General features: G+C 43.9%; 52 protein-coding genes (2 of these 52 only partly in view). 41 read left to right on the plus strand and 11 right to left on the minus strand.

Annotation, left to right across the window (positions count from 1 at the left end; all coding sequences use genetic code 11):
• The 9 genes from V6668_RS13340 to V6668_RS13380 all read left to right on the plus strand — a co-directional run.
• Positions 1 to 295: the 3' end of a hypothetical protein gene (locus V6668_RS13340; RefSeq protein WP_076318085.1), read on the plus strand. 752 nt of this gene lie to the left of the window's left edge; 295 of the gene's 1047 nt are visible here — the last part of the coding sequence; the start codon falls outside the window, past its left edge; the stop codon is at positions 293 to 295.
• A gap of 90 nt (positions 296 to 385) precedes the next feature.
• Positions 386 to 2341 (plus strand): S-layer homology domain-containing protein, encoded by a 1956-nt coding sequence (locus V6668_RS13345; RefSeq protein ID WP_076318084.1) that lies wholly within the window; start codon positions 386 to 388, stop codon positions 2339 to 2341.
• 194 nt (positions 2342 to 2535) lie between these two features.
• Complete coding sequence (locus V6668_RS13350; RefSeq protein WP_076318083.1) at positions 2536 to 4500, plus strand: ATP-binding cassette domain-containing protein; 1965 nt, start codon at positions 2536 to 2538, stop codon at positions 4498 to 4500.
• Positions 4501 to 4529: 29 nt separating this feature from the next.
• Positions 4530 to 5198: a response regulator transcription factor gene (locus V6668_RS13355; RefSeq protein WP_076318082.1), complete on the plus strand. Its 669-nt coding sequence runs from the start codon at positions 4530 to 4532 to the stop codon at positions 5196 to 5198.
• A gap of 2 nt (positions 5199 to 5200) precedes the next feature.
• Positions 5201 to 6538 carry a sensor histidine kinase gene (locus tag V6668_RS13360; RefSeq protein ID WP_076318081.1) on the plus strand — a complete coding sequence of 446 codons (1338 nt, stop codon included), beginning with the start codon at positions 5201 to 5203 and terminating at the stop codon, positions 6536 to 6538.
• Positions 6539 to 6755: 217 nt separating this feature from the next.
• Positions 6756 to 8591 carry a UbiD family decarboxylase gene (locus V6668_RS13365; RefSeq protein WP_076318080.1) on the plus strand — a complete coding sequence of 612 codons (1836 nt, stop codon included), beginning with the start codon at positions 6756 to 6758 and terminating at the stop codon, positions 8589 to 8591.
• A gap of 283 nt (positions 8592 to 8874) precedes the next feature.
• Entirely contained in the window at positions 8875 to 9960 is a 1086-nt protein-coding gene (locus V6668_RS13370; protein ID WP_076318079.1) for an HD-GYP domain-containing protein, read from the plus strand.
• Positions 9961 to 10121: 161 nt separating this feature from the next.
• Positions 10122 to 10577: an SRPBCC family protein gene (locus V6668_RS13375; RefSeq protein ID WP_076318078.1), complete on the plus strand. Its 456-nt coding sequence runs from the start codon at positions 10122 to 10124 to the stop codon at positions 10575 to 10577.
• Positions 10578 to 10609: 32 nt separating this feature from the next.
• Complete coding sequence (locus tag V6668_RS13380) at positions 10610 to 10771, plus strand: hypothetical protein (RefSeq protein ID WP_155985038.1); 162 nt, start codon at positions 10610 to 10612, stop codon at positions 10769 to 10771.
• Between the two features lies 1 nt (position 10772).
• Here the strand turns inward: V6668_RS13380 and V6668_RS13385 are convergent, their stop codons facing one another.
• Positions 10773 to 11993, minus strand: a complete 1221-nt coding sequence (locus V6668_RS13385; RefSeq protein WP_076318077.1) for an MFS transporter — start codon at positions 11991 to 11993, stop codon at positions 10773 to 10775.
• A 284-nt stretch (positions 11994 to 12277) separates the two neighbouring features.
• On the opposite strand from V6668_RS13385, the gene V6668_RS13390 reads away from it, so the two are divergent.
• On the plus strand, positions 12278 to 12859 hold the full coding sequence (locus tag V6668_RS13390; protein ID WP_076318076.1) for a TetR/AcrR family transcriptional regulator: 582 nt from the start codon (positions 12278 to 12280) through the stop codon (positions 12857 to 12859).
• An 80-nt stretch (positions 12860 to 12939) separates the two neighbouring features.
• A complete protein-coding gene (locus V6668_RS13395) occupies positions 12940 to 13908 on the plus strand; it encodes a D-2-hydroxyacid dehydrogenase family protein (protein WP_338708656.1) in 969 nt (322 codons plus the stop codon).
• A gap of 177 nt (positions 13909 to 14085) precedes the next feature.
• On the opposite strand, the gene V6668_RS13400 is transcribed toward V6668_RS13395, so the two are convergent.
• On the minus strand, positions 14086 to 15123 hold the full coding sequence (locus V6668_RS13400; RefSeq protein WP_076249529.1) for a LacI family DNA-binding transcriptional regulator: 1038 nt from the start codon (positions 15121 to 15123) through the stop codon (positions 14086 to 14088).
• 386 nt (positions 15124 to 15509) lie between these two features.
• Between V6668_RS13400 and V6668_RS13405 the strand changes: the two genes are divergently transcribed.
• From V6668_RS13405 to V6668_RS13465, 13 genes are all read left to right on the plus strand, one after another.
• Complete coding sequence (locus V6668_RS13405; protein WP_338708657.1) at positions 15510 to 16559, plus strand: 2,3-butanediol dehydrogenase; 1050 nt, start codon at positions 15510 to 15512, stop codon at positions 16557 to 16559.
• A gap of 181 nt (positions 16560 to 16740) precedes the next feature.
• Entirely contained in the window at positions 16741 to 18054 is a 1314-nt protein-coding gene (locus V6668_RS13410) for a hypothetical protein (protein WP_338708658.1), read from the plus strand.
• 334 nt (positions 18055 to 18388) lie between these two features.
• A complete protein-coding gene (locus V6668_RS13415) occupies positions 18389 to 19492 on the plus strand; it encodes an NADH:flavin oxidoreductase (RefSeq protein WP_338708659.1) in 1104 nt (367 codons plus the stop codon).
• Between the two features lie 398 nt (positions 19493 to 19890).
• A complete protein-coding gene (nagZ, locus tag V6668_RS13420) occupies positions 19891 to 21231 on the plus strand; it encodes a beta-N-acetylhexosaminidase (protein ID WP_243391426.1) in 1341 nt (446 codons plus the stop codon).
• Positions 21232 to 21272: 41 nt separating this feature from the next.
• Positions 21273 to 21977: a response regulator transcription factor gene (locus tag V6668_RS13425; protein ID WP_036608604.1), complete on the plus strand. Its 705-nt coding sequence runs from the start codon at positions 21273 to 21275 to the stop codon at positions 21975 to 21977.
• Positions 21974 to 22957 carry a sensor histidine kinase gene (locus tag V6668_RS13430; protein WP_338708660.1) on the plus strand — a complete coding sequence of 328 codons (984 nt, stop codon included), beginning with the start codon at positions 21974 to 21976 and terminating at the stop codon, positions 22955 to 22957. The genes V6668_RS13425 and V6668_RS13430 overlap by 4 nt, the downstream gene beginning before the upstream one ends.
• Positions 22958 to 23269: 312 nt before the next feature.
• Positions 23270 to 24040 (plus strand): ABC transporter ATP-binding protein, encoded by a 771-nt coding sequence (locus tag V6668_RS13435; protein WP_036608600.1) that lies wholly within the window; start codon positions 23270 to 23272, stop codon positions 24038 to 24040.
• Entirely contained in the window at positions 24015 to 25973 is a 1959-nt protein-coding gene (locus V6668_RS13440; protein WP_338708661.1) for an ABC transporter permease, read from the plus strand. The genes V6668_RS13435 and V6668_RS13440 overlap by 26 nt, the downstream gene beginning before the upstream one ends.
• A gap of 173 nt (positions 25974 to 26146) precedes the next feature.
• Complete coding sequence (locus V6668_RS13445) at positions 26147 to 27592, plus strand: 4-hydroxyphenylacetate 3-hydroxylase family protein (protein ID WP_338708662.1); 1446 nt, start codon at positions 26147 to 26149, stop codon at positions 27590 to 27592.
• 215 nt (positions 27593 to 27807) lie between these two features.
• Positions 27808 to 28515: a response regulator transcription factor gene (locus tag V6668_RS13450; RefSeq protein WP_338708663.1), complete on the plus strand. Its 708-nt coding sequence runs from the start codon at positions 27808 to 27810 to the stop codon at positions 28513 to 28515.
• The gene (locus tag V6668_RS13455) at positions 28481 to 29950 is read left to right on the plus strand and encodes a HAMP domain-containing sensor histidine kinase (RefSeq protein WP_338708664.1); all 1470 of its coding nucleotides are present in this window, start codon (positions 28481 to 28483) and stop codon (positions 29948 to 29950) included. The genes V6668_RS13450 and V6668_RS13455 overlap by 35 nt, the downstream gene beginning before the upstream one ends.
• A gap of 35 nt (positions 29951 to 29985) precedes the next feature.
• On the plus strand, positions 29986 to 31065 hold the full coding sequence (locus tag V6668_RS13460) for an AI-2E family transporter (protein WP_127546990.1): 1080 nt from the start codon (positions 29986 to 29988) through the stop codon (positions 31063 to 31065).
• A gap of 28 nt (positions 31066 to 31093) precedes the next feature.
• Positions 31094 to 31492 carry an Asp23/Gls24 family envelope stress response protein gene (locus V6668_RS13465; RefSeq protein ID WP_047842725.1) on the plus strand — a complete coding sequence of 133 codons (399 nt, stop codon included), beginning with the start codon at positions 31094 to 31096 and terminating at the stop codon, positions 31490 to 31492.
• 68 nt (positions 31493 to 31560) lie between these two features.
• Here V6668_RS13465 and V6668_RS13470 read toward each other — a convergent pair whose 3' ends face one another.
• Positions 31561 to 32406, minus strand: a complete 846-nt coding sequence (locus tag V6668_RS13470) for an AraC family transcriptional regulator (RefSeq protein WP_338708665.1) — start codon at positions 32404 to 32406, stop codon at positions 31561 to 31563.
• Between the two features lie 200 nt (positions 32407 to 32606).
• On the opposite strand from V6668_RS13470, the gene V6668_RS13475 reads away from it, so the two are divergent.
• From V6668_RS13475 to V6668_RS13485, 3 genes are all read left to right on the plus strand, one after another.
• Entirely contained in the window at positions 32607 to 33611 is a 1005-nt protein-coding gene (locus V6668_RS13475) for an aldo/keto reductase (protein WP_338708666.1), read from the plus strand.
• Between the two features lie 317 nt (positions 33612 to 33928).
• Entirely contained in the window at positions 33929 to 35470 is a 1542-nt protein-coding gene (locus tag V6668_RS13480) for an acyl-CoA synthetase (RefSeq protein WP_100528997.1), read from the plus strand.
• Between the two features lie 238 nt (positions 35471 to 35708).
• Complete coding sequence (locus tag V6668_RS13485) at positions 35709 to 36953, plus strand: aminopeptidase (protein ID WP_036608587.1); 1245 nt, start codon at positions 35709 to 35711, stop codon at positions 36951 to 36953.
• Between the two features lie 264 nt (positions 36954 to 37217).
• Here V6668_RS13485 and V6668_RS32220 read toward each other — a convergent pair whose 3' ends face one another.
• Complete coding sequence (locus V6668_RS32220) at positions 37218 to 37376, minus strand: Imm53 family immunity protein (protein ID WP_422395257.1); 159 nt, start codon at positions 37374 to 37376, stop codon at positions 37218 to 37220.
• Between the two features lie 390 nt (positions 37377 to 37766).
• Here V6668_RS32220 and V6668_RS13490 point away from each other — a divergent pair, with 390 nt between their 5' ends.
• Positions 37767 to 37949, plus strand: a complete 183-nt coding sequence (locus tag V6668_RS13490; protein WP_338708667.1) for a hypothetical protein — start codon at positions 37767 to 37769, stop codon at positions 37947 to 37949.
• A 6-nt stretch (positions 37950 to 37955) separates the two neighbouring features.
• Positions 37956 to 38132 carry a hypothetical protein gene (locus V6668_RS13495; protein WP_338708668.1) on the plus strand — a complete coding sequence of 59 codons (177 nt, stop codon included), beginning with the start codon at positions 37956 to 37958 and terminating at the stop codon, positions 38130 to 38132.
• A gap of 218 nt (positions 38133 to 38350) precedes the next feature.
• On the opposite strand, the gene V6668_RS13500 is transcribed toward V6668_RS13495, so the two are convergent.
• The 3 genes from V6668_RS13500 to V6668_RS13510 form a co-directional block, all read right to left on the minus strand.
• A complete protein-coding gene (locus V6668_RS13500; RefSeq protein ID WP_338708669.1) occupies positions 38351 to 38833 on the minus strand; it encodes a DUF4231 domain-containing protein in 483 nt (160 codons plus the stop codon).
• Between the two features lie 80 nt (positions 38834 to 38913).
• Positions 38914 to 40038, minus strand: coding sequence for a toll/interleukin-1 receptor domain-containing protein (locus V6668_RS13505; RefSeq protein WP_338708670.1), 1125 nt, complete (start codon positions 40036 to 40038; stop codon positions 38914 to 38916).
• 313 nt (positions 40039 to 40351) lie between these two features.
• On the minus strand, positions 40352 to 42694 hold the full coding sequence (locus V6668_RS13510; protein ID WP_338708671.1) for a P-loop ATPase, Sll1717 family: 2343 nt from the start codon (positions 42692 to 42694) through the stop codon (positions 40352 to 40354).
• A gap of 438 nt (positions 42695 to 43132) precedes the next feature.
• Here V6668_RS13510 and V6668_RS13515 point away from each other — a divergent pair, with 438 nt between their 5' ends.
• Together V6668_RS13515 and V6668_RS13520 are read left to right on the plus strand one after the other, a co-directional pair.
• Positions 43133 to 43258, plus strand: a complete 126-nt coding sequence (locus V6668_RS13515; protein ID WP_338708672.1) for an Imm53 family immunity protein — start codon at positions 43133 to 43135, stop codon at positions 43256 to 43258.
• A gap of 167 nt (positions 43259 to 43425) precedes the next feature.
• Positions 43426 to 43662 carry a hypothetical protein gene (locus V6668_RS13520; RefSeq protein WP_338708673.1) on the plus strand — a complete coding sequence of 79 codons (237 nt, stop codon included), beginning with the start codon at positions 43426 to 43428 and terminating at the stop codon, positions 43660 to 43662.
• A gap of 250 nt (positions 43663 to 43912) precedes the next feature.
• On the opposite strand, the gene V6668_RS13525 is transcribed toward V6668_RS13520, so the two are convergent.
• Positions 43913 to 44545 carry a nitroreductase family protein gene (locus V6668_RS13525; protein ID WP_047842731.1) on the minus strand — a complete coding sequence of 211 codons (633 nt, stop codon included), beginning with the start codon at positions 44543 to 44545 and terminating at the stop codon, positions 43913 to 43915.
• 130 nt (positions 44546 to 44675) lie between these two features.
• Here V6668_RS13525 and V6668_RS13530 point away from each other — a divergent pair, with 130 nt between their 5' ends.
• Positions 44676 to 44915: a hypothetical protein gene (locus tag V6668_RS13530; RefSeq protein ID WP_235193803.1), complete on the plus strand. Its 240-nt coding sequence runs from the start codon at positions 44676 to 44678 to the stop codon at positions 44913 to 44915.
• A 134-nt stretch (positions 44916 to 45049) separates the two neighbouring features.
• Here V6668_RS13530 and V6668_RS13535 read toward each other — a convergent pair whose 3' ends face one another.
• Entirely contained in the window at positions 45050 to 45823 is a 774-nt protein-coding gene (locus tag V6668_RS13535; protein ID WP_127545626.1) for a M15 family metallopeptidase, read from the minus strand.
• 461 nt (positions 45824 to 46284) lie between these two features.
• On the minus strand, positions 46285 to 46647 hold the full coding sequence (locus V6668_RS13540) for an iron-sulfur cluster biosynthesis family protein (RefSeq protein ID WP_338708674.1): 363 nt from the start codon (positions 46645 to 46647) through the stop codon (positions 46285 to 46287).
• 167 nt (positions 46648 to 46814) lie between these two features.
• Here V6668_RS13540 and V6668_RS13545 point away from each other — a divergent pair, with 167 nt between their 5' ends.
• From V6668_RS13545 to V6668_RS13575, 7 genes are all read left to right on the plus strand, one after another.
• Positions 46815 to 47399, plus strand: coding sequence for a TetR/AcrR family transcriptional regulator (locus tag V6668_RS13545; protein ID WP_338708675.1), 585 nt, complete (start codon positions 46815 to 46817; stop codon positions 47397 to 47399).
• A 132-nt stretch (positions 47400 to 47531) separates the two neighbouring features.
• Complete coding sequence (locus V6668_RS13550) at positions 47532 to 47978, plus strand: nuclear transport factor 2 family protein (RefSeq protein ID WP_076249517.1); 447 nt, start codon at positions 47532 to 47534, stop codon at positions 47976 to 47978.
• A complete protein-coding gene (locus tag V6668_RS13555; protein WP_338708676.1) occupies positions 47968 to 48828 on the plus strand; it encodes an ergot alkaloid biosynthesis protein in 861 nt (286 codons plus the stop codon). The genes V6668_RS13550 and V6668_RS13555 overlap by 11 nt, the downstream gene beginning before the upstream one ends.
• Positions 48829 to 49048: 220 nt before the next feature.
• Complete coding sequence (locus V6668_RS13560; protein ID WP_338708677.1) at positions 49049 to 50023, plus strand: ABC transporter ATP-binding protein; 975 nt, start codon at positions 49049 to 49051, stop codon at positions 50021 to 50023.
• Entirely contained in the window at positions 50016 to 51530 is a 1515-nt protein-coding gene (opuFB, locus tag V6668_RS13565) for an osmoprotectant update ABC transporter permease/substrate-binding subunit OpuFB (RefSeq protein ID WP_338708678.1), read from the plus strand. Before V6668_RS13560 ends, opuFB begins: the two co-directional genes overlap by 8 nt.
• A 53-nt stretch (positions 51531 to 51583) precedes the next feature.
• Positions 51584 to 52930, plus strand: a complete 1347-nt coding sequence (locus V6668_RS13570) for an NAD(P)/FAD-dependent oxidoreductase (RefSeq protein ID WP_338708941.1) — start codon at positions 51584 to 51586, stop codon at positions 52928 to 52930.
• 45 nt (positions 52931 to 52975) lie between these two features.
• Positions 52976 to 53596 carry a DUF1349 domain-containing protein gene (locus tag V6668_RS13575; protein WP_235193804.1) on the plus strand — a complete coding sequence of 207 codons (621 nt, stop codon included), beginning with the start codon at positions 52976 to 52978 and terminating at the stop codon, positions 53594 to 53596.
• 230 nt (positions 53597 to 53826) lie between these two features.
• Here V6668_RS13575 and V6668_RS13580 read toward each other — a convergent pair whose 3' ends face one another.
• Positions 53827 to 54300 (minus strand): SET domain-containing protein, encoded by a 474-nt coding sequence (locus V6668_RS13580; RefSeq protein ID WP_338708679.1) that lies wholly within the window; start codon positions 54298 to 54300, stop codon positions 53827 to 53829.
• A gap of 197 nt (positions 54301 to 54497) precedes the next feature.
• On the opposite strand from V6668_RS13580, the gene V6668_RS13585 reads away from it, so the two are divergent.
• Entirely contained in the window at positions 54498 to 56054 is a 1557-nt protein-coding gene (locus V6668_RS13585; RefSeq protein WP_017688769.1) for an ABC-F family ATP-binding cassette domain-containing protein, read from the plus strand.
• Positions 56055 to 56507: 453 nt separating this feature from the next.
• Positions 56508 to 57671, plus strand: the beginning of a protein-coding gene (locus V6668_RS13590; protein ID WP_338708680.1) for an S-layer homology domain-containing protein. The gene runs 4062 nt beyond the window's last position; the window shows 1164 of its 5226 coding nt (coding positions 1–1164); its start codon is at positions 56508 to 56510; its stop codon lies off the right edge, out of view.

A 57671-nucleotide genomic window follows, 5' to 3' on the forward strand; every position in this document is an offset into this window, starting at 1 on the left:
GAATGGTCAATTGAAGGATTACATGGAGAACGCAATTGCCACTGATTATGATTTAATGGATGTTGATGGGGATTACATTAATACTCCTTCTTATCAGTGGTACCGCGCAACAGAAGCTTCAGGAGAAGATATGGTTCCAATAGAAGGGGAGACACGAGAACAGCATACCGTTACATCTGAGGACGAGGATCATTATCTTGTGCTCGAAGTGACTACTCATTCCACTTCGGATACGAATACGGAGCCTAGACGAGTATACATTGTTGGAAAAGAAAAAATACAACGCCCTGATTAATTCATATTTTTAATTCAGATAACGAATAACAATATTTTTTCTATCGTTACCATACATTCTACCAATTGATACACACATGGAGGCTAATACATGTTTCAACCGAAAAAGAAACGTCCAAGAATCAGAAGAACAATGTCAGGTCTCATTGCACTGACGCTACTCTCGTCACTCGTATTCCCGAGTGTAGCAGGAGCAGAGCCAGCGGAACCATCACAGGTGCAGTTTGCAAATGTTAGTGTACAGGCAGGGCAGACGGTTCATGTTCCTGTTGCATTGAAAAAATCCCATTTCGGGGTGAAAGCTTATAATATGCAGATTGATTATGATACGTCTGCACTGGAAATTGTTCGGATCACGCCTAAATCTGTCAACGTCATCAGCACATCCCCAAATGAAGATGGTGTAGCAGACTTCCAGTACCAAATTAATAATGCGGAAGGCTGGGTACGGATCATCTGGGTTGATTTTACTGGGGGTGACCATTCAATTGTAGATGAAACCCAATTATTTGATATGGAGATCAAAGCCAAAAGCAATGCGACGCCTGGAACGAAACAGCTATCCGTAGATCAAACTGATTCAGAACATTGGCATTTTACCAATGTAGAATATCAGAGTTACACTGAATTGTCCGGTGGAACAATCACAATTACAGCAGCAAACTCAGGTGGCGACAATTCTGGTTCGACACCTACACCGAATCCTGGTAACTCTTCGGGTGGAGGAGGAGGAGGAAGTGTATCGCCAACTTCACCCGTGATTACCCCAGTTCCATCGACTCCGGCGGTAACCAAAGGTGTAGACATCTATGTGAACGGTCAGAAACAGGAACAATCTGCAACGGCCACCACATCAACGGTAAACAATCAGGTTACCACCACGGTTCATGTGGATAATGAAAAAGTCATCAATCAGATTGGAAGTGGACTAAAAACGCTTCTGCTGCCTATTACAGGTACTGGCAAGGGTGCGGTCGTTGGTGAACTGAACGGCAAGTTGGTCAAAACAATGGAAGGAAGTAATGCCGAAGTTGTCATTCAGACTGATAGCGGTACGTACACACTTCCAGCTAACCAGATTCAGGTGGATCAGATTCTGAACCAATTCGGAAGCACGGTTCCATTGGAAGATATCACAATCCAAATCGCTATTGTGCCTAGTGCCACATCTAAACAAACAGCAATTCAGGCTGCAGCGGATAAGCTGGAGAACACAACGGTGATCGCAGCTCCGATTGATTTTGAAGTAAAAGCGATCTGGAATGGACAGCAAGTTAATGTAGATCGTTTCAACTCTTATGTAGAGCGCTCCATTACTTTGCCAGAAGGTGTCGATGGTTCAAAGATCACGACAGGAGTTGTGCTTCAGCCGGATGGCAGCCTTCTGCATGTACCGACCAAGGTTATCAAAGGTAATGGACAAGATTCTGCTATTATTAACAGCTTGACGAACAGCACTTACGCTCTGATCTATCATCCGGCAACATTCAGCGATGTATCAAGTCACTGGAGTCGTGTTGACGTACAGGATCTGGCATCCCGTCTGATCGTACAAGGTACTGGTGAGAACGTATTTGCGCCAGACCGGAGTATTACGCGGGCAGAGTTTACGGCTGTTCTGTTAAGAGGTTTGGGTCTGCACTCCCCGCGCAGTACAGAAGCGGCATCGTTCACGGATGTGAATACTGGCAGCTGGTATGAGGATGAGGTTCAGACGGCTGTGTCCTACGGCCTGATCTCAGGTTATGCTGACGATAGCTTCCGTCCGAACAACGAAATTTCTCGTGCTGAAGCGCTGACTATTGTGTCACGTGCGATGAAACTGGTCGGTCTGGCACAGGCCGACGCGTCGGAGACAACAAGTCTGCTGAGCACATACAGCGATAGCGCTAAAGTACAGGCTTGGGCAGCAGAGCCAGTTGCATCGGCGATTAAACAAGAGCTGGTACAAGGTGCTGATGGTAAACTGATGTCAGATGCAGACATTAGTCGTGCACAGTCAGCCGCGATTGTGAAAAGGTTACTTGCAAAAGCGGGATTAATCTAATCAAATTTTGGACACCTACACTTACTTGAAATGATTTGTTTCAAGCAAGCTGTAGGTGTTTTTTTTGCATATAGTTCTCTTCGAACCTGTTATAGGTGCAATGGTCCAGTTCATTATCAGTTCATACTGATTTGTTACGATATGAACATCAAATAGATAGATATCGTGCATGATCAGGAGAGGAAGAGATCCATATGAAAATACTTGAAGTTAAAAATGTGAAGAAATCATACACCTTATATGGAAAAGAAAGAGTTCCGGTACTCCACGGTTTGAACTTAAGTTTTGAGACAGGGGAATTTGTCTCCATCCTTGGCGAATCTGGCTGCGGTAAGTCGACACTGATGAATATCATTGGTGGTATGGACTCCGACTATGAAGGGGACGTCGTTGTTCGTGGCAAGAACTTAAGTGCCATGACAGAGAAGGAAATGGATGATTATCGGAAGAATAATATCGGCTTTGTCTTTCAAAATTTCAATCTGATCCCGCATCTGTCTGTCCTCGAAAATGTGACGATTGCGATGCAAATGACGGATACCAATGAGAAGGATCGCAACCAACGTGCCGTAGATATATTGACAGAGGTGGGACTGAAGGATCATCTGAACAAACGTCCCAACCAGTTATCTGGCGGTCAGAAGCAACGGGTTTCCATCGCACGGGCGTTATCCAACAATCCCGATATTATTCTTGCAGATGAACCGACGGGTGCTCTGGATAGGGAAAACGGAGATCAAATCCTCGCTCTGCTCGACAGTATAGCCAAAAAGGGAATGCTGGTGATTGCCGTTACTCACTCGCAGAAAGTCGCTGACTCCGGTACACGTATTGTGAAGGTTGAAGAGGGGCGCATTAGTGACGATATTCACCTGAAAGATCCTTCTACGGCTGTTTACGAGAGTGGTCAGGATTCTTCCCGGAGCCTGAGCTTGCTTGCTTCATTCAAGATGGCACTTAAAAATATGAAACTCAACGGCAAGCGTAATGTATTGGTAGCATTGGGTGGATCTATAGGTATATTAAGCGTACTCCTGATGCTCTCCTTGGGGAATGGAATAACGACGTATATGAATGACGAAATCAATTCAAGTATGGACCCTTTGCTCGTGGATATAACCAAGCCGAGTGAAGAAGCCAAGGATATGCAAGGCCCCGAGGCCTTGATGGCACCAGGTGAAGCGTTCACCGAAGCTGATGTTGAGACGATTCGCAATTTTCCTAATGTGGATCATGTAGAGACGATCACGACCATTACAGGCAAATCCACGATGGTGAATGAAAAACAAAGTGTAGGACTCACACAGTTAACAACGTTAACGGATGCTTTTGATCCAGCATTGATGACAACTGGTGTTCTGCCGGTAGAAAATCAGATGCTGTTACCTCTCGATACAGCGAAACAATTAAGCGGAAATGATCAAGCTGAAACCATGATCGGCAAGTCCGTGTTTTTATATATCAATGAGATGGATAGTAATAATAAACCAGTGACTTTGGAGAAAGAAGTAACGATCTCAGGGATCTACGAAGCGGCAGATCCACGATCTCCAATGCAGCAATCCCCGGGATACATTTCATCAGAGACGTTGGAGCAAATGTATGCGGACGAAGGAATAACGATTGGACCAATTCAAGTTAACGCCTATGCAACCGATATGAAATATGTAAATGATATCAATGAAGCTGCTGTAAACGCTGGTTTCGCAGGCTCCCAAATGGCCAAGGTCATGGAGAATATCACCACATATGTAAGTATGGCTTCCATTGTACTCGCGGGTATTGCAGGCATTTCGTTGATCGTATCCGGTATTATGATACTGGTCGTACTCTATATTAGTGTCGTGGAACGGACGAAGGAGATCGGCATTCTTCGGGCCATTGGAGCAAGAAAGAAAGATATCAAGCGCATATTCTTCTCCGAATCTGCCTTATTAGGCGTATTTAGTGGTATTATTGCGGTAATCTTTGCAGTGATCATCAGTTATGTATTAAACATTCTTTTGGACAATGCGTTTGGAGCAAAACTGATTAATCTCTCGGGATATTACATCTTGTTCGGTCTTGTGGTAAGTACAGCGATTAGTATTGTGGCTGGTTTGATGCCATCATCAAAAGCGGCGAAGCTGGACCCGATGGAATCCTTACGATACGAATAAATATCAATTTTGGAAAGGATAATGGCTACATGAACACAGTTCTGGTGGTGGACGATGATTCCCATATCCGCAAATTAATCCGAATCTATCTTGAAAAGAATCAATTCTCCGTGCTGGAAGCGCCAGACGGTCAAGAGGCGTTAGATATCCTCTCGCATACGAAAGTTGATCTGGCGATTGTGGATGTGATGATGCCGCGAATAGACGGTATTGAACTGACGGAAGATATCCGGTCTTATCTGGATATTCCCATCCTGATGGTGACTGCCAAGGGAGAATCCAAGGACAAAGTCAGAGGATTTAATGCCGGGTCAGACGATTACCTGGTTAAACCGTTTGATCCTGTGGAGTTAATCTTGCGTGTGAAATCGTTACTGAAAAGATATAACAAAAGTTCATCAAACATGATTCAGATCAGCGGTGTTACGATTGATTTGGGCAATCTGATGGTTGTTTCGGATGGACAAACTATCGAATTGAAAAAGAAGGAATGTGAATTGTTATTTTCTCTGGCGAGTTCGCCAGGGAAAATATTCACACGTACACAGCTTATAGATGACATATGGGGCATCGATTACGAAGGAGATGAGCGTACAGTTGACGTACATATCAAACGGTTAAGGGAACGGCTTGAACCTGTACCTGAGCTAGTGATCTCAACGATAAGAGGACTTGGATATCGTCTGGAGCGGGCATGAAAATGTTTAGGAAAAGCCTGCGACTTCGCATCGTAGCTACGTTTATCGGGATTGTTCTGGTGAGTTTGATTCTCTCCTTTATGATAAATAACGGGTCCCAGGAAAAGACACCGAATCGGTTTATGGTTACTTTTGCTCAAGATCTCGCTACACTGATTAACCTGATCGATGATCCGGAAAAAGTACAATCAAGCTTAGGTATCTTTGCTCGCTACGGCTTAAATATCACTCCCGTGAATGAACAAAGTGAAGTGTTATCTTCCTTGCCAGAGGACAAAGTTCATTCGTTATTTGAAACGGGTACAACGGATGCCATTTTTCTGTCCAGTAAAGATGGAATCGCGACCATAGGTGTTCCTGGAACAAACGAGGGGATCGGCACATTTCTAATTCAAAGCGATTTCTCCTCTCTTTTTCATACACTGCGAAACACGCTCTTAACCTCACTATTAACAGTTCTGGTGATTGGCAGCTTATTAATCCTGTTCATGTCCGGGTACATTGTGAAACCGATTAAGAGATTAACGGTTGCAGCGAAGGAGATGTCATCAGGTGACCTGTCGGTTCGCTTGAAACATAATAATCAGGATGAGTTTGGCGAACTGATGGAGAGCTTTAATCATATGGCCAGTGAGTTGCAAAAAATCGATTCGGTTCGTGATGACTTTGTCAGCAACGTCTCTCATGAAATGCAATCTCCGCTCACATCAATTAGAGGATTCACCAGAGCACTACAAGATGGTGTTATTCCATTAGAAGAGCAGAAAGAGCATTTGGATATTATCTATGAAGAAACGCTGCGCTTATCGAGGCTCAGTGATAATCTGCTTCGGCTAGCCTCGCTGGATTCAGAGCATCATCCGGTTCATTTCACCACATTCCAGGTAGATGAACAATTAAGAAGGGCGATCTTACTGGCAGAGCCGCAGTGGGCTCAGAAGGACATACAGATCGAATTGGATTTGTTGCCCTGCGAGATCACAGTGGACAAAGATTTGTTTGATCAGGTCTGGCAAAATTTAATAAACAATGCGATCAAATACACCGGTCCACAAGGTACCATTCATGTCGAAATTGAGACGTCATCTTCATTTGTGAAGGTATTGATTAGAGATTCTGGACAAGGAATACCTGAGGAAGCACTCCCGTATATCTTTGATCGATTCTACATGGTGGACAAAGCGCGAAGCAGCTCGCTTCGAGGGAATGGATTGGGTTTGTCCATTGTCATTAAAATCTTGAAATTGCATCAATGTACAATTGATGTAGAGAGCGAAATGGGAAAAGGTACACAGTTTATTGTCACGATCCCCAGATCGACCATTACACCTACATCTTAAGGAAAGCCAGAAAATAGAGAGCAGCAATATGGTAACAATCGGTTCCTGTGTGTTCAGGATTCAGATTGTTGCCAGATTGCTTTTTTTGATATCTGTATTTGCGACAAAATTTCACATATAGTTTTGTTTAGCAGTGGATCATTTGATAAAATAGAAGAGACATTGTGTGAATCTATGAACTTAATTAATTTAATCATACAGAGAATGGAGCCATCCAATGAAATATCGCAACATGGAAGATTGTATTAACGATCTGGAGCAGCACGGTCATTTGATTCGGGTCAAAGAAGAGGTTGATCCTCATTTGGAGATGGCAGCGATCCACATGAAAGTGCACGAGGCTAAAGGCCCTGCTTTGTTATTTGAAAATGTAAAAGGCTCAAAGTTCCAGGCCGTATCCAATCTGTTCGGCACGGTGGAACGAAGCAAGTTCATGTTCCGCGGTACGCTGGAAGGCGTACAACGGGTCATGGCAGTTCGTGACGATCCCATGAAGGCGCTTAAGACGCCATTTCAGCATGTCCAAACAGGTCTTGCTGCGTGGCAGGCGCTGCCAAAACAGAAGTCTATAAGCTTGCCGGTGTCCGCGCAAGAGATTCAAATCTCGGATCTGCCACTCATCAAACACTGGCCTATGGACGGTGGGGCATTTGTGACGTTACCACAGGTTTATTCGGAAGATCCAGACAAACCAGGAATCATGAATTCGAACTTGGGGATGTACCGGGTTCAACTGGATGGCAATGATTTTGAAATGAACAAGGAAATAGGGTTACACTATCAGATTCATCGCGGAATTGGTATACATCAAGCCAAAGCTGTCAAAAAGGGAGAACCACTGAAAGTGAGTATTTTCATTGGGGGTCCACCTGCACATACACTTTCAGCGGTTATGCCTTTGCCTGAAGGACTTAGTGAGATGACATTTGCCGGTTTGCTCGCTGGACGTCGCTTCCGGTACAGTTACAAGGACGGATATTGCATCAGTAATGATGCTGATTTTGTCATCACGGGTGATATCTACCCAGGTGAGACAAAACCCGAAGGGCCGTTCGGTGATCATCTGGGTTATTACAGTCTGACACATGAATTCCCGCTAATGCGTGTGCATAAAGTCTATGCCAAACCTAATGCCATCTGGCCGTTTACAGTTGTTGGTCGTCCACCGCAAGAGGATACGGCGTTTGGTGATTTGATTCATGAGATTACTGGAGACGCGATCAAACAGGAGATTCCAGGTGTCAAAGAAGTGCATGCGGTCGATGCGGCAGGGGTCCATCCATTACTGTTTGCCATCGGCAGTGAACGTTACACGCCGTATCAGGCGGTGAAGCAGCCGACAGAGTTGCTTACGATTGCCAATCGTATTTTGGGTACGGGTCAGCTCAGTCTTGCGAAGTACCTGTTTATTACTGCTGAGGATCAGCAACCTCTGGATACCCACAAGGAAGTTGAATTCCTGACCTATATCTTGGAGCGTATGGATATGCAGCGGGATATTCATTTCCATACCCATACAACGATTGATACACTCGATTATTCGGGTACAGGACTGAACAGCGGAAGCAAGGTCGTTTTTGCAGCATATGGCGACAAGGTTCGAGAGTTGTGTACGGAAGTTCCGGAGTCTTTGAAAAACATTCGTGGTTATGAGAATGCACAGCTCATCATGCCGGGTATCGTTTCGATCCAGACATCGGCCTTTACGAGTTATGCGGATACAGCACAGGAGATGCAAGCATTCACGTCTCTATTGAAAGAACAGGGAGGTCTGGACTCGTGTCCGATGATCATTCTATGTGACGACAGTTCGTTCCTGAGTGCTAACCTCAGCAACTTCTTATGGGCAACCTTTACTCGAAGCAACCCTTCACATGATATGTATGGGGTTAATAGCGGATATGATCACAAGCATTGGGGTTGTGATCAGGTTATTATTGATGCGCGTACCAAACCCCATCAGGCACCACCGCTGATTCCCGATGCTTCGGTAGAGAAGAGCATTGAACGATTTTTTGTTAAAGGTGCTAGTCTGGGTTCGATCAAAATCTAATTTGAGATGTCTTGAAGAAGTTCAAACGGAGCGTTTGAACTTCTTTGGCTTACTCTGATACGGCAATGAGGCACAAAAGTGTGTAAAAGTTTAAAACCGGGACTAATTTGGATGTTGGAGTGAGGATAAAGTCTTAGGCGTTCGTATTTACCATTGTGATTAAGGTCGTTTGAACTATGTATGAAATGAAGAATTATAACGATATAAAGAAGTATAGGTATTTTTGTGGCCCCGTTCCGTTGGGTGCTGTTACTATAATGAATTGTTCAGGGGGAATACCGATTTGAGAATCCATATTATGAACCTGCAAGACGGAGACCGTCTAACTGCGGATACATTCAGCGATGCAGGATTACACGTTCTCGGGAAGGGAACTGTGATCAAAGGTGAGGATATCACCTTGCTTATGCAGCACCGTGTAGATTATGTAGATATTGAATCACGCGAAGAGGAAATCACTGAAGCAGAATTTTTTGCAGCAGCCGCAAAGCATGCTTCGGGGATAACTACGAAGGAAGAACCGCCTGAAGAAGAGCTGAAGTCCCAATTTATTCAGACTGTACATAATTATCAAAATGCTTTTCTCGAAGCTCTGACCGTTGGCAAGTTCAACGCCACCATGGTGGATGATGCACTGCAACCGATGGTTGAGGGACTGGATGAGCAGAAAGATGTCGTTCATCTCCTGATGATGCTGGAGCGGGATGACGTCAATAACTATACACATTCAATCCAGGTAGGATTGTTGTCATTCTACCTCGCGAATTGGCTTGGATATTCTCAGAAGGAGAGTTATCAGATTAGTCGCGGTGGTTATCTGCATGACATTGGAAAGTGCAAAGTTTCCCACCGGATTCGGAACAAAACAGAACCGTTGACGGATGATGAGCAGCTTGAAATGCGGCGTCACACTATATATGGCCATGAAATTATCAAAAATTCGATGACGGATGAAGCGACAGCACTGGTTGCTCTGCAGCATCACGAGCGGGAAGATGGGTCGGGTTATCCGATGCAACTTGAGAAAAGTGAAATTCATCCATATACACAGATTGTATCTGTAGCGGATATCTATATAGGCATGAGATCCGGGAACCACGGAGGAAGCAATCCAAATCTGATCAACAACCTTAGAGATATCTATGGAATGGGATTTGGTAAACTGAATGAAAAACCGGTTCAGGCATTGATGCAACATTTGCTTCCTAATTTCATCGGGAAACAAGTTCTGCTCAGCAATGGAGAAAAAGGTGTTATTGTCATGAACAATACATCTGATATTTTCAAACCACTCATCAAAGTGGAGTCTGAAGAATATCGCGATCTCTCCAAAGAGCGTACGCTTGCCATTGATGAATTGCTTATTTAATCTAAGTATTATCTGTATTCCTTACTTATATTGAGAACGGGCCTCCTGTACGAAGACAGGGGACCCGTTTTTTGTTATATCATCCTAGATGTGTTGTTCGACCAAGGAAGCAAGCGTATACTTTGCAAAGACCTTATTTTTCCTGCCAAGGAGCGATCGCCATGATTGAAGTGACAACCGAGATTACGATACATGCCTCGATTGAACGATGCTTTGACTATGCCCGGGATATTGATGTACATACTCAGACCGTCTGGCAACATACAAGAGAGCGAGCAGTTGCAGGAGTAACCACAGGAAGAATTGGAGCAGGGGATACCGTTACATTTCAGGCTACTCATTTTGGGGTCAGACAGAAGTTGAAGTCCCGAATTGTGCAGTTCGAACGACCTTTCCTCTTTGTGGATCAGATGGAGAAAGGGGCTTTCAAGAGCATGCGACATGAACATCATTTCAGCGTAATTGGGGATCAGATGACTTGCATGAGAGACACACTTCGATTCGAAGCTCCACTTGGATTGCTGGGATGGGCAACCGAACGACTTGTGCTGAAGAGATACATGCAGGCATTTCTGGAGGATCGCAATCGTAAACTCAAAGTGATACTTGAACAGTAGCCAGAATTGAATGGATAGAGGAGAGAAGACATTTGATGGATAATGAATATTTTGTAGGTTGGGGCACACTTGCCTTGATTAATGCCGGACTGGCTCAGGGAAAAAACAGAAGTGGTCGGAACTGGTTTCTGATTTCCCTGTTATTTGGTCCGTTGGCAACTCTCTTTATTGTGGTGTGGAATAAACTGGACTAATTCAACGATCGAGATTCCGATGCATATAACGATCGATCATCCAGAACACAAGGGCTGCTGCACTAACACCAGCACCTAACCAGCAAACGGCTGTCCAGCCCGCCCATGCATACACTTGGGTAGAAACGATGGAGCCGATTGCACTGCCGATGGAATAAAAGATCATATAAGCTGCCGTCAGGCGGCTCTGTGCTTCGGGGCGAACTTCGTAGATCAGGCTCTGGTTGGTAACATGTACGGCCTGCACGGCGAGATCGAGCAGGATAACACCCAGGATCAGAAACCAGAGAGAATGATGGACATAACCGATGGGCAGCCAGGACAAGAGCAGAATGACAAGAGCGACACCGGTTGTTTTCTGCCCAAGGCCCCGGTCGGCAAGTTTACCTGCACGGGCAGCAGCCAATGCTCCCGCCGCTCCTGCGAGACCGAATGCACCTATGACTGTATGAGACAGGGACAGTGGAGGACTACTTAGTGGCAGAACCATGGAAGTCCACAAGATGCTGAAGGCTGTAAAAATCAGCATGGCCAGCACACCTCGTACTCTTAACACACGCAACTCACGGTACAGTTGTAAGACGGAACCGAGTAATTGGGTATAGCTTTGTTTCACTTGCGGGGACTGCTGCTTTGGGAGAACAAGATATAAGGCGACAATTCCGAGTAATGTAAGGCTGGCGGAGAAGAGATACACCGATCTCCACCCGAGCCAATCGTTCAGCGTACCTGCAACCGTTCGTGCAAGTAAAATGCCAATGACGATCCCGCTGGTTACCAATCCGACAATGCGACCGCGTTCGGAAGGGGCTGCCAAGTGTGCAGCAAAGGCAACGAGCGTTTGCGTAATGACCGCGAGTAGACCGACGACAGCCATGCCCGTGAATAAGAGGGAGCTGGACTGTGAGGTGCCTACCAGAATTAGTGCAAGTACAGAGAAGAGCATTTGAATGATAATCAGCTTGCGACGATTTAAGAGGTCACCAAGCGGAACAAGAAGGAACAGCCCCAAGGCATAACATATTTGAGTCACTGTGATGACGATCCCTATGGATGATGGAGAGAGGCTGAATTCTTGAGCGATGGAGTCCAGTAAAGGCTGAGCATAATAGATATTGGCGACCGCAAGTCCGCTGCACACGGCAAAAAGAAGAGCAACTAACCGTGACATGGCAGGACGATCCTTATTGGATAATTGTGCATCTGGAGAAGAAGTTTGCATGAGTATTTGTCACCTTTCTATTCTGTACTGATCGGTATTTTATGTTTCGGGATAAACATACTTTATTTGCGTGAATTTTGTCAACAGAGAAATGGGTGAGGGTTAAATTGAAGATTATTTACCAGAGAATACGACGATAAATAACGATGCGATCGCTTCAATTCCAGATTTTTCGATTCATTTATAGCTAAACACGCCTTTCTGGTTATTAGGTTTTGACTTTGTAATAAGAGTGAGGTTAAAATATATAAACATACTGATCGATACATAAAGAGGTGAATTGTATGGTTAGACAACGGGAATTTGATACGGATAAAGCACTCGATGCAGCGATGCATACGTTTTGGGGCAAAGGGTTCGAAGCGGCATCTTTAAATGACTTGACGACCGCAATGGGAATACAACGTCCCAGTCTGTACGCGGCTTTTGGCGATAAAAAGGAATTATTCGAAACAGCACTTCGCAGGTATACCACTCAGCATGCGGCTCAAGTCAGAGCCAGACTTCAACAGGGCTCCTCCGTGCGGGAAGCCTTTCGTGGATTGTTTGAACATATTGGAGCAGAGGGGAGTGTGACCGAGCCTAGTCATGGCTGTTTTTGTATTAATACGATGGTTGAGCTGGCTCCACATGATCCCAAATTCGCTGTCCTTACACGGGAGCATCAGATGTACTTGGGTGTTCTTTTCGAAGAAACGATAGAACGAGGGCAACAGAGCGGGGAGTTGTCCACTGACATGAACGCGAGTGCGGTCGCACAGTCTCTGGTTGTATCCATGATTGGACTGACTGTTCTGATGAAATCAGGACCAGACCGCTTATTTGTAGAGCAGAGCATCCAAGTTACGCTGTCTTTGCTGCAGTAATAGGGATTTATTCTGTTTAAAGTGATGCGGAGTTGCTACAATATATTTAAGAATTGAGCAGATATAGGAGGAGATCAGAAATGAATACGAAGTTGCGCTGTGCCGTTTTGGATGATTATCAGAACGTTGCGCTGACGTCGGCGGACTGGGGTCCGTTGATGGATCAGGTGGAGATTCAGACATTCAACAACTATATGGGCTCGGAAGAAAAAGTCATTCAGGAATTGCAGGATTTCGATATTGTGGTTCTGATGCGGGAACGTACACCGTTTCCAGAGAAGGTCATTTCGCAGCTCCCTAATCTAAAACTTCTGATTACAAGTGGTATGCGCAACGCGTCGATAGATCTAAAGGCTGCAGAGAAGAACGGAATTATTGTGTGTGGAACCGAGGGAAGCTCTAATCCGCCGACGGAGCTTACATGGGCACTGATTCTAGGGCTGTCCAGACAACTGGTTACGGAAAATAATGCACTTCGCTCCAATCGAAACTGGCAGAGCACTGTAGGGTTGGATTTGCATGGGAGAACACTTGGATTGCTTGGTTTGGGCAAGATAGGTACTCGCATGGCTGAGATCGCACAAGCATTTGGCATGAATGTGATGGCCTGGAGCGAGAATCTAACACGTGAAAAAACCGAAAAACATGGTGTGATCTGGTGCGAGACCAAGGAGCAACTGCTTGCACAGAGCGACATCGTATCCATTCATCTGGTATTGAGTGATCGTACGCGGAATCTGATCGGACAAGCCGAATTTCAACAAATGAAATCGAGTGCGCTATTAATAAATACGTCGCGAGCGGGCATTGTCGATCAGGAAGCTATGGTGGAGGCATTGCAGCGTGGGGTGATTGCTGGTGCAGGCCTGGATGTATATGAGCAGGAACCGCTACCTGTTAACCATGTGATGCGAACATTGCCCAACGTCCTGGCAACACCGCATCTGGGTTATGTGACTCGTGGCAATTATGAGATCTATTATAATCATACCGTAGAGAATATAGAGATGTTCCTGAAGGGAACACCGATCAGGCAACTGCTTTCTTAGAATGAACGTATGCGGAGTATGACTCTGCTATAGTTATATAGAATCAACGACAAATAAGGTGCTGCCAGGAAAGAGTTAGACCTGAGCAACACCTTTTTAGTATATCTGTGTAGCAGGACAAATAAAGGGATAGCCGTAAAATATATTCTATCCTAATGCCCATACCCCTCACCAAATTTAACTGTGTTGTCCTCGCTGGGAGGAATGAATCATGGCGACGCTTGATTCACGAACGATTAAGCGTGGTTCAAATTGGATGTGTTCGTAATCGGTCGTGCTCATCTCCCGAATCCGTTTTAACAACAGCTCGGTAGCAAGTCTGGCGACTTCTTCGCCCATAATGGACACGGAACTAATCTGAGGAGACGTGACGGTTGTCCATTGATTGTTATCCACACCCACAACAGCCACATCTTCAGGTACACGAACCCCTAACTCCTTGAACCGATTAACCAATCCGATGGCAACCATATCATTAATGGCATAGACAGCATCTGGCATATGCGTAAGTCCATAGAAATAATCTGCAGCATTGGCACCTGTATTTAATGAAAAGTCCTCACCAAAGTAGACGAGAGAAATGTCCACGTGACCTACGGCTTGCTCATACGCACGAAAGCGTTCTTCAATAATGTCCTTCGGTGCTCCCGCATATGCAATTCGAGTTCGACCGATCTTGAACAGATGTTCCATTACCAATTTGCCTTCAGGTTGAGAGAGAGAGACGATATCCGCTTTCATACCCGGTTCCAGTTTTTTGCCGTAATTAATCATCGAGATAGGGAGCGGCGCCTTATCAATCAGTCCGGGTAACGTTTTGGGGTACGCCAGAGGCATGAAGATCAGTCCATCCACATGCAATTTTTTGACATTACGAATGGTTTCAAGCTCCGTTCTGGCATTGCCTGCCGTATTGATCTGGACGACATGGTACCCATGTTGCTTCGCCGTTTGCTCTACAGACCAGGAGATTTCCGGAATGATGGCGTTTCGTATGTCGGGTACAACAAGAGCGATCTGGTGCGTTTGCCGGATTTTCAGACTCTGTGCCGAGGTGTTGGGTACAAACCCCAGTTCTTCAATGGCCTGCATCACCTTATCCCGTGTTTTACTGCTGATGCCTTCTGAATTGTTGATGGCCCGGGATACGGTAGCGATGCCCACGCCGGCACGCTCTGCAACGTCCTTGATCGTAAGTTTCTGTTCTTTCCTCAATGTACGGTTACCTCACTTTAACGGAAACGATTCCGAATTATTAGGGATATGTATGAACTTCACGATAGTTATATAACTTGATTATAACATTTGAACAATGAAGTATCCCGTGAAAGGGCCAGATTTATGGCAACGCCTGATTAAATTTCAATGGGACTACAATAATATTTGCCATGATATATGTTAATAACAAGGATTACATCGTTTGTAATACCGCTAAGATCACTTGAATTAAAGTGCGAGCATTCTTAAGTGAACTCGATATGATCATGAAATAGCCATATTAGTGGAGAAATATGTTTGACAGCGTATCTAAAATGTGACATATTTAATTTACGGAAACGTTTCCTATTATATCACAAATTATGATCTGGGAGATGAAATTAATGAAAGCATTACGTTGGCATGGAGTCAAAGATTTACGTCTCGAAAATATTAATGAACCTCAGCCTGAAGAAGGAAAGGTCAAAATAAAAGTGGAATGGTGCGGTATCTGCGGCAGTGATTTGCACGAGTACACAGCAGGTCCAATCTTCATTCCCGCTCAAGCACCGCATCCGCTAACAGGGGAACAAGCGCCTATAGTTATGGGGCATGAATTCTCAGGACAGGTGGTTGAAGTAGGGGAAGGTGTTACGCGTTTCAAGGCGGGCGATCGTGTTGTGGTAGAACCCATCTATGCATGTGGACACTGCGAAGCTTGTAAACAGGGCAGATACAATCTGTGCGATCAGATGGGTTTCCTTGGACTCGCTGGAGGCGGAGGAGGATTCTCCGAGTATGTAACTGCTGCAGAAAATATGGTACATGCCATTCCGGATTCAATCTCGTATGAGCAAGGTGCGTTGGTTGAACCTTCAGCTGTAGCACTTCACGCTGTGCGCCAAAGCAAGCTGAAAGTGGGAGATACGGCAGCCGTGTTTGGCGCAGGCCCAATCGGACTACTGGTCATCGAAGCGCTTAAAGCTTCGGGAGCGTCGGATATTTATGTAGTGGAGTTATCGGATGAACGGAAAGCAAAAGCCGAAGAGCTCGGTGCCATTGTGATTGATCCAACGCAGTTTAATGTCGTGGAAGAGATCCATCAACGTACACAAGGTGGCGTTAACGTAGCCTATGAAGTAACCGGTGTTCCACGTGTTCTGCAACAAGCCATCGATTCGACACGTATTGGTGGAGAGTTGATGATCGTCAGTATTTTTGAACAGGAAGCGCCGATTCACCCGAACTCAATTGTCATGAAAGAACGTACAGTTAATGGCATTATTGGTTATCGCGATGTGTTCCCGGCGGTTATCAGTCTGATGGATAAAGGTTTCTTCCCGGCTGACAAGCTGGTGACCAAACGAATTACGTTGGATGAAGTGGTAGAGCATGGATTTGAAGCACTGTTGAAAGAGAAAAATCAGGTTAAGATTTTGGTAAAAGCTGAATAGAAATCACAGACAGTAAGAACAAGTAGACAGCACATCAACAGATGTGATTGTCTACTTTTTTTGTATAAATAGGGCGGAATTTGTTGCATGTGCGGGTGGTTTTACATAGTATAAAAAGATACAATTTGTATCATCTTGGTGTGAAGGTAATGATGATGAAAAAATGAAGGAGGAAGCGGACATGCAGAGACATACAAAATGGACAGCCGTAATTTTGACCATTGTCGCAGGAATGAGCTGGATGCTTATGGGGAACTCCAAGCCAAAAAACACCACGTCAACGAGTCAACCCCCTGCGACGGAACGTGGCCTTGCCAAGGTGTCGAATGCACCGATCAGTTCAGCCGATGTAACATCGAAGATCGAACTGCTAGGCAGACCTTTTACCAAAACACCATATGCTAATAACGTCTGGGACATGCAACTGTACAACGGCAAGATATATTTGGGCCACGGAAATAGTAGCAATCTGGGCGTAGCTCCTAATTCAGGTCCTATTCCAGTCATTTATTATGATACAGCGAATGCAAAATTCAAGACCCAGTCGGTGACGAACAGCAACCCGAGCATCTTGCCATCAACGAAGATGTATGTGGATGAGGAACAGATTGATATCTACAGAGTACTAAACGACAAGTTATATATTCCTGGCAATGATTCCGATAGTGAACAGTGGGAACTGGGTAACTTCTATCGTCTGGATGGAGAGGTGTGGACCAAATATCGCAATCTGCCGCTGGGTGTACACGTATACGATTTGGCATCGTATCAGGGTAAGATGTTTGCCGCGCTGGGTACGGAGTCCAAACCAACCATACTAATCTCTCATAATGAAGGTGAAACTTGGCAGAAATATGCGACTATTAATACGTTTGGTTTCCGGGCTTATACCATGTTCCATCTTAATGGCAAGTTATATGCATCTGGCATGATGTATCCTGCCAATAAAATATGGAATGACAAAACTAATATTTTGGAGATTAATGAAAATCTTGAGAAACGGGATGTTGTCATCTATGGTAACAAAATGCTGCCTGGACTAACCTATCAAACGGGCACGATTCCTTATAATAAAATAGGCAAAAATGTTAACTTCAATAACAAGTTGCTCTATATAGCAGGTGGCGTGTTTAATGATGGGCAGCTGCTGCCCAAATCTTTGAATGTCATGACCGACATCAATCAGGCAAGGCGAGTTAATCTCCCGGATGCCAAGGCGCTCCCAACCGATGTGCTTTTGCGTGATGGCAAGGTGTATGTGCTTACGTACACTCGTCAAAGTGCCAATCTGTATATCAATCGGGTCTACCAATCAACGGATCTGACCACATGGAATGAGATTTTACGTTTTAACCAGGACACGTATGCCAAGTCTTTCGAAGAGAACGAGGGTGACTTCTACTTTGGTCTGGGTACCGATCCGGATGTGTTATCAACTTCATCAGGGAAATTGCTTCGAGTGAATCGCAGTGATATCCCCGTGAATGCTAATTAAATTGGAAGGAAGATTATGGATTATATACTATGCTACATCCACATTATTGGTGACCGGGAAAATACTTTAAGATGTAGTAGAGTGTATATCAGACTGCTTCGGTAGTGTGATCCAACAGAGGCTGCCGTAAGGTAGCTTTCTTTTTTTTTTCTATAAGAGTAGTTTGAACGCCCAACTTCGAAAATTTGAAAATAAAATTAAGAAACTATAAAATGGATAGAGAAATAATCCTAAACCAGTCAACTGGATTACACGTGTTACAATATACAAAAGCATGTCGCATTTCATGTGGATGCGGAGTTCCACACTTCCAATTGCAAAGGAGCAATGTACTATGAACGTACCTTCAGCATTATTCAAACCTTTCACCTCGGACAAGCTAACATTGTCTAATCGAATCGTTATGGCACCCATGACTCGCGGATTCTCACCAGAGGGCGTACCTGGACCAGAAGTTGCTGAATACTATCGTCGCAGAGCAGCAGGTGGAGTGGGGCTCATCATAACGGAAGGTACAGGCATTAATCATCCATCTTCGGTTAGTGGAGCGAGTATTCCATTATTCCATGGTGAAGATTCGTTGCAAGGATGGGCTAATGTAGTGAAAGCAGTACATGAAGCGGGTGGCAAAATCATGCCACAATTGTGGCATGTGGGTACAGCACGTCGTTCCGGTGACTTGCCTAACGCAGAAGCTGAGCCTGTAAGTCCGTCAGGGGTTAGCATGGCAGGTGAACCATCACGTGAACCATTAATGGAAGAGGAGATTCAAGGTCTTGTACAGGCATTTGCCCAAGCGGCAGCGGATGCACAGCGAATCGGGTTTGACGGCATTGAACTGCACGGAGCCCATGGATACCTGATTGACCAATTCTTCTGGGAGCAGACGAATCGACGGACCGACAATTATGGTGGTGATTTGGTACGGCGAACCCAATTTGCGGTTGAAGTGATTGAAGCTTGTCGTGCGGCGGTTGGTTCTGATTTCCCAATTGTGCTCCGGTTCTCCCAATGGAAGATGGGGAATTATGAGGCACGTCTGGTGGAGACGCCAGAACAATTGGAGCAATTCTTGGCCCCACTTAGTACTGCTGGCGTGGATATATTCCATTGCTCTACACGCCGGTTCTGGTTACCGGAATTCGAAGGATCTGAGCTGAATCTTGCGGGTTGGACGCAAAAAATAACGGGTAAACCAGCTATTTCCGTTGGATCGGTAGGTCTTGAAGCTGAATTCGTAGACAGAGCAACCGAGAACCAGGGAACAGGTGATGCCCATTTGGATCAATTAAATGAGAAGTTGGAGAACAATGAATTTGACTTGATCGCCTTGGGTCGTGTTCTGCTTAGTGATCCGGAATGGCCTGCCAAAGTTCGTGAAGATCGCATATCCGAAATCATTCCATTTACAACAGAAGTGTTGCAAACACTCCATTAATAGAAGCCTAATAACGTTTGGTGAAAGGTGAACTAACACTGAACGGCAACGATTTACAACGAAAAGTAAAACAAAAACGAACAAATAGGCCGCCTTTGGGCGGCTTTTCGATTTGTCTATACTAATAATTTCAACATATGAAAAATTCACAATAGAAAATCATTTTCTGCACCGTTACTCCTTTTTATTCTCCACATACATCGCACACGCGCCTAGTCACAACACCATTAAGTTCCACATCTCAGGTTCTATAGCAACCATTTTTTTCGCTGCATATATGTCATCACAACGATTCAATCCTCAGAAGTGCTCATTTTGAAAATCCACCACCTTATGATAAGGTTAGGCCTGAACCCAAGGGTTGCCAAGATGACATTACATAAGGAGGATGAATATCCTTGCACAACTATAGGTACAACTCGAACAATAAATGGAGAAAACCACTGCATATGATGTGTCTTCTGCTGGGGATCGTTCTGCTTTTATCGGCATGTGGCCAAGCACAGAAACCTTCCTCCTCAACGGACTCGAATACCGGATCGAACGCTGGCTCTAACTCAGGGCAATCTTCCTCATCGCCGGAGCAGAATACCGTTCCACCGCAGGAAGAAGTGCAAGAGGAACCGCAAGAAGAAGTCGATCCGGTGCAGGAGCAACTCAGTTCATTAACGTTAGAAGAGAAGATTGGACAGATGATACTGGCCGGTGTTCAAGGGACAACGTTGGATAATCAAACCAAACAGATGATTACGGATCAAAAGGTAGGGGGCATTATTTTCTATGCCAACAATGTATCGACACTTGAGGGAACAGCCAAGTTTGTACAATCCATCAAGGAAGTAAATCAGTCCAACCCGGTACCGATCTTCATGAGTGTGGATCAGGAGGGCGGCAAAGTCAGTCGTATGCCAGAGACGGTGGAATCCATTCCTTCCAGTAGAAAAGTAGGCGAGACGAAAGACAGCGCGCTTGCTGAAACGATGGGCGAATTGTTGGCGAGACAGGTTCAGCTTGCGGGTTTTAATATGGACTTCGCGCCTGTACTGGATGTGAACAGTAACCCGAAGAACCCGGTGATTGGAGATCGTTCATTCGGCAGCTCGGCAGAACTGGTGTCACGTATGGGGATTGCAGAGATGAAGGGATTACGTAGTGAAGGCATTATTCCGGTAGTGAAACATTTTCCGGGTCATGGTGATACGTCCGTGGACTCCCATCTCGATCTCCCTGTCGTGAATAAAACGGAAAAACAACTGGCCAAGCTTGAATGGATTCCGTTCCAGGCCGCAGTGAAGGAGCAGGTAGAGGCGGTCATGGTTGCACACATTTTGTTCCCGAAGCTGGACCCGGATCATCCGGCTTCCTTATCGGATGTCATTATAGGTGAACATTTGCGCGGGAAGTTCAATTATGATGGTGTCGTCATCACAGATGACCTGAGTATGGGTGCAATCGCGAAGAACTACAAGTTGGACCAGGCAGCCCTAGCAACTGTCAAAGCTGGAAGTGACATTCTGTTGGTAGCTCACAGTTATGAGAGTGCCAAGACGATTTTTGATACGCTAATAAGTGCAGTAAAGTCAGGCAAAATCACCGAGTCCCGAATTGATGAAAGTGTATATCGTATCCTGGCATTGAAGCAACAATACAAGTTATCCGATGATCAGAAAGCTTCCGGAGACCTGAAGCAATTGAATGCAGATATTGTGGATTGGCGTAAGCAAATCGATGCTAGATAATAAATCCTGTGTTATGATTTTGCCAGAGGTGAGATCCAATAATGTATACCATTATGATAATAGAGGACGATCCCAAGATTGCGGGATTATTGAAATCACATATTGAACGCTACGGGGACCGGGCCGTACTGGTCGAGGATTTTGAGATGATTGTGCAACAGTTTGAGCAGGTACAGCCACATGTGGTACTTCTGGATATCAACTTGCCCAGTTACGATGGTTTCTATTGGTGCCGCCAGATTCGTACGCTGTCTACATGCCCCATTTTGTTTATCTCCGCACGGAGTGGGAAGATGGATCAGGTCATGGCACTGGAGAACGGGGCGGATGATTATATTACGAAGCCATTTGAGCATGAGATTGTTATAGCAAAAATTCGAAGTCAGCTGCGCCGGGTATATGGGGACTATGCTGCTCGTGATGAAGAACGCAAGGTGGAACTGGACGGTTTGGTCGTGTACTTGGAAAGACTGGAGATTCAGCTTGGTGATCGCAAAGTACAGCTGACGAAGAAGGAAACGATTCTGCTGGAAACGTTACTCCGCCGCAGTCCCAAGCTGGTGAGCAGAGAGACAATCTTGGAGAAGCTGTGGGATGACTCTTTTGTGGATGACAATACACTCAGCGTAAACGTTACTCGGGTGCGTAAACGATTAGCCGAACTTGGTATTACGGACGCACTGGAAACGGTCAGAGGTTCGGGTTACCGATTGAACAATACCTGGAAGGCCGCTTCACCATCATGAGATTGTTTATACGAGAACATCTCGCTTTAACGTGCTGGGTTGTTGCCATCTTGTTCACCGTTGTTGCGGTGTTCTGGTATGACGGTTACAACGATTGGGTCACGGCTGCTTATGCCGTAGCGTTGGGATTATTTTTATACATCGGATATTTGGTGTATCGTTATTATTCACATCGCTCCTTTTATACCCGGATGTCACGGTCGATGGATTCGCTGAAGGAATTTGTACCCTTGAACGAAACAAGTCCTTTATCACTGGCGCTGGAGAAGTTGTTGGATTCACAATACGGCCAGTATCATGCTCATCTTCATCGGCTGGAACAACGGCAGCAAGAATATCTGACGTTCATGAACCAGTGGGTCCATCAGATGAAGACACCGTTATCCGTCATTGAGTTGACCGTGGAAGGTCAGGAAGATGATGATCCTCGGCTCGTAAGCATTCGGGAGGAAGCGGACCAGATGAGGCGAGGTTTGGAGACTGTGCTGTATGTGGCCAGGTTGGATACCTTCGAGCAGGATTTCAGTGTGGAACCCGTGATACTGAGGACCGCTGGGGAAGAGGCGATCCATGAACTCAAGCGATTCTTTATTCGCAATCACGTCTATCCAGAGATGCATATAGAACCTTCGTTGGTTGTACAATCCGATGCCAAGTGGATTCGGTTTGTCCTGGTACAGTTACTGTCGAACGCAATCAAGTACTCCGCGGGCAACGGGCAGAAGATCTATGTGCGTGCATATGAAGCGGAACGCTCTATCATGTTGGAAGTGCAGGATCAGGGCATCGGGATTCCGAAGTCTGATCTAAACCGGGTATTCCAACCTTTCTTCACCGGGGAGAACGGGCGGCATTTCAAAGAGTCCACAGGCATGGGGCTGTATATTGCCAAAGAAGTGTTAACACGGATGAATCATCGGATTGATCTTGAATCTGTGTACGGCGAAGGAACGACTGTCCGAATTACATTCAACTCTTGAAGTGACAGGTTGAAGATAAGATTGGGACGTGAGGTCTGTATTTTTGTTGAAAAAGTGTGAGTGGAGTATATATTACAGTGTAAGTGTAAGTATAGACGTCTATTGCCTGATCGGGGCGAAGGCGTCTTTTTGATTTTCATGATGCAACCTTACAACATTGTCATGTTGGTGAAAGGTTAAACCATAGGAGAATGGCCAAAACTTCGATAGACTGTAGTCAGAAGAGTACAGGAAAGGCCACGCACAATACACATGCACACAGCATGAATGTAACTTGATTTTGAATTCATACATCACTAAGGAGTTGTAACCATGGAGATTTGTTCTGTGAAACAGATCAGTAAAATCTACAAAGGCATCGTATCTTATGAAGCGTTATCAGGTATTGACCTCAGTATTCAGGAAGGTGAGTTTGTTGGCATCATGGGACCATCCGGTAGTGGCAAAACAACACTGCTGAACATGATCTCAACCATTGATCATCCAACATCAGGCGAACTGCGGATTGCAGGGAAGAATCCGTTTGAATTGAATCAGGACGAACTCGCGCTGTTCCGGCGCAAAGAGCTTGGATTTGTTTTTCAATCGTTCAATCTGTTAAATACCCTGACAGTCAAGGAAAACATTGTGCTGCCACTGACTCTTGACGGTGTTTCGCTAGCAGAGATGAACACTCGTGTTGAACAGCTGGCAAGCAAGCTGGGGATCGAAGGTATTCTGAACAAACGGACATATGAGATATCAGGAGGACAGGCACAGCGTACGGCCATTGCCAGAGCGCTTATCCATTCCCCGAAGCTGATTCTGGCCGATGAACCAACAGGCAACCTGGATTCGAAGGCGGCAAGAGATGTGATGGAGATTCTCGAAACGCGCAATCAGGAGGATCAGGCTACGATGCTGCTGGTCACTCATGATGCAGTAGCTGCAAGTTATTGCAGTCGGGTTGTCTTTATCAAGGATGGCAAACTGTATAATGAGATTCACTACGGCGATAATCGCGCAGCCTTTTACCAGAAGATTATTAATGTATTATCCCTAATGGGAGGTTCAGGACATGAATTTTCGCCAGTTCGCCATTAATAACGTTGTTCGCAACAAACGAATTTATCTGGCTCATTTTCTGAGCAGTACATTTTCTGTTATGATCTTTTTTACTTACGCATTGCTCCTGTTCCATCCCGACTTGAAAGCGGGCTTAAAGGGATCAAGTGGGACGGTTACGTTGCTTGCGAATCAGGGGTTTATGATTGCAGAGATCATTATATTCATCTTTTCATTCCTGTTCCTGCTCTATTCCGTTGGTTCATTCCTGAAGACGCGCAAGAAGGAATTTGGTATTTTCCTGATCATTGGCATGACACGTAAACAGATGAACCGGCTTCTGTTTATGGAGAACATGTGTATCGGATTAGCTTCCATCATTACCGGGATCGGACTCGGAATTATTTTCGGCAAATTGATTCTGCTGATCTGTGGCTCCATGCTGGCTGTTGAGAACAGCCTTCGATTCTATTTTCCGCTAAAAAGCATTGCCCTGACGGCAGGTGCATTTCTGCTGCTGTTTGTTGTGATCGCGATGTCATCATCCTTGCTCATCCGCAAAGGAACTCTCATTGACCTTGTGAAATCAGAGGAAAAACCGAAACCGGAACCCAAAGCATCACGTCTGCTCGCCTTGTTATCGGTATTGTTAATTGGCGGGGGTTATGCAGGAGTATTCACTTTTGTATGGATAAGCTTCTCCTTTCCGTTATTACTTGCAAGTGTCGTGGTTGTTATTGCAGGTACGTACTTCCTGTTCACACAGCTCAGTGTATACATCATTCGGGCACTGAAAAGAAATCCAAGGTTGTTTTTCCGTAAAACCAATCTGCTCTTCCTATCTGAACTTACCTACCGAATGAAAGATAACGCCATCATGTTTTTCATGGTAAGTATCATTTCAGCTTCTTCATTTACGGGAATTGGCACCATGCTTGCTATTGCTGACCCGGGGTTGTCGTCCATGTCGAATCCGTACGCATTCAGTTATATGAATAACTGGTATACTCCAAACTCCGAGCGACATATTCGGCAGATTGAAGAAACGTTGATTGATAATCAAGTTCCCTACGTGAAGGGCAGTTATGCTCCTATAGGTGAAAATAATAATGGGAATATTATCAAACTGAGTGATTATAACCGTCTTGCGAAGGCACTGGGGTATGAAGAACGTACGTTGAAACAAATCGATGAGTCATTTATGACACCAAGCAATTTGGCGATGCGCAAGGAGTACCGTGAACAGGTTGAAAAAGGAGCCTCGGGAGGAAAGATCAATCTGGAGGTTGATAATCAGCGCGTACCTGTCCAGCTATCGACACCTGGTACCGATATTGTAATTCCTTTTCAATATGAAATTTATCTCTACGTCGTAACCGACGAATTATTTAATAAGATGAGACCTGCGTACAACGAGGAAGTTGGCATGCCTGAAGGTTTCTATTCGAGTCGAACGATACAATTTATCGTGAAAGATTGGATGGGTACACGCAGCTTTGCTCCTGAATTGATCAAATCCATTCAAGATGATCATTCCGAAAAAGGTTATTACGAGGTCAGCGCGCTTGTGGTGGATTGGCTTAATTCCAAGCAGACCAATGGCATCATTCTAATTTTGAGCGGCCTGATCGGCATTGTTTTCTTCACCTTTGCAGCAAGTTTCACGTATTTCAGACTTTACGCAGATCTAGAACGGGATGAAGCGCAGTATCGCATGATTGGCAAAATGGGACTGAGTCGTCCCGAACTCCGTAAGATCGTAACAAGGCAGCTATTGCTTATGTTCTTCCTGCCGATTCTGGTGGCGGTCATCCACAGTTCGGTTGCCTTTGTGGCGTTGCAGCAACTGGTTGATTTCTCGGTCTTTGGATACAGCCTGCGCATCTTCTTGGTATTTGCTTCCATGCAGATTTTGTATTTTGCACTCGTGCGCTGGCGGTATCTGCGTCACATGTATTCCAAATTAGTCTAAAATAGCATGGCCCAACAGACACCGGACTGATCGCTCGGTGTCTGTTGACTTTTCTAGCTAAGGCACAGTACTATTTCATTAGATACAGAATGTATCATTACATAGTTTCTCAAGCAGTTAGAAGGATGGAGTTACAGAAATGTCAGGCCGGTGCCTGAGAGGGAGGACATATCATGAGTATCACGATGTCTCGTGGACAAGCTTACATTCAACGGCTGAATGATGAGCGGAATGTATGGCTGGACGGAGAGCGTATCCAGGTAACTGGGCATCAGGCCTTTCAGGGAACACTTCAAACCATAGAAGGATTGTTCAATCTGGTGGATGACCCGGTGACAAGGGAAACCGTGGCCTATTGGGACGAACAGACGGGAAGTTACGTGCATCGCTCTTTTCTTGTGCCTCGTTCACTTCCTGACGTAAACAGCAGGGCGGATGCTTTTCGGCTGTGGGCCGATCGGACGTATGGGGTGATGAGCCGATTGTCTGATTATGCCCGATCCAGGCTGACCGGTTGGTATGCAACACGACATGAAATGACATCACATGACCCGGCATTTGCAGACAAAATATCGGATTATTTTGCACAAGCCAAACGAAACGATGCATTCCTGACAATTGTCCAGCGTGACCCGCAGATTAATCGTTCCTTGCCTGTTGGTGAAGATGAGGATGCCATGCTGCGAATTGTCAAAAGGAATACAGAGGGCGTTGTGATACGCGGGGCCAAAATGGTGGCAACAGCCGCGCCTTATGCCGATGATATCATTGCTTATCCCGTTCAACGAATTCCAGGCCACCTGCCAGAGCTGGCCCATATGGTAATTGTAGCCGCGGACAGTCCGGGCTTGCACATGATGTGTCGTGAATCTTTTGCCACAAAAAATACAGATAAATCACATCCACTCAGTGCGCAGTATGATGAGATGGATGCTGTATTATTTTTTGACGATGTATTTGTGCCCTGGGAACGTGTATTACTGCACAATAACCCTGAAGCCGTATGGCAGATTCGCTGCAATACAGCTTCGGCCAGTCTGGCCTACCATCAGAGTGTCATTCGATTACACTCGAAACTGGAGTTTATTACAGCCGTGACCTCATCCATTGCCAAGGAGATTGGGGTGGACTCTTTCCTGAATGTGCAGGAACAACTTGGAGAGCTGATCAGTCAGATGCAGACTATCGAGGGACTGATTATTGCTGCTGAAGCACAGTCCAAGCCGGACGCATTTGGCAACTGGCTGCCGGAATTCAAATATATTGAAACCGCACGTAATCTGGGCAATCGCTATTATCCCCGCGCGGTGGAGATTTTGAAGACCACTGCTGCGGGTGGTCTGATTCAGATTCCTTCTGGTACGATTGAGATGAATGAAATGATGGGTTCCATGATTGGCAAATATCTTGGTGGAGTAACGATGCAAGCCCCGGAGAAGATTCGACTCTTTCAACTCGCATGGGAGCTGACCGGAAGTCCACTCGGAGCAAGGCATGATCTATATGAACGTTTCTACGCGGGTGATCCCGTGCGCAATCGGGCGAACCAATATGTGCAGTATGACAAGGAACGTTTATTCGGAAAAGTGGAGCCGTGGCTACGCTCGCTTAAGGACTGAGCTGTTGATCTAAGATTGAAAAGCCTGAATGAAGAACGAAAAGTTTGAATGTAGGCTGAAAACAGCCCTATTTTAGTTAATGCCTTGGTCTGAGCCAGGGCTCTATTTCTATTTATTTAGATTATCTTTAGAAATGATTTAGGTTGAATTAAGAGACGTAGTATATAGTAATAATGTAGAGATAGGCATAGAGTATAGGAAATGAGAGGAATAACATGAGATACACCGTATTAATTGCAGATGACGAACCAGAGATTGTTGAACTGCTTCAACTATATCTGGAGAAGGACTATACCATTAAAACTGCGGTGAATGGAGCCGAGGCATTACAAAGCATACGTTCAACACAGATCGATCTGGTCATACTGGACATCATGATGCCTGTAATGGATGGATTGCAGTTGATCAAACAGATCAGAGCCACATATCACATGCCTGTACTGTTCCTATCCGCTAAAAGTCAGGATCACGATAAAATCCTTGGACTTGGACTTGGGGCAGACGATTATATATCGAAGCCGTTCAACCCGCTTGAGATTGTCGCCAGAGTAGAGGCGTTGCTCAGAAGAGTTAATCAATTTGATGCAGCGGAGATCCCCGAAGCGAAAGAACAGAATCTGGTATTAGGTGAGCTGACGCTGGATCGATCCCAATGTATCCTTTTTCGTTCAGGAAGTCCTGTAACATTGACCTCTACAGAGTATAAAATTATGGAATTGTTGCTTGATCAACCTGGCCGAGTGTTCACCCGTAAAAAAATATACGAAGCGGTCTGGGGCGACTATTATGCGCACGAGGACAGCACGATTATGGTACATATCAGCAACATTCGGGAGAAGATCGAGCGTGACTCCAGACAACCGGAATATCTCAAAACGATAAGGGGACTTGGATACAAAATTGAAGCGCCCATGGAAAGCTAGAGAAAAGCGACTGTTGCAGACATCCCTGACTTTGGACTTCTTGCTGTTCAACTTCTTTTTGCTGTTACTGGTATTGATTGTGTACCTTATGGTTTCACTTGATGTCGTGGATTTTCGCATTTCGGATCAGGTGGTAGACCCGAATCTGAATGTTGAAGCCCACATGTATGTGGAGGAGCTGGAGAACGAATTTTATTCCGGTGGAGGTTCGGTGTCGAAAGGCAAAGACACAGAGATTCAACGTCTCAAGGATAGCGGGGGCTGGATTGAAATTCTGGATGCGAATCGCAATGTCATTCATCATGTGGGAGACAAGCAAGATGCGATCACGCAATACAGTGAAGCTGATCTATATGATGGACTGGAAAATCGGAGTGACCAGGAATACTATTATTCGATCACTCCTCTCTCGACAGAAGGAGCGGCAGCGTATGTATTGCTCAAAATCCCACGTGATCTGGTCAGCGTGCGAATTAATGATAATCAGTTGATTACTAATCTGAAACATCCATTATCCTTTTACATTATGATTGGCATCGGTTTGGTTTTATTATTGATCTTTGTCTACAGCTACTGGGTCGCACGGAGAATCAAAAAACCACTCAGTATCCTCTCCTCGGGTCTTACGCAGATGATACAAGGAAATTATAGTACACGTATGTCGATCTCAGCCGAGAGGGAATTTGTCCAGATAGGTGAGACCTTCAACTACATGGCGGACGTCATTGAGAACACTTCTGCGGAGAAACGTTACGCCGAAGAGAGCAAACAGCGACTGATTGTAGACTTATCACATGATCTGAAGACACCGATAACATCTATACAGGGATATGCGCAGGCATTGGTGGAAGGACGTGGGGAGGACAAGGACAGGCAGCAAAGATATCTGGGATACATCTATAACAAATCCGTTCAAGTTGCACGCATGATACAGAATATGCTGGAGCTGCTCAAGGTGGATTCGCCCGATTTTCGCATGCATATTCAGAGAAGAGAGATTGGAGAATTCGTGCGCGAAATTATGGCAGATACTTATGGGGAGATTGAACAGAAACAGTTTGTCCTTCATGTACTTGTTCCTGATGAGGTGATCTACGCGAGGTACGATCCGGAGCTGTTATCCAGAGTCATCCAGAATCTGATTACCAATGCTCTGTCTTATAATCCAATCGGGACCGAACTGCGGGTCGAACTCATTCCGCTTCATACCCATGTGGTGATAGAGGTGGCAGATAACGGAGTGGGCATACCTCAAGAACTATGGTCAACGATCTTTGACCCGTTTGTACGAGGGGATGAGGCGCGGACAGCGACCGGAGGCACCGGACTTGGTTTGTCCATCGCACGACGTAATACGGAGAAAATGGGCGGACGGCTGATCCTTTCCCGGCGTGGGCGAGAGACCACCGTGTTTACCATTGAGATTCCAAATTAAATAAGAGAAGAAATGTCCATGTGGGGGGAAATATTTTGTTCAAAGTAAATACGTTTGTCCGGTTCAGTATTGCACTGGCGCTGATATTGGTTAATATCTATTTATTATCACGTGTAAGCTTCATCTTTCAGCCGCTCGTCACCATGATCACGGTCATTACCGTGCCAATGATGTTGTCGGTGTTCTTTTATTATCTGCTAAGGCCGCTTGTGAATTATATGGAGAAAAAGAAAATAAATCGCACGCTAAGTATTTTGCTAATCTATCTGGTTATTGCTATTCTGGGAGTGTTCTTCATCATTGGTTTATGGCCATCGTTACGTGAGCAACTGATCAATCTGGTTGATAACGCACCAAGTTTAATTAATTCATTAAGTGAACAGCTGAGAGAGCTGGAGCAAAATGGTGCCATTCAGGCCTTGTTCCCTGAGGGCTCGACACCTTTCTCCCAGATCACGGAGTATATCAACAAAGGATTTAACTTTGTAACTAACTATGTAAGTGGATTTTTCTCACTCGTTTCCAGTTTTGCGATCATCTTGTTTACACTACCGATCCTTTTGTTCTATATGCTGTTACAAGGCGAGAAATTTGGTCGTAAATTGGCACATATCGCTCCAAAACGCTTCCAAAAGGACAGCCGTGAAGTCGTAATTGAGATTGATCAGGCGTTGAGTGGTTTTATTGTGGGAAGAGTTTTGGTGAATCTGGCGCTGGGTGTACTGATGTATATCGGTTTCTTGATCATTGGACTGCCGTACGCATTACTGCTCACGGTAATTGCGGTCATCATGAACTTTGTTCCATTCATCGGAGCGATTGTGTCGTCCGTACCTATTGTGATCATGGGTCTCGTGGTATCACCATCAGTTGCCATCTGGTCTCTGATTATTATTCTTGTTGCTCAGCAGATTCAGGACAACCTGGTTGCACCGTACGTATTCGGCAAAAAGCTGGATATTCACCCGCTCACGACCATCATTCTGGTGTTGGGTGCAGGCGACCTGGGTGGAATTATTGCCATCCTGATTATTATCCCGGTTTATATGATCGTTAAAATTCTTTTGGTTCGAATCTATAACATGTTCTTCAAGGACAAATGGCAGAATGCATAGAATTTAATTATTCGAAGGAGTGGAGCACATGTCTGAAATTATCGAAAAACAATACAATGAACCTGAATATATCGCACCTCAATCTGTTCAAATGGGTACCATTCACATCTCGAACGATGTGTTATCCAAGATCGTGGGGATGGCCGCTCAATCAACGGCTGGTGTATCCTCTATGTCCGTTGGACTGACTGAAGGGATTGCCAAGAGTATCAGCGGCAAGAGTCTGCAAAAAGGGATTGACGTACACGTCAAAGACGATCAGGCAACCATCCAGCTGCGCATCAACATTCAATATGGCAACAAAATGCACGAGGTCTGCCGTGAACTTCAACATAATGTTCAACAGGCTGTAGAGCAATTAGCCGGCGTTATGGTCGATGAAATCAAAGTGCAAGTTGTTGGCATATCCATGCCGGAGACGGTATAAACCAATGAAAAGAATGTAAGGAATAACGTTTATAGGATAAACGATTGGCAAAAACAGCACCTTCCCAATTAACAACTTAACTGGGAGGGTGCTGTTTTATGTTTGCGGTAGTAGGTGGGAGCTTCACCCATCACTTTTTTGAACATTTTGGAGAAAAGCAATTGATCGTTATAGCCCACAGAACGGGCAATATCACCAATGGTCAGACCGGGATCAAGCGTCAGTTCGGCTGCCCTGCGCATCCGGTAATGAACTAGATACGACTGAATACTGCTTCCCATCTGGTCCTTGAAGAGAGAGCACAGATAACTGCGCTGCAAACCGACATGGGCCGCGATGGACTGAACGGTAATGGCATTGGCATAGTTCATTTCAATGAAGTCCATTACCTGCGTTACGTACGTTTCCTTCGAATAATCCTGAATGGGTTGAAGATGCTCTGAATTGGCCTGATCGATCAAAATAGAGAAGAATTGATAAAGTAAACCAGTCATGCTAATCTCCCAGCCTTTATGGGTATTGCGGGAATTGACCATTCGATGCAGGCAAGATCGCATCTCGTCATCCTCATTGCCCAGCTCAAAGATCGGGTGATGCTCCGACAGACAGGCCTGCTGTAAAAAGGAGGAACTATTGCTGCCTTGAAAAGCAACCCAGCTGTATTCCCATGGGTCATCCTGATCTGCTTCGTAATGAACAACAGAATGCGGAACGATTAGAAATCCTTGGCCTTTGTGCAGGGTGTATGTTTTGCCACCGACTTCGAAGGTGCCTTTGCCATTCAAAATATAATGAATTTTGTAATAGTCTCTCATGGCAGGGCCAAAGTGGTGACCTGGTGTACAGGCTTCCGTGCCATAATGTAGGAGCTGAAGCTCCTGAAAATGATTGTTCTTGAACATATACGTAATCAAGGTATTCACTCCTGTACGATTTCGTCTCATCTTGCATTTTAACATACTAAATAGTTGAAAAGATTAATTATTTAACATTAGTATATATAGATAACAATCATTATTCCATATGTTCAAAGTGAAATGCCATATCGTTTATCCAGGAAAATGTCTAAGATGAAAATGAATTCAACAAACCTTACAGGAAAGTGAGAATAACGATGCCCTATACTGCGAGTGAACAACGATATGATGAGATGAAATATGTACGTTCCGGCAAATCCGGAATCAGACTTCCGCAAATTGCGCTGGGTTTATGGCAGAACTTTGGTGGCAACCGTACATTGGATATTCAGGAAGAAATGATTTTGCGTGCCTTTGACCTCGGAATTAACCATTTCGATCTGGCGAATAACTATGGTCCACCTCCAGGATCAGCGGAAGAGAACTTTGGCGTGATTTACAAAAAACATCTGCGTCCTTACCGGGATGAACTGCTCATCTCCTCAAAGGCAGGTTACCATATGTGGAATGGACCTTACGGCGAGTGGGGCTCCCGCAAAAACCTGATTGCCAGTCTCGATCAAAGTCTTGGTCGGATGGGGTTGGACTATGTGGACATATTCTATCATCACCGTCCAGATCCGGATACGCCATTGGAAGAAACGATGACGGCATTGGATCATATCGTGCGGCAAGGTAAAGCACTGTATGTGGGCTTATCCAATTATAATGCAGAACAGACACAAGAAGCGGTAACCATTCTCCGTCGTCTGGGTACGCCATGTCTGGTTCATCAGCCAAACTACTCGATGTTGAATCGCTGGATTGAAGACGGTTTGCAGGACGTACTGGATGAGCAGGGCGTAGGTTCCATTGCATTCTGTCCACTTGGCCGCGGTCAGTTGACGAATAAATATGTCGACAAGATCAAGGAAGAACGAGCCAATCCAACAGGCAATTTGAAAAAAGAAGCTTACACGGACGAACGGATTGCCAAGTTCGATGCACTTCAGGCGGTTGCTGAACGAAGAGGTCAGACGATCTCTCAACTGGCTCTGAACTGGATTTTGCGTGAGAACCGTGTAACCTCTGCACTGATTGGTGCAAGTCGTGTGTCCCAGATTGAAGAAAACATGGCTGCCCTTCAGGCACCGGATCTGACAACGGAAGAGTTGAATGAGATCGAAAGCATTTTGGACGGAATGGGTAATTATCCGTGGTAACGTACACAGTACAGCTGTGTGAAAATTATAGTTAGGTAAAACTAATGTAATATAAATGAAGAATGAAAATGGCGCCTACCTGATCAATCAGGAAGGCGCCATTTTGTATATGTCATTTTCTTTATAGGATAAGATCTATTATAATAGTTCATTAATTGACCTATGTTTATTTTTTCAGAATGAACCTAGTTCATAGCACCTGGTCCTAGGATTTAGGGTATAATATATAGAAGCTTTACAATTGAACTACGAAGGAGAGGCTCCATTTGAACTTTGAACAGTGGATTTCGCCTGAAAGCTATAACCTGACATCCGAGATGGAGAATCATCCATCAGACCGGATTGCACTTAGATGGCTCAGCGATCAACGAGAATTGGAAGAGATCACGTATGGTGAATTATTCAAGCAGGCGAATCGTCTTGCTGGAGGTTTGCGTGAACTTGGACTAGAGAAGGGTGATCGGGTGTTGGTCATGGTACCACGCCGTATTATTGCCTATGTCATTTATATTGCTTGTCTTAAACTGGGGATTGCCGTTATTCCTTCCTCCGAGATGTTACGGGCAAAAGATCTGGAATATCGTCTGCGTCACTCTGAGGCGCGGGCTGTTATTGTATGGTCCGAGACGACCTCAGAAGTGGAAAAGATGGACGCGGATCTGCCGTCACTGGCATATCGCATCGTGGCATCACCGAATGAAGAAGTTAGCGTACCTGCTGAAGGTTGGGTCAATGTGCATCAGTTAATGCAGAATCAACCCGAAGAGATGGCTGCGGTGGAGACTCATCGTGATGATACGGCTATCCTTGCTTATACTTCGGGCACAACTGGTAATCCCAAAGGAGTTGTACATAGCCACGGTTGGGGATATGCCCACCTGCGGATCGCTTCTTCATTATGGTTGGATATTCAACCTTCAGATACCGTATGGGCAACGGCTGCACCTGGCTGGCAAAAATGGATCTGGAGCCCGTTCCTGTCGGTACTCGGAAGAGGCGCGACTGGACTGGTCTACAATGGATCATTCCAGCCCAAGCGTTATCTGGAACTGATGCAGGAACATCAGATTAATGTCCTTTGCTGTACACCAACAGAATATCGGTTGATGGCCAAAGCAGATGATCTTGGACATTATGACCTGTCTCATCTGCGCAGTGCTGTTTCAGCGGGTGAACCGCTCAATCAGGAAGTTATTGAAATCTTCCAGCGTCATTTTGACCTGACTATTCGGGACGGATATGGACAGACCGAGAGCACGTTGTTAATCGGCAGTCTCAAAGATGCGCCTGTACGTATTGGCTCGATGGGTCAGTCAATTACACCTGGATTGATTGAAATTATTGACGATGAGGGACAACCTGTGCCTCCGGGTGAAGTAGGAGATATCGCGGTACACAAAGAGATGCCAGCTTTGTTCCGGTCCTATTATCAGGATGAGGGACGGAAGGAAGCGAGTCAGCGTGGCGATTATTTTGTAACAGGGGACCGTGCACGCAAAGACGAAGAAGGATACTTCTGGTTTGAAGGTCGCAGTGACGACATCATCATCAGTTCGGGTTACACGATTGGACCATTTGAAGTGGAAGAAGCACTCATGAAACACGCCAGTGTGAAGGAATGTGCGGTGGTTGCAAGTCCGGATGAGATCCGTGGCAATATTGTAAAAGCTTTTGTCGTGTTGAGAGACGATTCACTGGCTTCACCGGAACTGATGCGTGAACTGCAACACCACGTCAAGGAAATTACAGCACCTTATAAATATCCACGCAAGATCGAATTTGTTACGGATCTGCCAAAGACCAACTCTGGTAAAATCCGCCGGATCGAACTGCGCGAACAAGAAAAACGTAATAGTTAGATCATTTTGTATAGATGGAATTTTGGGGATTGTGCCTGCGTAGTGAAAGAGAAGGAATCGATTCTGCAGAATCGAAAGCGGTCGTATTTGTCTCCGAATTTTAACCTTTGAAAAATACGATGAAGAAAATTTGGAGACAACGACGATCTAAAGAACGATCCTTCGCTGTAACGGCCACTCAACAGATCCCAAGTTTGCAAACCATGCCATAATATATGAAACAGGAGTGAACACAACCATGAGTCAATTTGAACAGACCTTTGAAAAGTCATTGGAACAATACGCAGAACTAGTTGTTAAAGTTGGCGTGAATATTCAAAAAGGACAGGATCTGCTCGTCACTGCCCCCATCGAAACGCTTGAATTCACACGTCTGATTGTGCAAAAAGCCTATGCGGCTGGTGCAAACTATGTACAGGTGGACTTCGATGACGACAACATTACCCGCAGTCGTTTTGAGCATGGTTCCAATGACAGCTTTGACTATTATCCAGCGTGGAAAGCGGATATGATGGAGAAGTTTGCAGAAGCAGGCGGCGCTACCCTGACGATCAAAGTTCCAGATCCTGAACTGTATAACGGAATTGACTCCGACAGCGTTTCCCGTGCTACCAAGGCAGCTGCACACGCACGTCGCGGATATGCCAAATACACACGCAACCATGAAATTAGCTGGTGTCTGATCAAAGCACCGACCAAGGCCTGGGCGAACAAAGTATTTGCCGACATCCCGGAAGAAGACCGAATCAACGTGATGTGGGAAACGATCTTCAAAATGAACCGTGTAGATGGCGGAGACGCCGTACAAAATTGGAGAGAACATCTGGATACCCTGAATACCATGAGTGATCTCCTGAATAAAAAGAACTATAAGAGCCTGCATTACCGTGCGCCAGGTACAGATTTGAAAATTGAATTGGTCCACAACCACATCTGGGGTGGCGGTGGTAGCGAAAATAAACAAGGTGTATACACCGTTGCCAATATGCCAACTGAAGAAGTATTCACCATGCCTAAACGCAGCGGAGTGAATGGATATGTCAGCAGTACCATGCCTTTGAACCTGAACGGACAACTTGTAGACCAGATGAGAATCACATTCAAGGATGGACAGGTTGTAGCGTTTACGGCAGCATCCGGTGAAGAGCATTTGAAGAACCTGTTTGCCACCGATGAAGGAGCACGTTATCTGGGTGAGGTCGCACTCGTACCACATGACTCCCCAATCTCCAACCTGAATCGCATTTTCTACAATACGGGTATTGACGAAAATGCATCCTGCCATTTGGCTGTGGGAAGTGCGTATCCATTCAACATGAAAGATGGCACAACGATGTCTAACGAAGAGTTGCTGAAGCATGAATGCAATGTGAGCTTGACTCACGTTGATTTCATGATCGGTTCCGCTGAGTTGGATATCGATGGTGAGTTACAGGATGGTACGATCGAACCGGTGTTCCGCAAAGGCAACTGGGCATTTTAATTTCTAATATGAGTAGTGAAAAAGGAGAAGAGCAATCTCTAATGAGGTTGCTCTTCTCCTTTTGGTCATACGCTTAGCAGCATAGTTGAAGACTTGAATTTATGAAATGATGAAGTTGGAATCAATGCTTTGTTTGATTGCCAATTCGTAATGCTTATTTACCTCGCTCCAATTGATTACATTCCAAAATGCGCTAATATAAGCGCTAGCAATTAATATCCTACCTGGACATTACAAGCTGTGTGAACCTGGAGGGAATTCGTTTTACTCCTGATTTGAAGACCAATCTTTGAAGCAATCTAGTATATATTCTAAATTTGTTGCTCCACCAGCGCCGTGAAACACATCAACCCTTACAATATAGTAGAACCAATCTTCTTCAATCGTTTCAAAAAGTACTTCTTCTAAATAAGTATCAGTCAAGTTTCTGTAACGTTAGATGTTAGAGAGAGAGTACATAATATTAAATTTATAGTTCTAAGTTCCTATTTACTGTAGTAGGTTCTTTTTTTTTGCCTATCCATTTTCGTATGCAGAAAAGTTGGAAGATCAAAATTTAATAACCTGCATTCTGTAAGGATTTTATGTATGTACCAATACCATTTTGTTATTGATGTCGTCTCGATAGAAGGGGGGGTGTCCTAACGAATAGGTGTTTATCTGGACAGGAATATGTTTAATAGTGTAGTCAGATTTAATAAAATAGTCCTTGTAGGCGAGAGATAAATTATGCGTTTAAAACTTCAATCATTATTCACAAGATCCTTTAGTACTATAAATAAAAGCCACATTGATCATAGGGAGCGGGATATTATGATAACATCATATATACTGGATAAAGCGTTGGCGTTGGTCAACCAATATAAATCAGGTGACTTGTTTAGCATTGCCACAGGTGAAGGAATTCTGATTATGAAAGATCCAATCGATCTGCCTAAGGGAGTTGTCCTGGGGATTGCAGCTGTATGTAAATGGTACAGAAGCATTTATCTGTAAGAATGTTTGGATGAAATTGAGAAGCATCAGGTAATAGCACGGGCAATCGGAATACATATCCTTTTCTTATTAAATCTGCAGCCTGCATGTACAGCAGTAATGGAAAATGCAACGGATGAACAGCAAGAAGATATTATCAAGTTTGCTGAAGCATTACTAAAAGAATTACACGTTTTAGTTTGAGTAACGACGTACTCTAACAAGTACGTTTTTAATTAACATATGATGCTAGAAAGGCGATTAGATACCATACCGGAATCGAATGAGAGTAGGAAGCAACAAATAATTAGAAGTACCTGTTATTTATCTAGCCAGATAAGGCCCGCCTTTTAGTAAATCTTCAAATTTTGGAGCCTATATTTTCTCATGAAAACTACGTAAAATAGAAGTTTTCCATGATATCATGGATCCGTCAAATCAATCTGAGTAGAATTTGTTGGTTTCTGGTATTGACTTCTTTGTTCATTAGAATGCAAATTGGCCCAATTAACATTTTCTTTAGAAACAACACTCTCAACCCGTTCGACCAATAGTTGAAATGGAGTCTCTGAAACGCTATAAATTCCGGTCCTAGTAAGAAACATATACTTTTCTTGACGAAGTGTTTCACATACACTTCTATATTCAATCCAATTTTCATGGTATTTTTGCAAACTTAAAAGGCCCTCCACAAATGCTATACCTGCGCCCAACACACCAATTATAATCACAATCCACTGATTGTTGGTTGTTAAGCTTGTTAAAACTGGTATAAGAGTAGCTGCAACAATTTCTCCAACTTTCCACCATTTATATTTACTCTGGCAAGACATACTCATACGGTCATACCAATTGATTTGTCCCTCTAATCTCCGGCTGATATACTCTTCTTGTAGAATATCCATAAATCACCCCTTAGTTTAGAATATTGTCAAAAAAATTATTCTATGTGTTGTGCTGCTACTAAAAAGCCAATTATTTAATATTATTTCTGATTAAGATTATGAATTACCTCTTTTTGAACTAACGAATATAAGAAATTCTGAATATCACGGTAGACTATATTATGAGGATTAAAGGATAAATTAAGAATATATTTTCTTTCTCTCGAAGTCCTATTATTTTGGTCATATATTATGAACCTCATATCTTTATCAAGATAAGTAAAGACTCCAACACGATCCTCAGCAAATCCGAACTCATCTGGATACATAGAGAAGACAGAAGCTAGATGCTCGTCTTGCGTTATGAAAGAATATCCTTGTTTAGTACCGAATTTAAGGTAAATCCAGTCTTTTTCCGAAAATAACTGAGAGAGTTCCAAAAACAGATTGAATGATTTCTCGAAATTATAAGGAGAAATAATAAAAGTAACTTTACCCAGTTCACTTTGATATATGGAACCTTTCTCATCTTGCTTTTTCCCAATTGTGTAGATTATTTTGATTCCATACACTAGAATAGTTAACTTATCTTTATTCGGGGCGTATGCGTACCTTAGATTGTGCGTAATAAGGTATTGTTTTATGTTCTCGAAATACAATTCGACGTTATATGTAACTTTTCCGCCGTTCCCATCCCCGTACTCTGTTAGCAATTCATAATGAATCGTATTAAAAACATCTCGCAAATCAAATACAGACGATCCATTCTGATAAGCAAGCATATTCGCATAATCAACATCTGAAAAACTCTCTTTAAAGCGATATTCGAACTTTTTGTTTATTACTGAAATAAAATTATTAAGCCCATCACCTGAAGTAATGTTGAATCCTTGGAGTAAGCTTAAAGGTGCTTTTAAAAGGGCTACATCAATGCCAATTCCTACAGGGATAACATCAATACTTTTTGAGTATGCAAAACCTGCTTCAAAATAGATCCAACTACTAGAAATTGAATTAGGGCTCACAAACACAAACATCACTGAAGCGTGCTTTAAACCGTCTTCAATTTTGTGTACCCAGTTACTTCCAAAGGGGATGCTTTCACCATCGCTTGAAAGGAAAATATCCAGTACTCCACCAGTAATGGAATCCAATTTGGTTTTGATTTCAAGCATTGGTTCCTTATCTTTACTAGAATGGCTAAAAAAAATGGTTGGTTTTTTCATCTTTTAGTAGGGCTCCTTGCATCAAAAGTTAAGATAAAAGACACTCATCAAAAATTACATGGAATAATACCTTCGCGATTTCTGTCAGAGACTAGGATTTAGCAAGTTATAATATTTTTATTGAGGTGACCTGTGGCTTATATTTTGCCGTTCATTATGGTACTACTTAAGAATCACCTTGAAAACTGAATTTATTACTTTGTAAGACATAGCTAATAAAGGAGTAAAGTTCAAATTTTAACAAGTTGTTTCGGCCGTTTAACGAAACACTCACTTATATTTTATGATATAAGGTGAAAGACCAAAATATGGTTTATTCTTTTGATATTCCTAAATATTCATGAAATGCAGGATTAATTTTATACCTTTTAGGTTTACCTGAGCGCTCAGCAAATTTCTGAGCTAGCTTATTAGTAATTTGGGAAGGTCTCTTCTCACTGAAAAATTCAAATTTATTGGGCATTGTCTCCTGACCGATAAAAGTTATTTCACATAATATCTCTATTAATTCATTAGGAGCTTCCGTAGCCATAGTAATACAATGCAATAGTTCCTCATGGTTGATTATTTCAAATTGCCCTGCAAATTCAAAAAGAATAGCTTCTAAGTTTCTTATTCTCTTTCCATTCTCAGGAAGCAAAGAACTAAATGCATACTCAGAATATGCATATTCTGCCGCAATGAAATCTGCTTCAGTTACCTTGCTATGGTTATTGTTTAAAGCCTCTTGAAGTGCCATTTTAAATAAGAATATGATGTCTCGCGGTCGTGGTATAATTAATTCTTGTATATACTTTCTTAGCGGTTTTCCTTTTACTGTACTGCAAAAGTAGTCATTCCAGAATGAATCTGGGCTAGTAATTCCATTACTACTATAATTAATTCTTTTTTCAATTACTCGAAATAATAGTTGTGAATCCGTCCAATCTAGATGTTTAGTTGCGATTTTATCCCGCTCGGGTGTTAAGCTCATTACTCTTGAGAAGATATCACTTCTTAAGAATACGATTAATGATACATTTACAGGCTCATGTTTATAAGTGTTTCTTTGGAATTCAGAAGTGATTTTTTGAACAACATTAAGCAATCCTAATAATAAATCGCTTAAACTACTAAGATTTGCACTATCATTCCAACCTTTATCTAAATTATCAATTAATATTTTTACACCTTCCTTTCTTTGAAGGGTAGAACCTAAGTGTCTTCTTAGTTGTGTAAGCATACTAGAGTGTAAGTATTCGCTTATTTTTTTTCGTTGCTCATCAATACTGTCTCCGACGTTAACTTTTTTTAGTTCCTTAACTGCATTTTCTAATCTCAATGTGAAATCTGCATTTATAATTCGAGAATTGTTACTAACATATAATTCAAACTCTTCTTCTGCCTTTGTCTTCTCGTAATGTAAAGGCTGACTATCCAGCCATTCATAGTATTGTTTTGAAATTTCAGTATATATAAGGTATTTCCAAATACTCTCAATAAAATTTCCTTGCTCTGAGTTAGCACGAAGTTGTTCCATAATATCAAGGACACCCTCAAACTCATGACCTTGTGGCTGAATAGACACTACAAAATTCCTTCTGTCATCAGATAGAGTCTTCTTAAGTTTTATTAAATTTGCTGTTTTCCCAGTTCCCTTTCGTCCAACGAATAATATTTGTTGGGCTTTTAGTGCTTCATTATATTCTGCAGTTTCGAGAAAATATTCTGTTAAATCTTTTGACTCATTTTCTGCTACATAGTCGCCAACTATTAGGTTGTTCAACTGACCAACTGCAGACTGGTCAGCTTTGAAGGTTTTATGTTCGTCCACCATAGTTTGGTATTCATCAATTAAAGGTGACAACCACTCTCTAGCAATCTCTTCACACTGAGATGGAGTGGAGTGAGTTTTAACATCTTCATGATAATCAAGAGGAGCTACAAAAGGATGATGAGCAAGTAATATAAAAGGAATTTTAAGTCCTTTTGCAAGACCTGCTATCATTGATTTTCGCGCCAAATCATGCTCTCCTTCAATTTCACTATTTTGTTTATGGAAATGTATAATCACTCCAAATGAATGAGGGAGAAACTTAAGGTACCAATTTAGTGGCTGAATTGCCTCAGAAAGATCGTCAATTTTTACTGGAAGCTTGGATTTTTCTTGAACTAATGTATGTAGTAAGCTAGAAGAACTAGTCCCTGCCTCACACTTTAAGTATAAGAGATTACGGTTAATATCAGGATCATTGAAAATTATGGTTGGCTTATCTGTATGTTCATAAGGAATATCTGAATAAAAAATTGATTGAAGTTCAATTGCATTTTGATATACAGAATACCCAATTCCAGTAATAAGATTAAACATCTTATAGTTGGTAGCAGCATTAGTATGGGTTGAATTAACTGAAATCCAAATAGCCTTTTTCTTAGCTATTGCATAACCAAGCTCATACAATACGTTATTGTTCAAATACGTCAGATCACACATGAACAAGTCACATTCATCAATTGCTTTTAAAATGTTAGTTATAATGGGTTTACCACTGATTGAAAAATCTTCCCATGATGTAATGTTTACTTCATTAGATACTTCATTAATTTCTGCGATAGCTTTAATTATGTGTTCAGAACTACTACTAGAATATGCGTAAAATGCTTTTTTTTTCTTCAAAATTCTTTCACCTCGATTTATATAATTTATTCTTAGAATATTTTAACACTTTTTCTTAGATAGGGTTGATATATTTCTCTACTTAATTTGAAAACATTTGAATGTTAACAAAATTTGTGCAAGTTAACTTTGTTCGTTTAAAATTTATATATAAATTGATATAAAGCTCTATATGCAAAATTAGTTTAAGCTAGACTGTTACTAATAGTATAAGCACTAAATGAATTTTCTCTCAGTATTCTACGGGGGAATGGTCGTTTAGGTTTTGGTATTTGTTATATAGAGCAGAAAAATTGAGACAATCAAGATCACTAATCGGGAAGGGTCACATCAACAAATTAACAAAACAAAATGTACCAACACCTCATGTTAATGGTAAATCAATACCAGGAGCGTTAGACCAGCTAGACCAGATGAGATTCCTAAGAAGAGGTAGAGATGATGAACACATTAAAATGGCTTCAAAACTGGTATCATGAGAACTGTAATGGTGATTGGGAGCATTCATACGATGTGAAAATTGATACAGTGGATAATCCCGGTTGGTCTGTCGAAATCAAGTAATCATAATCATTTAACTGCGTTGGATATCAGCCATAATCCAGCATTGAAAAATTTTAAGATGTTTTAATAACCGCATCACGAAGCTGGACATCATTCACAATAAACAACTGGAAGAGCTCTACTGCTCGTAAAATAAACTTGCGGAGCGGGATTCTAAACAAAATCCCATGTTGGAGAGACTTCAATATGCGGACAACCTGATTACAGAACCGGATTGTGTGGTGCCGGGGGTTGGAACTTTTCAATACAATGTTTCGTTGATCAATTATATTGTAACCGTGCCGTATAAGGGGAGAGAGCTTGTAGTTACAGCAAGTGTACCTACCAAAGCAGCTATGGAAGTGCTCACTCCTGTCATTGAAGTAGCGGACACTTCAACTCATTGGAGAAGCCCATCCATATGAGGATGTGAATGAATTGGTTATGACTGAAGTGGAATTTCAGGAAGGTGTCACTTTAAAGTAGGGTATGACGCAAGCGATACTCCTGCTGGTCGACTTTGTCTATATGCGGAGTTTGACGGCAGACTTCAAATGTCTGAAAGACTCATCTATGAATCGTATTAAAGGATAGGATGAAACCTATTCGAACGAATTAAAGCCACGAGATCGTGGCTTTTTGTTTTATCATTGAACTAGTTTGTCATTTTATATGTTACTCAGCGTGCATTTTGTTGAAGCTAACATATTCGTTAATCGGTTTACGGTAACCGCGTGGGCGCTGTTTGGCTTCCGACTTTTTGCCGATGGTGATCAGCATAACGGGTACGTAATGGTTAGGGATTTCCAGACTCCGTTGCAGTTCTTCCGAGTCAAAACCAATCATTGGACAAGTGTCCCAACCGCGATCCTGAGCGATCAGCATCAATTGCATGGCAGACAGGCTGGCATTGCGAATCGCATCCTCACGTTGGAAGAATCTGCCACGAGATTCGTAAAACTCGGTGACACTTTGGGATTCCTGCTCGTATTGGAACGGAGTAAGAGCGCCCAGGTTCAGCAGGCCTTCGTTAATAGTACGGATATGATGATGCGCATTGACGTCGCCCAATACCACGATGACCGCAGAAGCTGTTTTTACCTTATATTGCTGGGATGCTTCATAGACTTTCTCTTTCTGTTCCTCGTCTTTAATTACAAGATAGTGCGTGTGTTGCAGGTTAAAGGCAGATGGTGCAAATTTGTTCAGGGCAAACATTTCTTGCAGTTCAAGATCCGAAATTTCAATTCCTTCTTCAAAAATAACGGCCGATCTACGGTTTTTGACTAGATTCTCCAACTCACTCATGGTAGTTTCCCTCGCTTATGTATGATTTATAAACTGACTATAACACACTTAGTTACTTTATGTAAGTATTATTTTAGAATAAGACAAGGATTGTCTGCCATACGCTAAAATAAAACACTAGAGGTGATTCATGAAAGCATTGATCGCAAGGTATATGGGAGGACATGACCCTCATGAATTTCGGGTATATGTGATCCAATCTTCGACGTTAAAACGTTTTGTAGTCGTGGAGATTATTCTAGGCCCTATCGTGTACAATGTCGCACTTTATTTGTGCCATAATGTAATACTTGCTGGCGTAGGCTCTTGGGCTGGAACAGAAGGTCTGAAGAGACTGCCACTGGTCTTTAGAAAAATCGTTGGGACATGATGAGGGGTGTAAATGAAAGATTGAAGCAGAAGAGGGCCAGTTGCGGCCCCATCTTCTCCTTCAGTCATGTTATCTATAGTAACGCATCTGTTATCTGATCTAATAACTGTCGAAGCTTTGGGTTCAAACCTGCCTTATTTAGCACGTTCCAAATACTGCTCCAGCGTAAGTTTCTGGTTGGTAATCTCACCAGCAATATACACCCCTACATAACGTACATGCCATGGCTCATAGGAGTAACCAGTCAATTTCTCCTGATCTTTGCCATAACGGATGATGAATCCGTACTTGTGGGCATTGGCTTTCAGCCATTTGCCTTCTTTGGTGTTGCCAAAGCTTTGCTGAAGATCATAACCAGCCGAAGCGCTGGAGATATCCATAGCTAGACCGGTCTGATGTTCGCTTTGTCCTGGCCGAGCACTTGTTTTATTGGCAACAGCTTCACCTTTGATGCTGGCATTACGGTCAAAGATCGATTTCTGAGTCGCATACGAGCGATAGCCCGACACCGCTTTGATATCGATGCCGTCTTTTTTGGCAGCGGCAAATAATTTCTCTATCGCGGTTGCAGCCACTTTACGCATCTGTTTCTTCGGACTGGAACCTGAGAAGCTAAAAGGAATATTAGGTACAACCAAATCTTGAGGTGCATAAGTTGAAGGCAGATTTCTCTTTTTATTGACAAGCACAACTGTACTGGACACATTGGTCACGGTTGCCACATTTTTAATCGTTTTGATCGTACGACCAGGTGCATTATCATGCAGAAATTGAGTGAAGCTAGAGCTTGCCGCAGACGCGACGGGATTCAGGCTTGAAGTGATGGGAAACGTAGTAAAGGCAGAACCTGCTACAACAGAGCCTACGAGAATTGTAGATATGATGGATTTACGAGTAAAAGGTTTCATGATGTGTGTTCCTCCTCGGAATATATGAATCTATATACCGAGTATACTAGAGGATTATATCCATAGGTTCTCCAATTGTTTCCGAGTTGTAAACAAAGTTTGCTATATAAGTTGAACCAAAGATATTTACACTGGACACTACGATGACAGAACAACCTTCCGATCGCTGTTATCCCCAGATTTTTTGAATTCCCCTTATAGGGGGAAATCCGGGGATAGCGTATGCTTCCGATGCAGCTTTCTTTCAGAAAGCTTTTAGGCGAACACTTTCGTTTCTTCAGGTTTTTTCTGTCCTCTCCGTTTCGTGTAAATGTTTAGTTCATCTTTTATAGAGTCTTTTTTGCAACTTTGATAGAGGCATATAAACAAAAACACGTTAAAAAAGCCGTTGCATTAGATGCAACGGCTTTTGATGTAAAGAGAGATAATGCTAGATTACTTCAAGTATGCTGGAGACTGTGTTATAGCATGCAGGCGTCGGATCCACCGGAGCTTCCCGCAGTTACTGCACGGGTGTCACGAACGCGAACGTTGGCGCTGAGCACACCAGAATCACTGCTTAATTTGAAAGAAGGATAATTCTCTTCTGTATCCAGCTTCATGTGTTGTTCAAGGTTTAGCTGCTGCTTCGGATCAACATAGAATGGCACCAGATTGGTTTCAATCTGCGCGTCGAGAGCCGCAAGTTCATCAGCAATGATAATAGCGATAACTCCGTTACATCCGCAACCTTCCAAGTCATAGATCACTTTGAAATATCCAGGTTGGTCATTCAGGCTTTCCGTTAATCGTTTGGCAGCCAAATCTGTAATTTGAATATACATATAGGTACACTCCTTTATATGTGGTCATGGTTGTAAGTGGTAAAAGAATTCATTCAGCTTCTATTCCCATTATACCACTTTGGCAAAAATCAAAGCATTTATTTTCTTGACTGATCAGTCTGGAAAAGGTATTCTTTAGTTAATGAATAGGGAGGTGAGGTCTGAAATTGGGAAGAGCCAAGGAGTTTGACACGGAGACCGTTCTAAGAAAAGCAACGTCTGTATTTGGAGCGTACGGTTATGAAGGTACATCTTTGAGCTTACTGCTGAGTGAACTTGGCATTGCGCGGCAAAGCCTGTATGACACCTACGGAACTAAACATGATTTATTTGTCTCTGCTCTTAAATTCTATATTCAGCAGAAGACAGAAGCGGGAATCAGACTATTAGACGAATGTACAAGTGTGAGGCAAGGCGTGACGGAGTTGTTCAACGAAGCGGTTAACGTGTTGACAGACAACGAACGTCGTAATGAATGTTTCATCATTAACAGCGCGGTTGAACAGGCACCACAAAATCACGAAATCGCGGCCTTTATTCAAACCACTAACCAACAAATGGAAGATGTTTTTCATACTGCGCTGTTACGAGGCCAGAGGAGTGGCGAACTGAGGCATGCAGAGGAAGAATTGCCCGGTCTTGCCCGTTTTCTGAATTATTCCCGACTCTCATTGACCTTTACGGCGAAGAGCGGTGCAAGTACAGAAGCGCTGCGAGATTTTGTCCAGATGACCCTAAGGGCTATGGATTAACGTTTTACATGATTCGAGTAAGAATTCTTTACGTTTTCTTAAAAATGGACGCTTAGGGCGTTTATTTTTTGACTATTATAGACCGATTGGTCTGGAAAAAAAACACCAAACAAACTGAAGGAGGAAATAAGGATGACACAATCTCAGCAGTTGGAAGAGGGCAATAGTATACCGTATCGGATCATGCATGGATTTACTCAATTGCTACTGGAGGGAAAACTGGAACAATGGTTGGAGTTATATACATCTGACGCTATTTTCGAATTCCCATATGCACCAGCAGGATATCCTCAGAAACTGGAAGGCAAAGCCGCAATTACGAATCATCTTCATAATCTACTGGGGATGATTGAAATTCAGCAGTTTTCTGAACCGGTGATCTTGGCTGATTCCACGAAACAACAGTTTGTGGCTGAATTTACTTGTAAAGGGCGTTCATTAGTTACAGGCAAGCCATACAACCAAACGTACATCTCTGTAGTGAGCCACTCTAATGGAAAAATTACACATTATAAAGACTATTGGAATCCGATGGTCGTACTCGAATCGGACTTAGGAGGAAACAAGCATGATCAATGATAAACCGTTGACACTTATTACCGGAGCTAATGGAAAGACAGGAAGCCGTGTTGCGGCCATACTTCAAAAGCATCATTATCCGGTGCGTTTGGCAGGAAGAACTAAACCATCTCTTTCTGGTTCTGCCGATAATTATGTCTATTTTGATTGGTATGATTCCGAGACATATGCGCTGGCGCTGAAAAATGTGAATCAGGTGTACCTTGTCATGCCAGTCATGGATATGAACCCAGAAGACGTCATCATTCCGTTCATCAAGGAAGCATTGTGGAACGGCGTTAAGCGATTCGTTTTACTTGGCAGTGCTTCAATTGATGAAGAGGGTCCTATATTTGGCAAAGTACATCAGTATATAAAAGCCCATGCTCCTGAGTGGGCTGTATTGCAGCCTTCCTATTTTATGGAGAACTTTACGGAGGGACCGCATCGGGAGACGACAAAACAACTCGGGAAAATATACAGTGCTACGGGTGAAGGGAAAATTGGATTTGTTAGTGCAGATGATATCGCGGCAGTTGCGTTCCATGCTCTGACGGATATTGTTCCTCATAATACGGAGCATATTATTACAGGGCCGGAGACGTTGTCCTATGGACAGGTTGCAGACGTCTTGAGCCGTGTACTGGGTCAGTCCATCCAGCATGAATCTTTGTCCGATGATAAATTGAGGAACATCATGATTCGCGCAGGAATGTCAGAAGAATACGCTGCTGCCCTCGCAGGACTGGATGTGCCTATCCGTGAGGAGGGGAGAGAAGATCAAACGACGGATACGGTGAAAAAATTAACGGGGAATAACCCGATTTCATTCGAGCAATTTATTCAGAATCATATGGAAGTATGGAAATAATGGAAGAAACATTTTCATATTATGAGAAGACGGTGCCTAGTGCCCGTCTTTTTGCATGTCTACCAGCATGTTGACATCGTTGATTCGAATATGGATCTCTCCCTAACAAGGGACACTAAGGAAAGCAGTGATTATACGAACACACTTTTGGGGAAATAGATGAAGATGAATGTTAGGGCGTGTCTGAAACACGCCCTAGATAAAGGGGCGAAGAGAGCGAATGATTCAGTTCGAAAATGTATCAAAACAATATCCTGATGGAACAACGGCTTTGCGTCAGGTTAACCTCAACATTAACAAGGGAGAACTGTTTGTCATGATTGGTCCGAGTGGATGTGGCAAAACCACCATGCTCAAAATGATCAATCGCCTGATTGAACGAACAGATGGAACAGTGCGCATTAATGAACGCCCAATCGATGAATACAACATTCACGAATTGCGCTGGAATATAGGATATGTGCTGCAACAGATTGCACTATTCCCGCATATGACAATTGCCGAAAATATTGCAGTTGTTCCTGAACTCCGAAAATGGAAGTCAGATCAAATTAAGGAGCGTGTACATACGTTACTGGACATGGTGGGTTTGCACGGAGATACGTACAGTGAGCGTAAACCGTCCGAGTTATCCGGAGGACAACAGCAGAGAATTGGTGTGTTGCGTGCACTCGCTGCCGATCCCGAGATAGTTTTGATGGATGAACCGTTCAGTGCACTCGATCCAATGAGTCGGGAGAAATTACAGGATGATATTTTGGATATCCAGCGTCAGATGAAAAAAACAATTGTGTTTGTCACCCATGATATTCAGGAAGCGATGAAGCTGGGGGATCGCATCTGCATTATGAAGGATGGACAGGTTTTGCAGGTAGGCACCCCGGAAGAACTGATCCGACAGCCAGCGAATGATTTCGTACGTGAATTTGTTGGAAGTCCTAACACCGATACGAGTTCACAATCTGATTTTGATCTCGAATCCATCATGTCACCACTCTCACCGGGTCATGTGCCAAAATCAGCTAAAACCGCCGTTCCTGTATCCATTACGTTGACGGAGTTAGTTGATATCATGGCTTACCATGACCATCTGCTGGTTGAACGTAACCGCCAGATTATTGGCGAGATCAGTCGAGTTGATCTGATGAAATACTGGTCTGATCAGTTACAGGAACGAGGTGAAGGACATGAGTAGATTCACGGAGGTATTCAGTGAGCGCAAAGGTCAGTTGTTGTCTGCTCTGCTGGAACATATTCAGATCTCATTTATCGCATTGTTCTTTGCTGTCCTCATCGCTATTCCGCTTGGTATTTACTTGACACGCAAGCCAAAAGTCGCTGAACCGATTATTGGGGTTACGGCTGTGTTGCAGACGATACCTTCCTTGGCGCTTCTCGGATTGCTCATCCCGTTATTCGGCATAGGCACACTTCCTGCAATCATTGCACTGGTGGTGTATGCGCTGCTTCCGGTACTCCGCAACACGTACACAGGCATATCCGAAGTTGACCCTTCCATGGTGGAAGCAGCGAATGCGATGGGCATGAATAGTTGGCAACGTCTAATCAAAGTGGAACTGCCACTGGCGATGCCTGTTATTATGGCCGGAATTCGGACCGCGATGGTCCTGATTGTAGGAACAGCCACACTTGCTGCCTTGATCGGCGCAGGAGGTTTGGGTGCATTAATTTTGCTGGGCATTGATCGGAACGATACCGCATTGATCATCCTTGGAGCCATTCCGGCCGCATTGCTGGCGATTTTGTTTGATGTACTATTACGTCAGTTCCAGCGGTTATCCTTCAAGAAAACATTGGTTACCTTGGGTTCGCTAGCTCTGATCGCGATACTTGTGATTACCATTCCCTTCGTGGCACGTGGTGGACAGAAGGATCTCGTCATTTCCGGGAAATTGGGGGCGGAACCCGAAATTCTCATTAATATGTACAAATTGTTAATCGAAAAAGATACAGACCTGACCGTTGAACTAAAACCCGGATTAGGCAAAACACCATTCCTTTTCAATGCACTCAAGTCGGGTGATATTGACATCTATCCCGAATTCACGGGGACAGCGATCTCCGAATTTATGAAGGAAACGGCTGTGAGCACCGATCGGACAGAGGTGTACGAACAGGCAAGAGATGGAATGCTGAGCCAGTTCAACATGGTGCTTCTGAACCCTATGGATTACAACAATACGTATACGTTGGCCGTTCCAAAGAGCATCGCAGATCAATACAATCTCAAGACCATTTCGGATCTCAAACCGGTTGAGCAGCAGATCAAGGCAGGATTCACGCTGGAATTCTCGGATCGGGAAGACGGATACCTTGGCATACAGAAAAAGTATGGGATTGAATTTCCGAACGTTGCAACAATGGAACCCAAGCTTCGCTATGGTGCTCTTCAGCGCGGAGATATCAATCTCGTTGATGCTTACTCCACAGACAGTGAGTTGAGACAATATGAACTCGTTGTGCTGGAGGATGATCAGGAGTTATTCCCACCGTATCAAGGCGCGCCGATGCTTCGTCAAGAAACGGCAGATCAATATCCACAACTGGTTGAGGTGCTGAATCAGCTTGCTGGCAAAATTACGGATGATGAGATGCGTCAGATGAACTATGACGTGAACGTAGAGGGAGAGAATCCTGAACAGGTTGCAGCAGAGTACCTTAAACAGACTGGATTGCTATAACAACTTCAGGCATCACTGCAATAGATGTACCAAAAGGATGAGGAGGGACCATGATGACACAAGAAACGTATGACTTGATTGCGATTGGCACAGGAAGCGCGGCAAGCTCTGTAATTACCCGTTGCGCTGAAGCTGGATGGAAAATCGCTGTAATTGATGAACGTGAGTTCGGCGGAACGTGTGCACTGCGTGGCTGTGATCCCAAGAAAGTGCTGGCTGGAGCGGCTGAGCTGATTGACTGGAATGAACGGATGCAAAGGAAAGGAATTCAGGGACAGGCGACCATCAACTGGTCTGAACTTATGGCCTTTAAACGCACCTTTACCGAGAGCATACCTAGAGCAAGTGAAGATCAATTCAAACAGGCCGGAATGGATACGTTCCATGGTAAAGCTTCATTTGTCGATGAAAATCATATTCAAGTTGGAGAAGAAGTGCTCCATGGGAAACACATTCTGATTGCTACCGGTGCAAGACCTGCGCCACTTGAGATTGAGGGCTCGGAGCATCTTCTATATAGTGATGACTTTCTGGATCTGGAACAGCTGCCGGATCGATTAGTTCTGGTAGGCGGTGGATACATTGCATTTGAGTTTGCGCATATTGCGGCCAGAGCCGGGACGGAAGTCCATATCCTGCATCGGAGTGAACAGCCTCTGAAGTCGTTTGATGCGGAGCTTGTAGAATGTTTGTTGCAAAAATCAAAAGAGATCGGCATTCATGTTCACTTGAACGCGGAGGTGAAGTCCATACGGCAAGAGGGGAACGCCTATGTCGTTCATGGCACACGTAATGGTGCAGATCACCAGTGGCAGTGCGGACTTGTCGTTCATGGAGCGGGGCGTGTTCCTAATGTGGATGGGCTGGAATTGGAGAAAGCCAACGTCAGCTACAGCAAAAAGGGGATTACGGTGAACGAGTACTTGCAAAGTGAAAGTAATCCGAGAGTGTATGCTGCTGGCGATGTAACGGATACAAAAGGGTTGCCTTTAACCCCGTTAGCAGGTCAGGAATCCCGGGCTGTATCGTTCAATTTGTTGGAGGGAAATCAACACAAACCTAATTATAAGGTGATGCCTTCCATTGTGTTTACTGTCCCTGCCCTTGGAGCTGTAGGTATGAGCACGGAACAAGCCAAGAAAGAGGGCTACGAGGTGCAGGTAAATGATATGTCGAAATGGTATACTTACAAGCGAACTCATGAAAAATTTGCCATGGCCAAAGTGGTGATCGACAAATCAACCGGGCGTATTCTGGGTGCGCATGTGCTCGGGAGCAAAACAGAAGAATTGATCAACCTTTTTGCAATGGCGATTCAGTTCAATCTGACTATCGATCAGTTAAACACCATGAATTTTGCATATCCTACTGCTGCATCGGATCTGGGTTCTTTAATTTAGAAGTGATGAAGTGGTGATGAACTCCCCTTTGGGATGGAAGGAAGGATGAAAATAACGATGTCATCGGATTTTATTGGGCTTCATGAAGGCAAGTGGACTAAGGAACCCGTTGCTGCACGGATGGATGGGGATCGTTTCGTTGTGGAAGCTCGGGAAGGCAGTGACTTCTGGGAGAACACATTCTACGGGTTCTGTCATCGGGATGGACATGCCATGCTTGCTCCATGGGACGGAACGGAAGCGATTGAGGTATCGTTTGATCTAAGCTCATTCACCGAATTATATGACCAAGCGGGATTAATGTTATGGTACGGAGAAGACCAATGGATCAAGGCCGGAGTTGAGGTCAATGATGGTGTGGCACATGTTGGAGCCGTCGTGACGGATACATATTCGGATTGGTCACTCTCTCCTGTGCCAGAGTGGGGTGGACGAATCGTAACAATCAGAGCCTCCTACAGTAATGAGGCTGTTGTCATTCGTGCACGCACAGATGAGCATCCTTGGCGTACGATTCGGGTTGCACGGTTTGCCTATCCAACGAACAAACATGCAGGTCCATTTCTGTGTTCACCAAAGCGTGCAGGGTTCGAGGTAGCCTTTACCAAGTGGAGATCCACGACACCCGATCAAGACTTGCATACAGATCCGCCGATTACAGATTAAAACAAGTTAAGATGCACGATAAACAATAAAACATGAACAGGTGTATCTGGCTTAGAAAGCAAGACAACACAAATAAGCAAGTCTTCCATTAACGGAGGACTTGCTTATTTGTGTGTTTAAACTTTGGACTGTGAAAAGTCTCCAGTTACTCATTTCATCATTCACCGGGTACAGTGAGTTCTTTTCGCACATACAATAGAGTGCTTGCGAACTTTACTTGAGTTTAACGTTTATTTACTGGTGTCCGTATCCAGGGACTGGGGTTCGGTCTCTTTTTCAACCTCATCATAATTGGACTTATTGAACTCCAGCATACGCTCCTCGTAATCGTCCAGGAACCATAACGGGTCCATACTGTCTTCCTCACCGTTGTAATTGATCACGATTTCTTCGCCAGCTTTGATGTCTGTATACGCGTAGAAGTCAAAGGTGTGGTTATCAAAATTGATATCGTAAGTAGCGTTAGGTTCATAGGAGTGGTTGATCAGACTGCCATAGCCGAGCAGAATCGCGGTATGATTCACCCCATATTCGAACACGTAATCTTCCAAAATCGTTTTTTCGACATGCTCATGATCTTCATTTGGGTAAGGCACAACGGGTGCCTGATGGATAAGCGTTCCTTTGGCAATATCAACGGTAGCAAATACCCCGCGGTTAAACTCACCACCATCACCCAACTTGGATTGTTTCACTTCAATCATAATCTTCACCTGATGCTCTTCGAAGAGCTCCGTTCTATATAATAGTAATTCGTTAAGGCAAAATTTTAACCCATACTTTCATATAAGGCAAATTTCAGACAAAAAGGTGCAATAATTTTTAATATGGCGTTGAGTTGTGCAGGATATAACGCTTATAATATACAAAGAATTAAGTCTATATAGAAAAGGTGTCATGAATGAGCATATTAAATGTAGAAAAATTAAGTCACGGTTTTGGTGACCGTGCTATCTTTAACGACGTTTCATTCCGCCTCTTGAAGGGCGAACATATTGGTCTGATCGGGGCCAATGGTGAAGGTAAATCCACCTTCATGAACATTATTACAGGAAAACTCCAGCCGGATGAAGGCAAGGTGGAGTGGTCCAAACGGATGCGTGTTGGTTATCTGGACCAGCATGCTGTATTGAACAAAGGCCAATCAATCCGTGACGTACTTCGCGGCGCGTTCCAGTATTTGTTTGACATGGAACAGGAAATGAATGATATGTATGGCAAAATGGGCGATGTTACACCGGAGGAGCTTGAACAACTGCTTGAAGACGTGGGTACGATTCAGGATACACTGACAAACCAGGATTTCTACATGATCGATGCCAAAGTGGATGAAACCGCACGTGGTCTGGGTCTGACGGATATCGGTCTGGATAAAGACGTCAATGACCTGAGTGGTGGACAGCGTACCAAAGTATTGCTTGCCAAGCTGCTGCTAGAAAAACCCGATATTTTGCTGCTCGATGAGCCTACGAACTATCTGGATGAATTGCATATCGAATGGCTGAAACGTTATTTGCAGGAATATGAGAATGCTTTTATTCTGATCTCTCACGATATTCCGTTCCTGAACAGTGTAATCAACTTGATCTATCACATGGAGAACCAGAATCTAACTCGTTATGTGGGCGATTATGATCACTTCCAGGAAGTGCATGAGATGAGAAAACAGCAGCTGGAGTCGGCTTACAAACGCCAACAACAAGAGATCGCTGACCTCAAGGACTTTGTAGCGCGGAACAAAGCAAGTGTAGCTACACGTAATATGGCGATGTCCAGACAGAAGAAACTCGACAAGATGGATGTCATTGAGATCGCCAAGGAGAAACCGAAACCGCAGTTCAACTTCCGTGATGCAAGAACATCCGGCAAGCTCATTTTTGAAACCAAAGGACTTGTGATTGGTTACAACGAACCGTTGTCCAGACCACTGGATCTGCGTATGGAGCGTGGACAGAAGATTGCCCTCGTTGGTGCGAACGGAATTGGTAAAACAACCCTGATGCGCAGTATTCTGGGTGAAATTCAAGCTCTGGAAGGAACCGTTCAACGTGGTGAACATCTGGAGATTGGTTACTTCCAGCAAGAGATGAAGGATGCCAACTACAATACGTGTATTGAAGAGATCTGGCAGGAGTTTCCTTCGTATACCCAATTCGAGGTGCGTGCTGCACTTGCAAAATGTGGTTTGACTACAAAACACATTGAGAGCAAGGTAGCTGTACTGAGTGGTGGCGAGAAAGCTAAAGTGCGTCTCTGTAAGCTGATCAATAATGAAACCAACCTGCTTGTGCTCGATGAGCCGACGAACCATCTGGACGTTGATGCCAAGGAAGAGTTGAAACGTGCGCTCAAGGCTTACAAAGGCAGTATTCTTCTGATTTCCCACGAACCGGAATTCTACCGTGATGTCGTTACGGAGACGTGGAACTGTGAGTCGTGGACAACAAAGGTATTCTAAATAGAGGTTGTTCAAAAAGTCCGCTTTTGATTACGAATCATGTACGAGCTTGCGAACAAGCTCGAAGCGTGAGAAAAGGCGCGAATTTTGCTTGCAGAACAAGCAGAACTCGCGCCTTTTTTGCGTGGTTTTAACGAAAAATGTTTGAGCCCAATTCACAGTTGACAGCTTGAATAAGGCAATAATATAATTCAGGAAAGCGATTACATTTATATATTAAAAACCTGTTTCACTGCATAGGGGCAAAGAAAACACGGTATTCCGTATGAGTATCATTGCACTTAGAAGGGAAGACGGGTCTTTTTTTGCGCTCCAATGAAACCGGTTTCATTAAAATAAGGAGGTGGACAAGAGCTCGTTACTGACCACTGGTTGCTAAGGATAGGCTGAACAACAACACCGCGCATACAAGAACCATGCTTTCATCTTTCACGCCAAAGGAGAGAATGAACATTGGATAAACTCAGGAAACCCATGATATTTATGTTATCTGCAACACTTGCGCTGTCTTCGGGACCGTTGATGTTGCCGAGTAAGGCGTATGCCGATCTGAGCAGTATACCCGCCACGTTGTTGCAGGATGATTTTTCGGATGGGAATTTCACGGAATCACCCGCGTGGAACGTAAGCTCAGGCAACTGGGAAGTGTTCGCTGACCCGACAGATCCGTCCAACTTTACGCTTTTCCAGAGCGATACCAATGAAGGCGTCATCTCTACTGGAGACTCCATGTCGGACATGACCGTGTCCATGCGCTTTTACACGGGAGCCGGTCAGGGGTATCCGGGAATATTGCCGCGGTTTCAGGATAAGAGCAACTTTTACTATTTTCAAATGCAGGTTCCCAATAATAAACTCGTTTTCTCCAAACGGGTGAACGGATCAGACACAACTTTGAAAACGGTGGACTATGCTTTTGCCAAAGATGCATGGTACACGCTCAAAGTGGTGTTATCAGGTACCACCATTCGCGGGTATATCGCGGAAAACGGCTCCGATCGGTTGGTATTTGATCTGGTCGATCCTACATACGGGTCAGGTACTGTGGGCATTCGGAATAAGTGGCAGTCGGTACATGCAGATGACGTGACCATTGCCGAGCAACCGCCTGGGAACGATATTCAGCTCTCTATTGCTGAGCAGACGGCTTCTTCGGTTTCACTGCAATGGTCTGAAATCGCGGGAGCATCAGCCTATCGCTTGTACCGTTCCTCTACGCCTGAAGGCGGTTATTCTCTGGTAACCAGTACCGGAACTTTGGAACACATGGATGAAGGATTAACCGGGGATACGGTGTATTATTACAGGCTCGCTTATGAATACGGAGGCCTAACCGAATCATTATGGACTGCTCCGCTGGAAGTTCGGACGACAGCCGCAGCACCACAGGCTCCTGGCGAATTAAAGGCCGAGGCACTCAATGCCACAAGCGTGAAGCTATCTTGGTCCGCTGTGGACAAGTCAACTGGTTATCGCGTGGTTCGGGCCGAAGCTAGCAGTGAGCAATATGAGCAGATCTATGAAGGGAAAGGGCTCACATTCACAGATAATGCACTCGAGCCTGGCAACAGCTACAACTATCGTGTGACGGCCTATAACGTATCTGGGGAGTCAGCG

Origin of the sequence: Paenibacillus amylolyticus, from assembly GCF_036894225.1 — a bacterium.
Taxonomy (GTDB): Bacteria; Bacillota; Bacilli; order Paenibacillales; family Paenibacillaceae; genus Paenibacillus; species Paenibacillus amylolyticus.

What these genes read in the sequence shown, in the direction of transcription:
- V6668_RS13500 (WP_338708669.1), bottom strand. Translation starts at nt 38,833, where the DNA reads ATGGATATTCTACAAGAAGAGTATATCAGCCGGAGATTAGAGGGACAA.
- V6668_RS13585 (WP_017688769.1), top strand. Translation starts at nt 54,498, where the DNA reads ATGAGCATATTAAATGTAGAAAAATTAAGTCACGGTTTTGGTGACCGT.
- V6668_RS13430 (WP_338708660.1), top strand. Translation starts at nt 21,974, where the DNA reads ATGAGATTGTTTATACGAGAACATCTCGCTTTAACGTGCTGGGTTGTT.
- V6668_RS13465 (WP_047842725.1), top strand. Translation starts at nt 31,094, where the DNA reads ATGTCTGAAATTATCGAAAAACAATACAATGAACCTGAATATATCGCA.
- V6668_RS13390 (WP_076318076.1), top strand. Translation starts at nt 12,278, where the DNA reads ATGGTTAGACAACGGGAATTTGATACGGATAAAGCACTCGATGCAGCG.
- V6668_RS13540 (WP_338708674.1), bottom strand. Translation starts at nt 46,647, where the DNA reads ATGTATATTCAAATTACAGATTTGGCTGCCAAACGATTAACGGAAAGC.
- V6668_RS13425 (WP_036608604.1), top strand. Translation starts at nt 21,273, where the DNA reads ATGTATACCATTATGATAATAGAGGACGATCCCAAGATTGCGGGATTA.
- V6668_RS13375 (WP_076318078.1), top strand. Translation starts at nt 10,122, where the DNA reads ATGATTGAAGTGACAACCGAGATTACGATACATGCCTCGATTGAACGA.
- V6668_RS13530 (WP_235193803.1), top strand. Translation starts at nt 44,676, where the DNA reads ATGAAAGCATTGATCGCAAGGTATATGGGAGGACATGACCCTCATGAA.
- V6668_RS13480 (WP_100528997.1), top strand. Translation starts at nt 33,929, where the DNA reads ATGGAGAATCATCCATCAGACCGGATTGCACTTAGATGGCTCAGCGAT.
- V6668_RS13560 (WP_338708677.1), top strand. Translation starts at nt 49,049, where the DNA reads ATGATTCAGTTCGAAAATGTATCAAAACAATATCCTGATGGAACAACG.
- V6668_RS13555 (WP_338708676.1), top strand. Translation starts at nt 47,968, where the DNA reads ATGATCAATGATAAACCGTTGACACTTATTACCGGAGCTAATGGAAAG.
- V6668_RS13535 (WP_127545626.1), bottom strand. Translation starts at nt 45,823, where the DNA reads ATGAAACCTTTTACTCGTAAATCCATCATATCTACAATTCTCGTAGGC.
- V6668_RS13440 (WP_338708661.1), top strand. Translation starts at nt 24,015, where the DNA reads ATGAATTTTCGCCAGTTCGCCATTAATAACGTTGTTCGCAACAAACGA.
- V6668_RS13415 (WP_338708659.1), top strand. Translation starts at nt 18,389, where the DNA reads ATGAACGTACCTTCAGCATTATTCAAACCTTTCACCTCGGACAAGCTA.
- V6668_RS13525 (WP_047842731.1), bottom strand. Translation starts at nt 44,545, where the DNA reads ATGAGTGAGTTGGAGAATCTAGTCAAAAACCGTAGATCGGCCGTTATT.
- V6668_RS13580 (WP_338708679.1), bottom strand. Translation starts at nt 54,300, where the DNA reads ATGATTGAAGTGAAACAATCCAAGTTGGGTGATGGTGGTGAGTTTAAC.
- V6668_RS13575 (WP_235193804.1), top strand. Translation starts at nt 52,976, where the DNA reads ATGAAAATAACGATGTCATCGGATTTTATTGGGCTTCATGAAGGCAAG.
- V6668_RS13505 (WP_338708670.1), bottom strand. Translation starts at nt 40,038, where the DNA reads ATGAAAAAACCAACCATTTTTTTTAGCCATTCTAGTAAAGATAAGGAA.
- V6668_RS13395 (WP_338708656.1), top strand. Translation starts at nt 12,940, where the DNA reads ATGAATACGAAGTTGCGCTGTGCCGTTTTGGATGATTATCAGAACGTT.
- V6668_RS13490 (WP_338708667.1), top strand. Translation starts at nt 37,767, where the DNA reads ATGATAACATCATATATACTGGATAAAGCGTTGGCGTTGGTCAACCAA.
- V6668_RS13385 (WP_076318077.1), bottom strand. Translation starts at nt 11,993, where the DNA reads ATGCAAACTTCTTCTCCAGATGCACAATTATCCAATAAGGATCGTCCT.
- V6668_RS13475 (WP_338708666.1), top strand. Translation starts at nt 32,607, where the DNA reads ATGCCCTATACTGCGAGTGAACAACGATATGATGAGATGAAATATGTA.
- V6668_RS13355 (WP_076318082.1), top strand. Translation starts at nt 4,530, where the DNA reads ATGAACACAGTTCTGGTGGTGGACGATGATTCCCATATCCGCAAATTA.
- V6668_RS13515 (WP_338708672.1), top strand. Translation starts at nt 43,133, where the DNA reads ATGATGAACACATTAAAATGGCTTCAAAACTGGTATCATGAGAACTGT.
- V6668_RS13365 (WP_076318080.1), top strand. Translation starts at nt 6,756, where the DNA reads ATGAAATATCGCAACATGGAAGATTGTATTAACGATCTGGAGCAGCAC.
- V6668_RS13405 (WP_338708657.1), top strand. Translation starts at nt 15,510, where the DNA reads ATGAAAGCATTACGTTGGCATGGAGTCAAAGATTTACGTCTCGAAAAT.
- V6668_RS13520 (WP_338708673.1), top strand. Translation starts at nt 43,426, where the DNA reads ATGTTGGAGAGACTTCAATATGCGGACAACCTGATTACAGAACCGGAT.
- V6668_RS13570 (WP_338708941.1), top strand. Translation starts at nt 51,584, where the DNA reads ATGACACAAGAAACGTATGACTTGATTGCGATTGGCACAGGAAGCGCG.
- V6668_RS13410 (WP_338708658.1), top strand. Translation starts at nt 16,741, where the DNA reads ATGCAGAGACATACAAAATGGACAGCCGTAATTTTGACCATTGTCGCA.
- V6668_RS13550 (WP_076249517.1), top strand. Translation starts at nt 47,532, where the DNA reads ATGACACAATCTCAGCAGTTGGAAGAGGGCAATAGTATACCGTATCGG.
- V6668_RS13450 (WP_338708663.1), top strand. Translation starts at nt 27,808, where the DNA reads ATGAGATACACCGTATTAATTGCAGATGACGAACCAGAGATTGTTGAA.
- V6668_RS13360 (WP_076318081.1), top strand. Translation starts at nt 5,201, where the DNA reads ATGTTTAGGAAAAGCCTGCGACTTCGCATCGTAGCTACGTTTATCGGG.
- V6668_RS13445 (WP_338708662.1), top strand. Translation starts at nt 26,147, where the DNA reads ATGAGTATCACGATGTCTCGTGGACAAGCTTACATTCAACGGCTGAAT.
- V6668_RS13435 (WP_036608600.1), top strand. Translation starts at nt 23,270, where the DNA reads ATGGAGATTTGTTCTGTGAAACAGATCAGTAAAATCTACAAAGGCATC.
- V6668_RS13350 (WP_076318083.1), top strand. Translation starts at nt 2,536, where the DNA reads ATGAAAATACTTGAAGTTAAAAATGTGAAGAAATCATACACCTTATAT.
- opuFB (WP_338708678.1), top strand. Translation starts at nt 50,016, where the DNA reads ATGAGTAGATTCACGGAGGTATTCAGTGAGCGCAAAGGTCAGTTGTTG.
- V6668_RS13485 (WP_036608587.1), top strand. Translation starts at nt 35,709, where the DNA reads ATGAGTCAATTTGAACAGACCTTTGAAAAGTCATTGGAACAATACGCA.
- V6668_RS13345 (WP_076318084.1), top strand. Translation starts at nt 386, where the DNA reads ATGTTTCAACCGAAAAAGAAACGTCCAAGAATCAGAAGAACAATGTCA.